Annotated in this window: 49 protein-coding genes, 1 tRNA gene and 1 pseudogene (2 of these 51 only partly in view); 21 read left to right on the forward strand and 30 right to left on the reverse strand. The window is 71.4% G+C overall.

The window, feature by feature from the left end; genetic code table 11:
• From AB0F72_RS11135 to eno, 16 genes and pseudogenes are all read right to left on the reverse strand, one after another.
• Nucleotides 1-49, reverse strand: a tRNA-Leu gene (locus AB0F72_RS11135) (it extends 34 nt beyond the left edge of the window).
• Between the two features lie 48 nt (nt 50-97).
• Nucleotides 98-1,453, reverse strand: coding sequence for an NAD(P)/FAD-dependent oxidoreductase (locus tag AB0F72_RS11140; RefSeq protein ID WP_360428802.1), 1,356 nt, complete (start codon nt 1,451-1,453; stop codon nt 98-100).
• Between the two features lie 87 nt (nt 1,454-1,540).
• Entirely contained in the window at nt 1,541-2,104 is a 564-nt protein-coding gene (locus AB0F72_RS11145; RefSeq protein WP_360428805.1) for a hypothetical protein, read from the reverse strand.
• A gap of 1 nt (nt 2,105) precedes the next feature.
• Complete coding sequence (locus AB0F72_RS11150) at nt 2,106-3,401, reverse strand: DUF58 domain-containing protein (RefSeq protein WP_360428808.1); 1,296 nt, start codon at nt 3,399-3,401, stop codon at nt 2,106-2,108.
• The gene (locus AB0F72_RS11155) at nt 3,394-4,383 is read right to left on the reverse strand and encodes a MoxR family ATPase (RefSeq protein ID WP_360428810.1); all 990 of its coding nucleotides are present in this window, start codon (nt 4,381-4,383) and stop codon (nt 3,394-3,396) included. Before AB0F72_RS11155 ends, AB0F72_RS11150 begins: the two co-directional genes overlap by 8 nt.
• Nucleotides 4,384-4,412: 29 nt before the next feature.
• Nucleotides 4,413-4,994 carry a hypothetical protein gene (locus AB0F72_RS11160; RefSeq protein WP_360428813.1) on the reverse strand — a complete coding sequence of 194 codons (582 nt, stop codon included), beginning with the start codon at nt 4,992-4,994 and terminating at the stop codon, nt 4,413-4,415.
• Nucleotides 4,991-5,692 (reverse strand): DUF4129 domain-containing protein, encoded by a 702-nt coding sequence (locus AB0F72_RS11165; RefSeq protein ID WP_360428816.1) that lies wholly within the window; start codon nt 5,690-5,692, stop codon nt 4,991-4,993. The genes AB0F72_RS11160 and AB0F72_RS11165 overlap by 4 nt, the downstream gene beginning before the upstream one ends.
• Before the next feature lie 64 nt (nt 5,693-5,756).
• Nucleotides 5,757-6,509 (reverse strand): uracil-DNA glycosylase, encoded by a 753-nt coding sequence (locus tag AB0F72_RS11170; RefSeq protein ID WP_360428818.1) that lies wholly within the window; start codon nt 6,507-6,509, stop codon nt 5,757-5,759.
• A gap of 161 nt (nt 6,510-6,670) precedes the next feature.
• On the reverse strand, nt 6,671-7,498 hold the full coding sequence (locus AB0F72_RS11175; protein ID WP_360428821.1) for a hypothetical protein: 828 nt from the start codon (nt 7,496-7,498) through the stop codon (nt 6,671-6,673).
• A gap of 94 nt (nt 7,499-7,592) precedes the next feature.
• Nucleotides 7,593-8,582: a hypothetical protein gene (locus AB0F72_RS11180; protein WP_360428824.1), complete on the reverse strand. Its 990-nt coding sequence runs from the start codon at nt 8,580-8,582 to the stop codon at nt 7,593-7,595.
• Nucleotides 8,579-8,911, reverse strand: a complete 333-nt coding sequence (locus AB0F72_RS11185; RefSeq protein ID WP_360428827.1) for a PadR family transcriptional regulator — start codon at nt 8,909-8,911, stop codon at nt 8,579-8,581. Before AB0F72_RS11185 ends, AB0F72_RS11180 begins: the two co-directional genes overlap by 4 nt.
• Before the next feature lie 114 nt (nt 8,912-9,025).
• The gene (locus AB0F72_RS11190) at nt 9,026-9,949 is read right to left on the reverse strand and encodes a Ppx/GppA phosphatase family protein (protein ID WP_360428830.1); all 924 of its coding nucleotides are present in this window, start codon (nt 9,947-9,949) and stop codon (nt 9,026-9,028) included.
• On the reverse strand, nt 9,946-10,440 hold the full coding sequence (locus tag AB0F72_RS11195; protein ID WP_360428833.1) for an amino-acid N-acetyltransferase: 495 nt from the start codon (nt 10,438-10,440) through the stop codon (nt 9,946-9,948). Before AB0F72_RS11195 ends, AB0F72_RS11190 begins: the two co-directional genes overlap by 4 nt.
• Nucleotides 10,441-10,598: 158 nt before the next feature.
• Nucleotides 10,599-11,075, reverse strand: a pseudogene (locus tag AB0F72_RS11200) (DUF501 domain-containing protein); the annotation flags it as partial.
• Nucleotides 11,075-11,656: a septum formation initiator family protein gene (locus AB0F72_RS11205; RefSeq protein WP_360428836.1), complete on the reverse strand. Its 582-nt coding sequence runs from the start codon at nt 11,654-11,656 to the stop codon at nt 11,075-11,077. The pseudogene AB0F72_RS11200 and the gene AB0F72_RS11205, both read right to left, overlap by 1 nt.
• A gap of 99 nt (nt 11,657-11,755) precedes the next feature.
• Entirely contained in the window at nt 11,756-13,039 is a 1,284-nt protein-coding gene (gene eno, locus AB0F72_RS11210) for a phosphopyruvate hydratase (RefSeq protein ID WP_360428839.1), read from the reverse strand.
• A gap of 171 nt (nt 13,040-13,210) precedes the next feature.
• Here eno and AB0F72_RS11215 point away from each other — a divergent pair, with 171 nt between their 5' ends.
• Both AB0F72_RS11215 and AB0F72_RS11220 read left to right on the forward strand, forming a co-directional pair.
• Entirely contained in the window at nt 13,211-13,858 is a 648-nt protein-coding gene (locus AB0F72_RS11215; protein ID WP_360428842.1) for a hypothetical protein, read from the forward strand.
• Between the two features lie 125 nt (nt 13,859-13,983).
• Nucleotides 13,984-14,649 carry a hypothetical protein gene (locus AB0F72_RS11220; protein ID WP_360428845.1) on the forward strand — a complete coding sequence of 222 codons (666 nt, stop codon included), beginning with the start codon at nt 13,984-13,986 and terminating at the stop codon, nt 14,647-14,649.
• Between the two features lie 6 nt (nt 14,650-14,655).
• Here AB0F72_RS11220 and AB0F72_RS11225 read toward each other — a convergent pair whose 3' ends face one another.
• The 4 genes from AB0F72_RS11225 to mfd are packed head-to-tail and all read right to left on the reverse strand — an operon-like array spanning nt 14,656 to nt 21,700.
• Nucleotides 14,656-16,272: a DUF885 domain-containing protein gene (locus AB0F72_RS11225; RefSeq protein ID WP_360428848.1), complete on the reverse strand. Its 1,617-nt coding sequence runs from the start codon at nt 16,270-16,272 to the stop codon at nt 14,656-14,658.
• Nucleotides 16,273-16,282: 10 nt separating this feature from the next.
• Nucleotides 16,283-17,242, reverse strand: a complete 960-nt coding sequence (locus AB0F72_RS11230) for a nucleoside triphosphate pyrophosphohydrolase (RefSeq protein ID WP_360428851.1) — start codon at nt 17,240-17,242, stop codon at nt 16,283-16,285.
• Nucleotides 17,239-17,976 (reverse strand): hypothetical protein, encoded by a 738-nt coding sequence (locus tag AB0F72_RS11235; RefSeq protein WP_360428853.1) that lies wholly within the window; start codon nt 17,974-17,976, stop codon nt 17,239-17,241. The genes AB0F72_RS11230 and AB0F72_RS11235 overlap by 4 nt, the downstream gene beginning before the upstream one ends.
• 40 nt (nt 17,977-18,016) lie before the next feature.
• Entirely contained in the window at nt 18,017-21,700 is a 3,684-nt protein-coding gene (mfd, locus tag AB0F72_RS11240) for a transcription-repair coupling factor (protein WP_360428856.1), read from the reverse strand.
• Nucleotides 21,701-21,910: 210 nt separating this feature from the next.
• Here mfd and AB0F72_RS11245 point away from each other — a divergent pair, with 210 nt between their 5' ends.
• The 5 genes from AB0F72_RS11245 (at nt 21,911) to ppc (ending at nt 31,380) form a co-directional block, all read left to right on the forward strand.
• Complete coding sequence (locus AB0F72_RS11245) at nt 21,911-23,689, forward strand: hydrogenase maturation protein (protein WP_360429302.1); 1,779 nt, start codon at nt 21,911-21,913, stop codon at nt 23,687-23,689.
• Between the two features lie 102 nt (nt 23,690-23,791).
• Nucleotides 23,792-25,492, forward strand: a complete 1,701-nt coding sequence (locus tag AB0F72_RS11250) for a glycosyltransferase family 2 protein (RefSeq protein WP_360428859.1) — start codon at nt 23,792-23,794, stop codon at nt 25,490-25,492.
• The gene (locus tag AB0F72_RS11255) at nt 25,489-27,438 is read left to right on the forward strand and encodes a galactose oxidase-like domain-containing protein (protein WP_360428862.1); all 1,950 of its coding nucleotides are present in this window, start codon (nt 25,489-25,491) and stop codon (nt 27,436-27,438) included. Before AB0F72_RS11250 ends, AB0F72_RS11255 begins: the two co-directional genes overlap by 4 nt.
• A 3-nt stretch (nt 27,439-27,441) precedes the next feature.
• Nucleotides 27,442-28,458 (forward strand): glycoside hydrolase family 6 protein, encoded by a 1,017-nt coding sequence (locus AB0F72_RS11260; RefSeq protein ID WP_360428865.1) that lies wholly within the window; start codon nt 27,442-27,444, stop codon nt 28,456-28,458.
• A 126-nt stretch (nt 28,459-28,584) separates the two neighbouring features.
• Nucleotides 28,585-31,380 carry a phosphoenolpyruvate carboxylase gene (ppc, locus tag AB0F72_RS11265; RefSeq protein ID WP_360428867.1) on the forward strand — a complete coding sequence of 932 codons (2,796 nt, stop codon included), beginning with the start codon at nt 28,585-28,587 and terminating at the stop codon, nt 31,378-31,380.
• 64 nt (nt 31,381-31,444) lie between these two features.
• On the opposite strand, the gene AB0F72_RS11270 is transcribed toward ppc, so the two are convergent.
• The 6 genes from AB0F72_RS11270 to AB0F72_RS11295 form a co-directional block, all read right to left on the reverse strand.
• A complete protein-coding gene (locus tag AB0F72_RS11270) occupies nt 31,445-32,095 on the reverse strand; it encodes an SMI1/KNR4 family protein (protein ID WP_360428869.1) in 651 nt (216 codons plus the stop codon).
• Between the two features lie 473 nt (nt 32,096-32,568).
• Nucleotides 32,569-33,279 (reverse strand): ABC transporter permease, encoded by a 711-nt coding sequence (locus AB0F72_RS11275; RefSeq protein ID WP_360428872.1) that lies wholly within the window; start codon nt 33,277-33,279, stop codon nt 32,569-32,571.
• Nucleotides 33,279-34,229: an ABC transporter ATP-binding protein gene (locus AB0F72_RS11280; RefSeq protein ID WP_360428875.1), complete on the reverse strand. Its 951-nt coding sequence runs from the start codon at nt 34,227-34,229 to the stop codon at nt 33,279-33,281. Before AB0F72_RS11280 ends, AB0F72_RS11275 begins: the two co-directional genes overlap by 1 nt.
• On the reverse strand, nt 34,226-35,095 hold the full coding sequence (locus AB0F72_RS11285) for an ABC transporter permease (protein WP_360428878.1): 870 nt from the start codon (nt 35,093-35,095) through the stop codon (nt 34,226-34,228). Before AB0F72_RS11285 ends, AB0F72_RS11280 begins: the two co-directional genes overlap by 4 nt.
• The gene (locus tag AB0F72_RS11290) at nt 35,088-36,002 is read right to left on the reverse strand and encodes an ABC transporter ATP-binding protein (RefSeq protein ID WP_360428880.1); all 915 of its coding nucleotides are present in this window, start codon (nt 36,000-36,002) and stop codon (nt 35,088-35,090) included. The genes AB0F72_RS11285 and AB0F72_RS11290 overlap by 8 nt, the downstream gene beginning before the upstream one ends.
• A 95-nt stretch (nt 36,003-36,097) precedes the next feature.
• Complete coding sequence (locus tag AB0F72_RS11295; RefSeq protein WP_360428882.1) at nt 36,098-37,357, reverse strand: glycosyl hydrolase; 1,260 nt, start codon at nt 37,355-37,357, stop codon at nt 36,098-36,100.
• 252 nt (nt 37,358-37,609) lie between these two features.
• Here AB0F72_RS11295 and cysC point away from each other — a divergent pair, with 252 nt between their 5' ends.
• The 9 genes from cysC to AB0F72_RS11340 all read left to right on the forward strand — a co-directional run bounded on the left by cysC (nt 37,610) and on the right by AB0F72_RS11340 (nt 48,243).
• Nucleotides 37,610-39,130: an adenylyl-sulfate kinase gene (gene cysC / locus AB0F72_RS11300; RefSeq protein WP_360428885.1), complete on the forward strand. Its 1,521-nt coding sequence runs from the start codon at nt 37,610-37,612 to the stop codon at nt 39,128-39,130.
• Between the two features lie 89 nt (nt 39,131-39,219).
• Complete coding sequence (locus AB0F72_RS11305) at nt 39,220-40,896, forward strand: Wzz/FepE/Etk N-terminal domain-containing protein (RefSeq protein ID WP_360428887.1); 1,677 nt, start codon at nt 39,220-39,222, stop codon at nt 40,894-40,896.
• Entirely contained in the window at nt 40,893-42,260 is a 1,368-nt protein-coding gene (locus AB0F72_RS11310) for an O-antigen ligase family protein (protein ID WP_360428889.1), read from the forward strand. Before AB0F72_RS11305 ends, AB0F72_RS11310 begins: the two co-directional genes overlap by 4 nt.
• Nucleotides 42,257-43,486: a hypothetical protein gene (locus AB0F72_RS11315; protein ID WP_360428892.1), complete on the forward strand. Its 1,230-nt coding sequence runs from the start codon at nt 42,257-42,259 to the stop codon at nt 43,484-43,486. Before AB0F72_RS11310 ends, AB0F72_RS11315 begins: the two co-directional genes overlap by 4 nt.
• 5 nt (nt 43,487-43,491) lie before the next feature.
• The gene (locus AB0F72_RS11320) at nt 43,492-44,370 is read left to right on the forward strand and encodes a sulfotransferase domain-containing protein (protein WP_360428895.1); all 879 of its coding nucleotides are present in this window, start codon (nt 43,492-43,494) and stop codon (nt 44,368-44,370) included.
• Complete coding sequence (locus tag AB0F72_RS11325) at nt 44,367-45,944, forward strand: lipopolysaccharide biosynthesis protein (protein ID WP_360428898.1); 1,578 nt, start codon at nt 44,367-44,369, stop codon at nt 45,942-45,944. Before AB0F72_RS11320 ends, AB0F72_RS11325 begins: the two co-directional genes overlap by 4 nt.
• Complete coding sequence (locus tag AB0F72_RS11330) at nt 45,941-46,675, forward strand: methyltransferase domain-containing protein (RefSeq protein ID WP_360428901.1); 735 nt, start codon at nt 45,941-45,943, stop codon at nt 46,673-46,675. The genes AB0F72_RS11325 and AB0F72_RS11330 overlap by 4 nt, the downstream gene beginning before the upstream one ends.
• Nucleotides 46,668-47,663 carry a glycosyl hydrolase gene (locus AB0F72_RS11335; RefSeq protein WP_360428904.1) on the forward strand — a complete coding sequence of 332 codons (996 nt, stop codon included), beginning with the start codon at nt 46,668-46,670 and terminating at the stop codon, nt 47,661-47,663. The genes AB0F72_RS11330 and AB0F72_RS11335 overlap by 8 nt, the downstream gene beginning before the upstream one ends.
• Nucleotides 47,664-47,703: 40 nt before the next feature.
• The gene (locus tag AB0F72_RS11340) at nt 47,704-48,243 is read left to right on the forward strand and encodes a DUF4262 domain-containing protein (RefSeq protein WP_360428907.1); all 540 of its coding nucleotides are present in this window, start codon (nt 47,704-47,706) and stop codon (nt 48,241-48,243) included.
• Between the two features lie 115 nt (nt 48,244-48,358).
• Here AB0F72_RS11340 and AB0F72_RS11345 read toward each other — a convergent pair whose 3' ends face one another.
• Complete coding sequence (locus tag AB0F72_RS11345; RefSeq protein WP_360428910.1) at nt 48,359-49,144, reverse strand: WecB/TagA/CpsF family glycosyltransferase; 786 nt, start codon at nt 49,142-49,144, stop codon at nt 48,359-48,361.
• A 62-nt stretch (nt 49,145-49,206) separates the two neighbouring features.
• On the opposite strand from AB0F72_RS11345, the gene AB0F72_RS11350 reads away from it, so the two are divergent.
• The 4 genes from AB0F72_RS11350 to galT all read left to right on the forward strand — a co-directional run bounded on the left by AB0F72_RS11350 (nt 49,207) and on the right by galT (nt 53,009).
• The gene (locus AB0F72_RS11350; RefSeq protein ID WP_360428913.1) at nt 49,207-50,142 is read left to right on the forward strand and encodes a sulfotransferase; all 936 of its coding nucleotides are present in this window, start codon (nt 49,207-49,209) and stop codon (nt 50,140-50,142) included.
• Nucleotides 50,139-51,059 carry a glycosyltransferase family A protein gene (locus tag AB0F72_RS11355; RefSeq protein ID WP_360428916.1) on the forward strand — a complete coding sequence of 307 codons (921 nt, stop codon included), beginning with the start codon at nt 50,139-50,141 and terminating at the stop codon, nt 51,057-51,059. Before AB0F72_RS11350 ends, AB0F72_RS11355 begins: the two co-directional genes overlap by 4 nt.
• 85 nt (nt 51,060-51,144) lie before the next feature.
• Entirely contained in the window at nt 51,145-51,921 is a 777-nt protein-coding gene (locus AB0F72_RS11360; RefSeq protein WP_360428919.1) for a DeoR/GlpR family DNA-binding transcription regulator, read from the forward strand.
• Entirely contained in the window at nt 51,918-53,009 is a 1,092-nt protein-coding gene (gene galT / locus AB0F72_RS11365) for a galactose-1-phosphate uridylyltransferase (RefSeq protein ID WP_360428922.1), read from the forward strand. Before AB0F72_RS11360 ends, galT begins: the two co-directional genes overlap by 4 nt.
• Nucleotides 53,010-53,066: 57 nt before the next feature.
• On the opposite strand, the gene AB0F72_RS11370 is transcribed toward galT, so the two are convergent.
• Together AB0F72_RS11370 and AB0F72_RS11375 are read right to left on the reverse strand one after the other, a co-directional pair.
• The gene (locus tag AB0F72_RS11370; protein WP_360428925.1) at nt 53,067-54,284 is read right to left on the reverse strand and encodes an NADP-dependent isocitrate dehydrogenase; all 1,218 of its coding nucleotides are present in this window, start codon (nt 54,282-54,284) and stop codon (nt 53,067-53,069) included.
• Nucleotides 54,285-54,465: 181 nt separating this feature from the next.
• A complete protein-coding gene (locus AB0F72_RS11375; RefSeq protein WP_360428928.1) occupies nt 54,466-55,131 on the reverse strand; it encodes a hypothetical protein in 666 nt (221 codons plus the stop codon).
• 174 nt (nt 55,132-55,305) lie between these two features.
• Between AB0F72_RS11375 and AB0F72_RS11380 the strand changes: the two genes are divergently transcribed.
• The gene (locus tag AB0F72_RS11380) at nt 55,306-56,217 is read left to right on the forward strand and encodes a DUF559 domain-containing protein (protein ID WP_360428931.1); all 912 of its coding nucleotides are present in this window, start codon (nt 55,306-55,308) and stop codon (nt 56,215-56,217) included.
• 565 nt (nt 56,218-56,782) lie between these two features.
• On the opposite strand, the gene purH is transcribed toward AB0F72_RS11380, so the two are convergent.
• Nucleotides 56,783-57,671 carry the 3' portion of a bifunctional phosphoribosylaminoimidazolecarboxamide formyltransferase/IMP cyclohydrolase gene (purH, locus tag AB0F72_RS11385; RefSeq protein ID WP_360428934.1) on the reverse strand. Its footprint extends 686 nt past the window's final position, so the window shows 889 of its 1,575 coding nt (coding positions 687-1,575); its start codon lies beyond the right edge, outside the window; the stop codon is at nt 56,783-56,785.

Below are 57,671 nucleotides of genomic sequence, written 5' to 3' on the forward strand. Positions count from 1 at the left end.
CAGGCAGCCGCTTTTAAGGCGGCCGTGTCTGCCATTCCACCACCCGGGCGGACCTGCGAACACCGTATCTGGTGCCGCCCGGATGGTGGCAACGGCCTCAGCGAGTGCCGGCGGAAACCTTGTCGGTGGCCGGGGCGACCGGCGGGGTCACCTCGACGAACTCCTCACGCGGGTGGTGCAGCTGGCCGAGGGCCACCGTCTCGCGCTTGAGGATGAAGGCCAGCACCCAGTCGGCGAGCACCCGCACCTTGCGGTTGAACGACGGGATCCGGCTGACGTGGTAGAAGCGGTGCATCAGCCACGCCGGGTAGCCCTTGACCTTCACGCCGTAGACGTGCGCGACACCCTTGTTGATGCCGAGGCCGGCGACACCGCCGACGTGCTTGTGGCGGTACTCCTTCGGGGCCCCGCCGAGGATGACCTGGCGGATGTTGTCGGCGAGCACGGTGGCCTGCCGGACCGCGTGCTGCGCGCTCGGCGAGCACCAGCCACCCGGGTTCGTCAGGTCCGGGACCTGGGCGGCGTCGCCCGCGGCCCAGGCGCCCTCGAGCACCTCGCCGGTCTCGACGCTGGCGACCTGGAGGGTGGGCAGGCAGTTGATGTGCCCGCGCGGGCCGAGCGGCAGGTCGGTGTGCTGCAGCATCGGCGACGGCTTGACGCCCGCGGTCCAGACCAGCGTCTCGGCACGGAACGAGTCACCGTCGGAGAGCTCGATCTGACCGTCGACGCAGGACTTCAGGAAGGTCTCCAGGCGCAGGTCGATACCGCGCTTGGCGAGCTGACGGGCGGTGTAGGCGCCCATCTCCGGACCGACCTCGGGAAGGATCCGGTTGGAGGCCTCGACCAGGATGAAGTGGACCTCCTTCGGGTCCAGCTCCGGGTAGTACTTCAGCGCGTCCGCCACGACGTCCTGCATCTCGGCGAGCGCCTCGATGCCGGCGAAGCCGCCACCGACGAACACGAAGTTCAGCGACGCCTTGCGCACCTCTTCGTCCGGCGTCACGGCGGCGACGTCCAGGCGGTCGAGGATGTGGTTGCGCAGGTAGATGGCCTCACCGATGGTCTTGAGGCCGATGCCCATGTCGCTCAGGCCGGGAATCGGCAGAGTGCGCGAGACCGAGCCGGGCGCCACGATGATGTGGTCGTACTCCATCTCGTAGGCGGGGCCGTCGATCGGCTGGATCGTGACGGACTTGCGGGCGTGCTCGAGCTTCGTGACCTCACCGGAGACGATGCGGCACTTCTTCAGCTCCCGGCGCAGCGGCACCACAGCGTGTCGCGGCGAGATGTTACCGGCCGCTGCCTCAGGCAGGAACGGCTGATAAGTCATGTGCGGAACAGGGTCGATGACGACGATCTCGGCCCGGTTCCGGTTCAGCTTCTTGGACAGGCGGAGGGCGGCGTACAGCCCGACGTGACCTGCTCCAACGACGACTATGCGCGGTGGATTCACGCCCCTATTCTCGCGCGCGAGGGGCTGTTCATGCGTTGTTCTGTGACGATCGCAACGGCGAAAGTCAAGTGTCGTAACTAACAGAATTCACTCGCGACGGGCCATACGTGCTAGGAGAACCGTCACAGCCGTCGCTCCGGCGAGCCCCACCAGGGTGGCCACCTGGAAAGCGCTTCCACCCAGGTCGGCGGTGAGGCCGAGGGCCAGGACGGTGAGGACCGAGGAGATCAGAATGACCACCCCGGCACGGCCCAGCCAGACACCCGGGACGTCCAGGTTCACGATCGAGTCGATCGGCAGCACGGCGGCCAGCGCGGTCAGCGTGTGCGCCAGATAGAGCAGCGCGGCCAGCGCCAGCACCCGCCACAGCGCGACCCGGGCGTCGAAGCCGGCCGTGTCCAGCAGCCAGCCACCCACCGCGGTGAGCGCCACGGCGGTGCCGCCACGCCCGGCCGGCGCGAGCGCGGGCCAGAGCGCGAGCAGGGCGAGCAGCCCGAGGTACCGGCTGGCGAGCAGCGGCGCGGGCCAGGCGACACCGAGGGCCAGCAGGCCGGTCAGCCACACCGAAAAACGGATCATGATGGGTACGGCGGTGGCCCGGCTCAGCACCTTCCGGAGGTGGCCCGCTCGTGCCGTGATCGAAGACAACATGTCAGCGTCCCCTCGGCGCGGATGCCATCCGGGCCACGTCGCGCAGCACCAGGTCGAGGCTGCCGGCGCCGGCCCACGTCACCACCGGTACGCCGTGCTCACGCAACCTGCCGAGCACGTTCTCCCGCTCGATCCGCCAGAGCCGGCTGGCCGCGGGCGTCCACTGGTTGCGCACCGGCGGGGCGGCGTCCGTCGGCAGCGTGTCGACCGCCACGGTGTAGCGGCCGGACTGGGTGAGCTGGGCGAGCATGTCGGCGGCTCGCGGGTCGACGAGCGGGGTGAGCACCACCACCAGCGCGGACGAGGAGATGTGGTGCGGGACCACGAAGCTTTCCTCGACCGGGTCGGCGCGCACGTCGAGCAGCCATTCCAGCACCGTGAGGTACTGCCGGCGGCCGGACGCGGCGCGCAGCCGCCGCCCGGACGCGCCGTACTCCAGCAGCGAGACCCGGTCGCCCCGGTGCAGGTAGTGCTCGGCGATCGCGGCCGCCGCCCGGACCGTGGTGTCCAGGACCGACGAGCTGCCGCGCACGCCACCGGCCAGGCCCACCTCGCCGAGGACGTCGAGCAGGAGCAGCACCTCCGCGTCCCGGTCCGACAGCGTGTACGCGACGTGCAGGTCACGGGTCCGCAGCGAGACCCGCCAGTCGATGCGGCGCAACCGGTCACCGGGCGCGAACTGCCGCACACCGGCCAGCTCGCCGCCCTCGCCCGGCCGCCGGGACCGGTGCGCGCCGACCAGACCGGCCGCGGCCGGCATCGCCTCGGTCGCGTTGAACGGCTCGGTGACCGGGTAGACCCGCACCCCGCGGGCCGGCGTGACGATCGGGCGGCAGGCGAGCAGACCACCGCAGGCCGCGGCCCGGGCGGCGGCCGGGCCCACGTCCTGCCGCCCCCAGCGCAGCGCCTCGCCGGGCAGGTCGATCGCGGCCCAGCCGTCCGACGGCACGGTGATCGCGAACGGCCGGTCGGCGTGCCGCAGCCGCAGCCACGGCGAGGTACGCGTCCGGACCACCACCAGGTCGTAACCGATCACGTCCGGGTTCGCCACGGTGATCCCGGCCTCGACCTCGCCGCCCTCGACGATGTGCTCCTCGTCGGCGGTGATCGTCACCTCCGGCACGGCTTTCGGCCGGCGGTGCAGGTTGATCGCCGCGCCGATCGCGAACGGCGCCGCGAGCAGCACCAGGTCGACGCGGCCGAGCGCCACCCCGAGCAGCAGGAGCAGACCGGTGAGCAGCACCGTCCGCCCGAGTGCCCGGGTCGGCACCCAGACTCCGGCAGTCGGCTCAGTCATGCCGCGCGTACGTCGGGAGCGCCCCGCTGGCCGGCGCCGGCACAGCGGTGAGCACCTCCTGAACCACGAACGACGGGTTCACCTGGCGCAGCCACATCTCCGGGCGCAGCGTGATCCGGTGCGCGAGCGCCGGCACCGCCACGTCCTTCACGTCCTCCGGCACCACGTAGTCCCGGCCGGCCATCGCGGCCCGGGCCCGGGCCAGCAGCAGCAGCGCGAGCGAGCCACGCGGCGACGAGCCGACCAGCACCGCGCCGTGCTCGCGGGTCGCCGAGGTGAGCGCGACGATGTAGCGCCCGATCGAGTCCTCGACCGCGACCGACTCGCAGGCGGCCTGCATCAGCTGCAGGGTGGGCGCGTCCACCACCGGGGTGAGGGAGGACTCCTCCTGCCGCCGGGACATCCGGCGGCGCAGCACGTCCCACTCCTCCTCGGCGGTCGGATAGCCGAACGACACCCGGAGCAGGAACCGGTCCAGCTGCGCCTCGGGCAGCGGGTACGTCCCCTCGTACTCGATCGGGTTGGCGGTCGCGAGCACGTGGAACGGCGGGTCCAGCCGGTAGGTCACGCCCTCGACCGAGACCTGCTTCTCCTGCATCGCCTCGAGCAGGGCGGACTGGGTCTTCGGCGGCGTCCGGTTGATCTCGTCGGCGAGCAGCATGTTGGTGAAGACCGGGCCGGCCCGGAACGCGAAGTCGCCCTTGCGCTGGTCGTACAGGAACGAGCCGGTGACGTCGGCCGGCAGCAGGTCGGGAGTGAACTGCAGGCGGCGGAAATCGAGCCCGAGCGACTGCGCGAAGCACCGCGCGGTCAGTGTCTTGCCGAGTCCTGGCAGATCCTCCAGCAGCACGTGCCCGCCCGCGAGGATGCCGGCGAGCACCAGCTCGAGCGATTCCCGTTTGCCGACCACCACGGTGCCGACCGAGTCGAGGACCGCTCCGGCCAGCCGCTCGACCTCGTACGGGGGAAGAGCCTGCGTCACCGGCCCACCTTTCTCACAGTCGTTCCATCTCAGAGTCGTTCAAGAGCGTCTAACAAAGTCTCGACGTCACGTCCGCGGAGCCCGTGACGCCCCGGCGCGTCCAGCGCCGTCCACAACGGCTCACCGAGCAACTCCCGGGCGCGGCGCGGGTCGCTCGCCCGGGTGATGCCGTGCCGCAGCCGCAGACGTTCGTCGGTGAGCTCGGCGAGCACCGGCAGAACGTTACGCGCATACAGATCCGGGTCCGAGTGGGCCTGCTCCAGGTTGCGCTCCCAGCGTTTGACAGCGAAGCGCAACGAGTCCGCGGTGGCCGGGGCATTCTTGCCGATCTTGGAGCGCAGCTTCGGCGCGGGTGGTGGCGCGACGACCGACGTGGCGTGCACCACCAGGCGCAGGCCGAGCAGGGCGGCGACGATCAGCAGCAGCGGGACGCCGACCCCGCCGGCCCGCAGACCGGCCACGATCACCACGGTGGCCAGGACGACGGCCGCGGCCTCGCCGATCAGCCGGGGAATCCGCGAGCGGGGCTTCTTCGCGGCCGGCGCGGCCTCGTCCCCGGGCGGCTCGTAACTCGCGCCGAAGAGATCGTCCAGTCCCCCGTCGATGCTCACACCGACACCCCGCCCAGGTCGGCACGGAGACGCTCCAGAGCGGACCTCGCCTGCTGGCGCATCTGATCGTCCACGGTGTGCGTGGCATAGCGCGCCTCGCGGTACACCTCCAGCAGCGCCGCCAGCACCTGGGCGTCCACCCGCTGCTCGGCGAGCAGCCGTCCGACCAGGTCGGTGGGGCTGTCACCGGGATGCCGGGGCGTGCCGGCCGCGGCGGCCGCGTCCTCCAGCCGCACCCAGCAGGCGATCACCGCGCGGCGCGGGTCGCGGTCGGTGTCGGAGAGCTCCTCCAGACCCGCGTCGAGCGCCGCCACCAGATCCTCGGCGGTCCGCGGCTGGCGGCGGGAACCGAGCCGCCCGGTGCGCCGGCCACGCCGTTTCAGATAGTCGTGCGCCAGCGCCCAGGAGAGCAGCACCACCATGCACACCACCACGAAGCCGAGCACCGCGAGCGCCGCGTCACCGGCCCAGCCGGGCAGGCCGCGGGCCGCCTCGGGCACGGCCTCCGGAGAAGCGCTCGGCTCGGCGGCCGGCTCGGTCCGGGGTGGCAGCAGCGGCGGTGCGGTAGTGGTCGGCGTCGCGTCGGGCGTGATGTGATCCAGCTGAGGCGCGGAACGGGTTGCGGCCAGCGAGATCACGAAAAGCAGTGAGACGACGGCGGCCAGCGGCCACCATCGGCGCAGTGCGGTGAGGTCCATGCGGGGGCTCAGATCCGTGGCTCAGGGAGGTTTGCGGCTCAGGTGAACTTCGTCAGAGCACGAATCATGCCAGGCCCGCACGAGCCTTCGCACGGGCGAACACCTCGTCGAGCATCGCGGGGGTCAGCCGGCCGGTGAACGTGTTCTGCTGGCTGACGTGGAAACAGCCGAGAAGATCCGGCGCGCCGGGGAGGATCACCTCGGCGCCGTGCCCGAATTTGGGGCGGGGGACGGGCGGGCGCAGGCCGTACACGCTGCGGAGGGCCGGCCACCACGCGGCCCAGGCGAACGCACCCAGAGCGACCACCACCCGCAGTGTGGGTCTGATCAGTTCCAGCTCGCGACGGAGCCAGGGCGCGCACGTGTCGCGCTCCTGCGGCGTCGGTTTGTTGTCCGGCGGGGCGCAGCGGACCGCCGCGAAGATCCGGGTGTTCCGCAACTGGAGACCGTCGTCGATGGAGACGCTCGTCGGCTGGTTCGCCAGGCCGGCGCGGTGCAGCGCGGCGAAGAGCACGTCCCCCGAACGGTCACCGGTGAAGATCCGCCCGGTGCGGTTACCGCCGTGTGCGGCCGGCGCGAGACCCAGGATCGCGATCTCGGCGTCCGCGGGGCCGAAGCCCGGAATCGGCCGCCCCCAATAGGTCTGGTCCCGGAAAGCGGCCCGCTTGGTCACCGCGACCTCGGTCCGCCAGCTGACCAGTCTCGGACAGGCGAAACAGTCCGCGATCTCGGCGTCGAGCACGCTGAGTGACGCGGCCGAGGCCGCTTTCGCTTCAACTGCTTCGGGGGTACGCGGGGAAGCGCCGGACGGGAGCATCCGATCAGCACAACATTCGGGGCTGAGCGGTGTGCACCCGGGGCGGCGCTTCCCTCGTTTCGTTCGTCGGCGGTGGCGGTTCGCCGTTGGCATTACCGGTCGCCGTTGGCATTACCGGTCGCCGTTGGCCTTACCGGCCGCCGGTGGTGTCAGCGCGCCGGTCAGTTCGCCTTCAGGCAGAGCAGGTAGCCGTCGCCCTCGTCGCTGGCGATCACGGCGCCCTCGCCGCCCGCGGACAGCTTCTCCTCGAAGGTCTTGTCGCACGCCGTGCTGTTCACGTCGGTGACCTTCTCCACCCGGCCGAGGACGGTGAACTTGGCGTCCGCGGAGGAACAGTCGACGATCTTGGCTTTCACGTCGGTCGCCTGCTCGCCGAGGTCGTCACCGACCGAGATGCAGTCGCCGACCTTGGCCTCGGCGGTCGGGTCCTTCGACAGCAGCGCGCCGAGGCCACCCTTGATCACCGCGATGATCAGGAAGACGGCGATGACGCCGAGGATGCCGAGGGCCTTCTTGCCCTTCTTCTTTTCCGGCTCGGGAGCCGGCGGGAACGCGGGAGCGTCACCCGTGCCGGGCTCGCCGAAGCCGCCCTGCTGCGGGAAACCGCCCTGTTGCGGGAAACCGCCCTGCTCGGGGTAGCCGCCCTGCTGCGGGTAGCCCGGTGCGGCCGGCTGGCCGTAGGCGGGAGCGGCCTGCTGCGGGTAGCCACCCTGCTGCGGGTAGCCCTGGGGCTGACCGCCCTGCTGCGGGTAGCCCGGCTGCTGGGGGTAGCCGCCGCCCTGCTGCGGATAACCCGGCTGCTGGGGGTAACCCGCCTGCTGGGGGTAACCGCCCTGCTGGGGGATGCCGCCCGGCTGCGGCTGCCCGTAACCCGGCTGCGGCTGGCCGTAACCCGGCTGCTGCTGCGGGTGACCCGCGGGCGGGTAGCCGCCACCGGAAGGAGGCGGGTAGGCGCCGCCGGGCGGGGTCGGCACAACCGGGTCTGTCATGGGTCTTCCTCTCGCGGGGCACGACCGGAAAATCGGTCGCCGGCGGCTGAGAATAGCGACCGCCGTTGCCCCGGCGCGACCCCGTTACCAGGTCTTATTCACGACTGGGTGAGGCATTGACGACACCCGGTGCGGAGGGTGACGCCGCCGGTTCCGTCGGCGACGGTCCCTGCGGGAAACTCGGCTCCGGCGTGGGCACGCCGCTCCCGTTCCGGAACGGCGCCTGGTCCGGGCAGTACGGGTAGCCCCGGGAACGGCTCGCGCTCCAGTTGCCGGTCGCCGCGTCGATGCAGCCCGGCTCACCGAACTGGATCGGGTTGCCCCACTGGTCGTAGAGCTGCGCGTTCTCGACCAGTTTGCCGTTGCCGTCGTAGACGAAGACGTCCTGGACGTCGCTGTACTGGCTCACGTAGTCGACGCTGTCGACGCTCATGGAGCCGTCCCGCCGGGACGCCGAGTCCAGCTCGAAGAACCCCACCACCGCGAAGATCACCAGGGCTGCGGTACCGCCGCGGAGCAGCAGGCGAGGCATCCGCGCGGCCGGCTCGCCGCGACGGCCCAGCCAGATCGAACCGGCCACTGTCGCCGCGAGCAACAGCACGGCGGCCAGGTCATCGCCACCGAGCCGGGGCAACAACCCGAGCCGCTGGTTGCCGTCGAACATGTAGGCGAGAGCCATCGCTGCCAGGTAGCCCCGCAGCACCCACCAGGCGGGGCGCAGCAGCACGAGGAAGTCGCTCGCTTTCCCGTACCCCAGCAGGGGCCCGACCCGGACGTCGGCCCGCCGCGTCGCCGCGCCGGCGCGGTCCCGCAGATCGCGCATCTGCCCCCGCAGGCCGCCCCCGGAACTCGCCGGATCCGCGACGCCGGTGTCGATGCCCGCGCTCGCGATCAGCTCAGCGGCGTAGGCCGACGGCGAGCCGAGCCGCTCGGTCAGCGTGCCACCGCCCTCCGCGAGCACCTCGGCGAGATGCTCGGGAAGATCCTCCAGCAGCTCGTCGCGGGCTGCGGCCGGCAGACCCCCGAGCGCCTGCCGAACCTCCTCCACGTAGCCGCCGATCTCGTCCTGTGCCGTCAGGTTCACGCCGTCCCCCGTCGCTCGCGAAGCAGATCGTCCATGATCGATGCGAAGCCCTGCCAGATCTTGCCGGACCGCTGCAATTCCGCACGGCCGGCCGCGTTGAGGGCGTAGTACTTCCGGTGCGGGCCCTCGTCACTGGGCACCACATAGCTGTTCAGCAGGCCGCTGCCGAAGAGGCGGCGCAGCGTGCCGTAGACCGAGGCGTCACCGACATCTTCGAGACCGGCGGCACGGAGACGTCGCAGGATGTCGTAGCCGTAGCCGTCCTCGTCTTTCAGGACGGCCAGGACGGCCAGGTCTAGCACGCCTTTGAGCAGCTGGGTCGGATCCACGCGGAGCACACTACTGCGCAATGCGAAGTACCGTCAACAGCGAGATACGCACTCCCCCAGCGGCGCGGGACGGCGCGGCGCGGGACGGCGCGCGTGCGGTGGGTGGGACGGTGGTCAGGGGGCGGCTAGGCCGAAGGCTATGCCGTCGAGGATGTCGTGTTCCGAGGCGATCACCGTCGCGTGGCCGGAGCGCTCCACGATCACCCGCTCGATCAGCGCACCGGCGCCGATCACATCGGCCCGGCCCGGGTGCATCACCGGCAGGGCGCGGCGCTCCGCGACGGTCATCCCGAGGAGTTCGGACGTCACCCGGGCGACGTCCGCAGCCTCGATCCGGCTGTGGTGGATGCGCGAGGAGTCGTACCCGGGAAGGTCCAGAGCGAGAGCCGCGACGGTCGTGACCGTCCCCGCCAGACCGACCAGAGTCCTGGCCTGCGAGGACCCGACGGCGGCGAGCGCCGTGTCCACCGCCGCCGTGATGTCCGCCTCCGCCGCGGCGATCTCGGCGGGCGTGGGCGGGTCGCTGTGCAGGTGGCGTTCGGTCATCCGGACGCAGCCGATGTCCATCGAGATGGCGTGTTCGACGCCGGTCGTGCCGGTGACGAACTCGGTGGAGCCGCCGCCCAGGTCGAAGACGAGGTAGGGGCCCGGCACGTCGAGGCCCTGCACCGCGCCGAGGAAGGAGAGCGTCGCCTCCTCCTCGCCGGTGATCACTTCCGGATCGATGCCGAGGACACCGCGGACCATGTCGCGGAACTCGTGCGCGTTTCCGGCGTCGCGGGTGGCCGAGGTGGCGCACATGCGCACCCGGGTCACGCCCAGTTCGGCGATCTCGGCGGCGTAGCCGAGCAGCGCCTTGCGGGTGCGCTCGATCGCGGCGGGGGCGAGCAGGCCGGTACGGTCGACGCCCTCCCCCAGCCGGACGATCTCCATCCGGCGGGCGACGTCGACGAGGCGCACGTCGGACCCGGACCCGGAAACGTCGGCGATCAGCAGGCGAATCGCGTTCGTCCCGCAGTCGATGGCAGCCACTCTCATAGGTGCAACAACATCCTCTTGTTTCCCAACGTGTTGGGCTTGACCCGCTCCAGATCGAGGAACTCCGCGACACCCTCGTCGTAGGAGCGCAGCAGCTGCTCGTAGACCGAGTGCGGCACCGGCGCCCCGTCGATCTCGGTGAACCCGAAGGAGCCGAAGAAGCGGGTCTCGAAGGTCAGGCAGAAGACGCGGCGGACGCCCAGTTCGCGGGCCTGGTCGAGCAGCGCGGTGACGATCTTGTGGCCGATCTTCTGGCCGCGGCGCGAGGGGTCGACCGCGACAGTGCGGATCTCGGCGAGGTCCTCCCACATGACGTGCAGGGCGCCGCAGCCGACGATCGTGTCGTCCTCGTCGGCGGCGACCCAGAATTCCTGCACCGACTCGTAGAGCGTGACGGTCGCCTTGCTCAGCAGCCGCCGGTCGCTGGTGTAGGCGTCCACCAGGGCCCGGATGGCCTTGACGTCACCGGTGCGGGCGCGCCTGACGATCATGCCGGCCCGGCGAGAGCGATCTTGGAAGGCTCGGACGGAGCGATCTTGGAAGACTCGGACGGAGCGATCTTGGAAGACTCGGCGGCGGCGATCTTGGAAGACTCGGCGGCGGCGATCTTGGAAGATTCCGCAGGGGCGATCTTGGAAAGCGTGCAGGATCCGCCGGACCAGTACGGCCCGATCGCGTCCCGCACCTCGTCGCCGAACGGGTTCACGCCCGGCCCGGCCGCCAGCGCGTGCCCGAGGTGGACGTGCAGGCACTTCACCCGGTCGGGCATCCCGCCGGCGGAGACGTGCGCGATCTCCGGGACGTCCTCGATGGCGGTCCGCCGTTCCAGGTAGTCCTCGTGCGCCGCCCGGTACCGCTTCGCCAGCTCCGGGTCGGTGCTGAGGCGTTCCTGCATGTCCCGCATCACGCCGGCCGACTCCAGGCGGCTGCACGCGGCGGTGGCGTGCGGACAGGTCAGGTAGAAGAGCGTGGGGAACGGCGTGCCGTCGTCGAGGCGGGGCGCGGTCTCCACCACGTCCGGGTTGCCGCACGGGCAGCGGTGCGCGATCGCGCGGGTGCCGCGCGGGGGACGGCCCAGCTGGGCCGCGACGATCTCGAGATCGGCGGGGGTTGGTGCTTCAGACATCAGTTCGCGGGCTCCGCATTCGCGGCTTGGACGCTGCTCCACAGCGTGTCGTACCAGCGGTCCGGAGCGGCCGCCGGCGCTTTCTCGTCGGCGTCGCGAGCGGCGCCCGCCGCATCGTAGTAAACGAGCAGCGGCGTCTCACCGGGACGGACGTAGAAGTATTTCTCCCGGGCCTGGATGCGCAGGTACTCGTCGTCCTGCCACTTCTCCAGCTCCTTGGCGGTCTCAGCGATCTCGGCACGCTGTTTCGCCTGGTCGTTCTCCATCTGCGCGATCTGCGTCTCCTGCTCGAGGTAGACCCGCAGCGGGTAGGTGTAGGCGAGCGCGAGAGCGACGAACACCGCGATCAGGATGGTGGCCCGGCCGGTCAGCGCGCGCGGGCGGGGTGCGTGGGTGCGCTTGGCGGCTTCGCCGCTTTCACTGCCCGAGGTACGCCGTGACGACGGCGCCCGGACCGGCCCGGTGTTACGCGTCCTGGCTTTCGTGCTGGTCGTGGCCCGCGTGCTGGACGAGGGAGACCGCCGAGCGGCACTGGGACGGCGGGCCGGGCCCTGCCCGCTCGGCAGGCGACGCTGCGTCATTACTGCCTCCCCGCTCGCCCCGTCCGGATTCGTGGCGCCCGGAACGAACCTACGTCGGTCGAACCGGGCGCCACAACTCCATGATCTGTCGCCGGTTCGTCAGCCGACGCGGTAACGCGGGAACGCGCCCGCACCGGCGTACCGGGCGGCGGTCTCCAGCTGCTCCTCGATGCGCAGGAGCTGGTTGTACTTCGCGACGCGGTCCGAACGGGCCGGGGCGCCGGTCTTGATCTGGCCGCTGCCGACCGCCACCGCCAGGTCGGCGATGGTGGTGTCCTCGGTCTCGCCGGAGCGGTGCGACATCATGGTCTTGAAGCCGGCCCGGTGCGCCATGTCGACGGCGTCCAGGGTCTCGGTGAGCGAACCGATCTGGTTCACCTTGACCAGCACCGCGTTGCCGGCGCTCTCGGCGATGCCGCGGGCGATGCGCTGCGGGTTGGTGACGAACAGGTCGTCGCCGACGATCTGGAGCTTGGTGCCGAGCTCGGCGGTCATCGCGCTCCAGCCGGCCCAGTCGTCCTCGGACAGCGGGTCCTCGATCGAGACGATCGGGTAGTCGGCGGCGAGCTTCGCGTAGTAGGCGATCATCTCGTCGGTCGACTTCGGGGTGCCCTCGAAGACGTACGACCCGTCCTTGTAGAACTCGGTCGCGGCGACGTCCATGGCCAGGACGATGTCGGTGCCCAGGTTGAAGCCGGCGGCCTGGACGGCCTCGGCGATCAGGTCCAGCGCGGCGGCGTTGGCCGGCAGGTTCGGCGCGAAGCCGCCCTCGTCGCCCAGGCCGGTCGAGAGGCCCTTCTTCTTCAGCACGCTCTTGAGCGCGTGGTAGACCTCGGCGCCGGTCCGCAGCGCCTCGCGGAAGGTCGGCGCGCCGATCGGGGCGATCATGAATTCCTGCACGTCGACGTTCGAGTCGGCGTGGGCGCCACCGTTGACGATGTTCATCATCGGCACCGGCAGGACAGCGGCGTTCGGGCCGCCGACGTAGCGGAACAGCGGCAGCTCGGCGGAGAGCGCGGCGGCCTTCGCGACGGCGAGCGAGACGCCGAGGATCGCGTTGGCGCCCAGCTCCGACTTGGTGTCGGTGCCGTCCAGGTCGAGCATCTTCTGGTCGATCAGGCGCTGCTCGCTCGCCTCGTAACCGATCAGCTCGTCCGCGATCTTGTCCTCGATGTTCGCGACGGCCTTCTCGACGCCCTTGCCCAGGTAACGACCCTTGTCGCCGTCACGCAGCTCGAGCGCCTCGAACGCGCCGGTGGAGGCGCCGGAGGGCACCGCGGCGCGGCCGACCGTGCCGTCGTCCAGGCCGACCTCGACCTCGACGGTGGGGTTGCCCCGGGAATCGAGGATCTCGCGGGCGACGATCGCTTCAATGGTGGCCATTTGTGGTGTCGCTCCCTAACAGTTGGACGAATACAGTTTCGGTCCGCGACCCTGCGGGCCGTCCACGGCCCTGAGCCTATCGAGTCGGGCAATGCGGCGTTCGCGGGGCCGGTCAACTTCGCACCCTGTTTACCTCAAACCAGCACCCTGGCTGCCGAACCGTTGGGCACTATGACTGGTGACCTCTTCCCCCTTGAGGGCTCGGCCTTCCTCGCTGAGGGCTCACGCCTGGAATTGGACAACGGCGAGGCCCGGATCCCCGGCATCCGGGTCGTCCGGGCCGCCGAGAAGGCCGTGACGCTCTCCCTCGCCCTCGACGACGTGCCGCCGCCGGGCGCCGCCGTGACCCTGCGCGGCGGGGGCACACCCCGCGGCCGGTACGCCGTCCGCGGCACCGTGACCAGCACCGATGAGAACCGGGTCGAGATCCGGCTGATCGGTGAGCCGGAGATCGAGCAGCTGCGGCACTACGTTCGCGGCGGCGGCGGTGAGAACGTTCTGCTGGTCCGCCCCGGCGAGGTGGAGGCGATCGGCTGGGTGCACGACATCAGCGAGAACTCGGTGCGTGCCCACTTCACCGACGTCGAGGTTCGGCCGGGGGCGCCGATGGTGCTGCGGGTGCAGCTCGGTGCGGACATCGTGGAGTTCCCGGCGGTCGCCACGAAGGTCAACGCGATCCGCCAGCGGGTGCCGTCCCGCGGCCCGCTGATGGTGGAGCTGGTCGCCGTCTTCGAGGAGGACGAGCGACAGGCGAAGATCATCCGCCGGTACGTGCTCCGGCAGCAGATGGCCCGGGCCCGGGCGGCCGCATCGGCGTGAGCCGCTTTCCGGCGCACCAATCGAATTGAATAGCGAATTGTGATGCCACGCGAATGGTGGTTCTCGAGTCGGTTATGAGATAACTCGATTGCGACGCGTCGATGAACTGAGCAAGGCTGTCCCTCGTGCCCTCCTCCTTCAGAGCCGCCGTCACGCTGCCGCTGGTCCTCGCCCTGGGATTTCTCGGCGGGTGCGGCGGGCAGGGTCAGGCCGGCGCGTCCGGCATGAGTGACAGCGCCCTCGTGCGGGAGGTCGCGTCACAGCTGGCCGGGGCCGGCAGCCCGGCGTACACCGCCACCTACCGGCTGGCCGGGGGCGCCACCGCGCGGGTCGTCCGGAGCCTCGCGCCGGATCGGATCGCCTACGAGTTCCCCGGCGGGCGGCTGATCAGCACGCCGGCGGCGGTGACCCGCTGCGCGGCGAACACCTGCACGGCCACCGACGCCTCCGGCGCGGGTGTGGCTCTGCCGGACGGCACCGGCCTGGTCACCGACGCCCAGGTGGTGGCGCTGCTGGAGGCGGCGGCCATCGACGAGCATCCGGAGGCCACCCAGCGGGACACCACTCTCGCCGGCCGGCATGCCACCTGCCTGGCACTGGCCGGCGTGGAGGCTGCCGAAGCGTCGTCGTTCGACGTGTGCGTGACGGTGGAGGGCACGCTCGCCAGTTTCCGGGCGGTGCTCGACGGGGACGAGGTGGACGTGGTGCTCAGCGAGTACACCGGAGAGGCGGAAGAGGGCGCCTTCCAGATCCCGGCGGGCGCGCGACTGATCGACCGCCGGGACAGGTGACGGCGGTCAGACCCCCAGCAGGGCGCGCAGGTGGCGCGGGGGCGGTGAGCCGTGCGCCAGCATCGCGTCGTGCCAGGCGCGGGGCGTCGCGCCGAACGGGCGGGCCGCCGCGATGGCCGCCACCTCGGTGTAACCCACGAAGTACGTCGAGAGCTGGGTCGACGTCAGCAGCGCGCGGCGCCACTTGCCGGCCGCCTCGCCCTCCTCCTGGAAGCCGCGGCCGGTCATCAGCTCCATGGCCTCGGCCTCGGACAGGTCCTCGCAGTGCACGAGCTGGTCGATGATCGCGTTGATGCTGGTCCGCAACCGCATCTTGAGCCGCTGCAGTTTCACCGGGAGACCGCCGAAGCCGAGGCTGGTCATCACGTCCTCCGCGTAGACCGCCCAGCCCTCGACGAACGGGCCGGAAAGGCCCAGCGAGCGGACCCGCGTCGCGGCCCGGAATCGGCGCGAATGCGCCAGCTGCAGAAAGTGCCCTGGCATCGCCTCGTGCACCGTCAGGTTCCGGATCAGATGGTTGTTGTACTCCCGGTAGAAGCTGCGCACCCGCTCGGCCGGCCAGTCCGCCGGGGCCGGGGCGATGCAGTAGAACGTCGGCACGTCGGCCGTCTCGAGCGGGCCGGGCGGATCGCAGTAGGCCACCGCGACGCCGCGGGCGAACTCCGGCATCTCCTCGATCACGCACGGGTCGTCGACGAGCGACACCACGTCGTGCTCCCGGACGAACGCGATCGCCTCGTCCATCGTCACCTTGGCCAGCCCGACGATGCTGTTGTCGTCGGGGTGCTCCGCGGCGAGCGCGTCGAGCGCGCGGCGGACCGTCTCGTCGGTGGCCGGGCCGCCGACCAGCTCGGCGGAGGCCACCCGCAGCTCCTCGCCCGCCTGGTCGAGGCTGGCCCGGGCCCGGGAGAGCACCTCGGACGCGGAGAGCTCGGTGTCGAGGGTGTGCCAGAGACGCGCCTCCCAGAGGCGGCGGCCCAGGCGCGGGTCACGGCCCGGCTCGCCGGTGTCGAGCAGGCCGCGCAGCCAGCCGTCGAACTCGCCGAGCGCGGCCAGCGCGGCGCCGGCCGCGGGGCGCACCACGTGGTCCATCCCGGGCTCCTCGGCGAGCAGGCCGGGCACCTCGTCACGGATCAGCGCGGCCGTGCCGGCGAACTGGCCGGCCGCGGTCTCGGCGTGGATGCGCGGCACGTCGCGCAGCACCGCGCGGGCCGTGGCGAGCGCGTCGGGAATCGCGGCGAGCCGCCCGGCGAGGCTGGTCAGACGCTCCTCGGCGGGCGCGAACGGGCGGGCCAGCAACGCGTGCAGCAGCGGGCCCGGATTGTGCTCCAGCGGGTTCCACTCGTGCTCGCGGACCTCGGTCAGCTCGAACGCTCCCCGCTCCACCAGGGCGGTCAGGATCGCGTGGTCGACCTGGTCCTCCGGGCCGAGCCCGTCGGGATCGACGCCGCTGAGCGCGTCACCGGCGTCGCGCAGCATGGCGACACGACCGGCCACCCCGGACCCGGACAGGTCGGGCAGGCGGTCGTCGAAACGATGGTCACCCGCGTAGGTCGCGGTTGCGGGGTCGCTCTCCAGGAGAGCGTCGACGATGCGCTCGGCGAGCGGCACGAACTCAGCCATGCCGAGAAAGTTACTCGGCGGGACTGACATTTTCCGCCGCACGCACGGCGTCGGCGTAGGCGAGAGCCGCTTTCCGCAGCTCGGCCTCCGGGTCCAGGCCCGCTTCGCGTGCCTCGGCGACCACGTTCAACAGCGAAGACCCGAGATCAAGAGCTTCCGGCAGGGGTACGGTCATGCCGCTCCGCCGTACCCGATGGAGAATCTTGGCCGCGAGCGAGAGCGCCGGCTGACTCAGCGCGATCCCGTCCAGGACGGACTCCCGTTCCTTCTCCGCCTGCTTGATCCGCTCCCAGTTGGCGGTGATCTCCTCGATGTCCCGGACCTGCTCGCCGGCGAACACGTGCGGGTTGCGCCGCACCATCTTCTCGACCAGCGCACCGGCCACGTCGTCGATGTTCCACCCGTGGCCGTCCGGCTGCTCCTCGGCGAGCCGCGCGTGCAGCACCACCTGCAGCAGCACGTCACCGAGCTCCTCACGCAACGCCGCCAGGTCGCCCGAGACGATCGCGTCGTACGCCTCGTAGCTCTCCTCCAGCAGGTAGGGGGCGAGCGTCTGATGCGTCTGCGCCCGCTTCCACGGGTCGCCGCCGGGTGAGACCAGCCGGTCCATCACGGTGACCGCGTCGAGCAGCCGGGCGCCGGGCGGGTCCCAGGAGCCGTACATCAGCTCGAGCTCGGCCAGCTGCGGCTCACGGGCCAGCCGCAGCCCGAGCTGCCGGGCGAACGCCTGGTCCCCGCCGGGACCGGCGAGCCAGACGGCGGCCGGCCGATCCCCGATCGCGTCGAGCAGGCCCTGGGCGTCGGTGTCGAGCACGGTCACCGCCACGCCGGCGGTCCGCAGCGCGGCGGCCTGCTCGCTCTCGGCGGCGGCGAAGACCGGGAACGCCCGGAGCGCGTCCCACGCCTCGGCGGTGAGCAGCCCGGCCGGCAGCCGCGGCGACGTGACGAGCAGGATGATCCGGCGGCTCAAGCGACGTCCACCACCAGCGGCTCCGCGCCCGGCTCACCGAACGGCACGCTGACCAGCGCGAACGAGCGCCCGGTGGTGCGGTCGGTGTAGGTGGCCAGCCCCAGCTCGATGTTCTCGTACCGTGGGCTGATCTCGACGTCGAGCTGGTCGACCACGCCCTCGATCTCGTCGCGCAACGCGAAGGCGCTCTGCAGCTCCTGCTTCTCGGCGGGCTGCAGGCCGGCCGCGAACTCGGCGAAGGCCGGCATGTCCACCTCGTTGTCGGCGAACCGCTGGTAGACGTTGCGCAGGTCCGCGTCGCTCGGCTGGGCGGCTGTCCGGGTCCCGGCGTTCTCCAGCAGGTACTGCCGGGTCAGCACGTTCTCGGTGTAGACCCGGGTCAGCTCGGCCGTCGCGGGCAGCCCGATCTGCTGGGCGACCTCGTCGTACGGCATCGCGCCGGGCACCGTCACCCCGCGCTCGCCGGCCACCCGGCCGTAGAGCTCGTGGGTGAGCAGCAGCCCGACGATGTCGGCGCGGGCGATCGGCATCCGCACCGGCTGGCCGTTCGCGGCCTTCACCAGCACGTCCTCGGTCTCGTCCCAGATCCGCTGTACCTGTTGCTCGGTGATGTGACCACTGTTTCCGATGTAGACGGCGACGGCCGGCTGGGAGCGGCAGGCGGAGAGCCCACCCACGGCCAGGGACGCGACGACAACGGCAGAGGCGAGTCGGCGGGCACGCAGCATGGTCATGACTGTCTCACGCGCAATGTGATCTAGGTCGCCCACCCCCTCAGCGTGTCGCGACGGCCGGAGCCGGCACGTCACCGAGCACGTCCTTCAGCAGCTGCGCGCACCACTCCAGCAGGGCCTGGTCGCGCAGCTGCTCGCCGCCCACCCGGCGGGTGCTCGGCCGGGGGACGCTGACCTGGTCGGCAGCCGGTTTGTAGACCGAGTCCGGGTGGTAGCGCTTGAGCCGCATCTGCTTCGAGTCGGGCAGCGGCAGCGGCGAGAACCGGATGTGCTTGCCCTGCATCGAGACGTCGGTCAGCCCGTAGGCCCGGGCCACCAGCCGGAACCGGGCCACCGCGATCAGGTTGGCGACCGCGGCCGGCGGCTCGCCGTAGCGGTCGGTCATCTCCGCGACGACCTCCGCCAGGCGCGCCTCGTCGCGCACCTCGGCCAGCTTGCGGTACATCTCCAGGCGCAGCCGCTCGACCGCGATGTAGTCGGTGGGCAGGTGCGCGTCGACCGGCAGGTCGATCTTGACTTCGGGCTCCTCCTCGGGCCGCTCGCCCTTGAAGGCCTGCACCGCCTCGCCGACCATCCGCACGTACAGGTCGAACCCGACGCCCTCGATGTGGCCGGACTGCTCGCCGCCGAGCAGGTTGCCGGCGCCGCGGATCTCCAGGTCCTTCATCGCCACGTACATGCCGGCGCCGAGCTCGGTGTGCTGGGCGATGGTGGCGAGCCGCTCGTGCGCGTGCTCGGTGAGCGGCTTCTCCCGGGGGTAGAGGAAGTACGCGTACGCCCGCTCGCGCCCACGGCCGACCCGGCCGCGGATCTGGTGCAGCTGGGACAGGCCGAGCAGGTCGGCGCGCTCCAGGATCAGGGTGTTCGCGTTCGGGATGTCGATGCCGGACTCGACGATCGTGGTGCAGACCAGGACGTCGAACTCCTTCTCCCAGAACCCGACCATCACCTTCTCGAGCTGTTCCTCGCTCATCTGGCCGTGCGCCACAGCGATCCGGGCCTCGGGCACCAGCTCGCGCAACTTGCGGGCGGCCCGGTCGATCGACTCGACCCGGTTGTGCAGGTAGAAGACCTGACCGTCGCGGAGCAGCTCGCGGTGGATCGCCGCGGCCACCTGCTTCTCGTCGTAGGCGCCGACGTAGGTGAGCACCGGGTGCCGCTCCTCCGGCGGGGTGGCGATGGTCGACATCTCCCGGATGCCGGTGATCGCCATCTCCAGCGTCCGCGGGATCGGCGTGGCCGACATGGTCAGCACGTCCACCGACGCCCGCAGGGCCTTGAGCTGCTCCTTGTGCTCCACGCCGAACCGCTGCTCCTCGTCCACGATGATCAGGCCGAGGTTCTTGAACCGGGTCGACTTGGAGAGCAGCCGGTGCGTGCCGATCACGATGTCGACGGTGCCGTCGGCGGCGCCCTCCAGGGTGCGGGTGGTCTCCTTCGGCGTCTGGAACCGGGACAGCTGCTTGATCTGCACCGGGAACTGACTCATCCGCTCGGTGAACGTGTTGAAGTGCTGCTGGGCGAGCAGCGTGGTCGGCACCAGCACCGCGACCTGCTTGCCGTCCTGCACCGCCTTGAACGCGGCCCGGACCGCGATCTCGGTCTTGCCGTAACCGACGTCGCCGCAGATCAGCCGGTCCATCGGGACCGGTTTCTGCATGTCGTCCTTGACCTCGTAGATGGCGGCCAGTTGGTCCGGGGTCTCGGTGTACGGGAACGCGTCCTCCAGCTCCCGCTGCCACGGCGTGTCCGGCCCGAACGCGTGCCCCTGCGAGGCCTGCCGTGCCGCGTAGAGCTGGATGAGCTGGGCGGCGATCTCCTTGACCGCCTTGCGGGCGCGGGCCTTGCTCTTCTGCCAGTCGGCGCCGCCCATCTTGTGCAGGCTGGGCGACTCGCCGCCGACGTACCGGGAGAGCTGGTCGAGCTGGTCGGTGGGCACGTAGAGCCGGTCGCCGGGCTGGCCGCGCTTGGACGCGGCGTACTCGATGACCAGGTACTCCCGGTCGGCGCCGTTGACCGTGCGCTGCACCAGCTCGATGTACCGGCCGATGCCGTGCTGCTCGTGCACCACGAAGTCGCCGGTCTTGAGTTCGAGCGGGTCGATGGTGTTGCGCCGCCGGGCCGGCATCTTGCGCATGTCCTTGGTGGACGCGCCGCGGCCGCCGGAGATGTCGTTCCCGGTGATCACCGCGAGCCGGGAGGCCTCGTCGACGAACCCGTGGTTGAGCCCGCCGCAGGTGACGAGCAGCTGACCCTCCTCGATCGGTTCCGTGATCCCGTCGACCGGGGTGACACCGAGGCCGGCGTCGCGGAGCACCTCGGTGGCCCGCTGCGCTGTCCCCTTGCCCTCGAAGACCAGCGCGATCGCCCAGCCCGCCTTGGCCCAGCCGTCGAGGTCGCCGGCGAGCTTCGCGGTGTCGCCGTGGTAGAGCGGCACCGGCTGCGCGGCCAGCGCGATCGCGTCCCCGGCGTCCGGTGAGACCTCCACCGCCGACGACGGGTCCTCCCAGGGAAGAGCTTCCTCGGTGGAGGCGTCGGCCAGGCCGAACGGGGAGATCGTCCACCACGGTTGCCGCAGGGTGGCGGCGTGTGCCCGGACATCGCCGAGGCTCCGGAAAGCGACGGCGCCGACATCGATCGGCGCCTGCCCGCCGGAGGCGGCGGCGGCCCAGGACGCTTCGAGGAATTCGTCCGAGGTACGGGTGAGGTCGTGCGCCCTCGTCCGGATCCGCTCCGGGTCACAGAGCAGCACGTGGGTGCCGGCCGGCATGCAGTCGATCAGCAGCTCCATGCTGTCGGTGCCTGCGGAAGTTCCGGCGCCCGGCGATGCGCCCTTGATCGCGACATCGCCGTGGGCCCCGGAACCTCCGTCCAGCAGCGCCGGCGCCAGCGACTCCATCCCCTCGACCGGGATGCCCTCGGCCAGCTTGTCCAGGATCTCGGCGAGCTCCGGGTGCTGCGCCGCCAGCTCGGCCGCTCGCGACCGGACACCGGGGGTGAGCAGCAGCTCGCGGCAGGGCGGCGCCCAGAGCCGCGGCACCGCCTCGATGGTGCGCTGGTCGGCGACCGCGAAGGTGCGGATCTCCTCGACGTCGTCGCCCCAGAACTCGACCCGGGACGGGTGCTCGTCGGTCGGCGGGAAGACGTCCAGGATGCCGCCGCGGACAGCGAACTCGCCCCGCTTGGTCACCAGGTCCACCCGCGCGTACGCCATGTCGGACAGTCGCCGGGCCACCTCCTCCAGCTCCGCGCCGCCGCCCGTGACGAGCTCCACCGGCTCCAGGTCGCCGAGGCCCTTGAGCTGCGGCTGAAGGAGCGAGCGGACCGGGGCGACGATCACCTGGAGCGGGCTCTCGCCGGGGTGCGCGAGCCGGCGCAGCACGGCGAGCCGCTTGCCGACCGTGTCGGAGCGGGGGGAGAGCCGCTCGTGCGGCAGGGTCTCCCAGGACGGGTAGACCGCGACCCGGTCGGCCTCGATCAGGCAGCCCAGCGCGTCGGCCAGGTCGTCGGCCTCGCGGGAGGTAGCGGTGACGGCGAGCACCGGGCGCTCGGCGCCGCCGTTGTCGGCGGAGCCGGCCACTGTCGCGACCACGAACGGGCGCAGCGACACGGGCGCGGTGAGGTCCAGCGAGTCCGAGTCGACATGGCCCTTGCGGGCCAGATCGCGCGCACGGGCCAGGCCGCGGTCACGCAGCGCGGCAGGAATGAGACCGGCGAGTTGCATGTGCAAGAACCCCCTGAGGGCACGACGAACGACCCCGAACGCCCGAGGAGGGTGGGGGTGCGCTCCCAGCTTAGTCCGACACGCCGACAGTTCTGGGAACGCGCGCCTTATCGCACAGCATGTCCGACATAGGCGGCGGTCGGTCGGCGAGAGTCCCCTTGTTTTCGGTGCCACGGGGCATCGCCCAGGGGGAGGGGCTCAGTGCGGATCATGCTGCTCGTGTCGGCGTTCAACGGGCTGAGCCAGCGTGTCTGGTGTGCTCTGCGGGAGGCCGGGCACGAGGTCGGTGTGCTGCTGGCGACGAGCGGGCCGGACATCGTCGAGGGCGTGCGCGCCGCGAACCCGGAGTTGATTCTCTGCCCGTACCTGAAGGAACGGGTTCCGGCGCAGGTCTGGCAGCAGTGGCGGACCGTCGTGCTGCACCCCGGCCCGGTCGGTGACCGCGGGCCGTCCTCCCTGGACTGGGCGATCGCCGAGAACGTGCCGGTCTGGGGCGTGACCGCCCTGCAAGCCGTCCAGGAGCTGGACGCCGGCCCGATCTGGGCGACCCGCACCTTCGGCATGCCGGCCGCACCGCCGCGCAAGTCGGCGCTCTACGCCGGCCCGGTCGCGGACGCGGCCCTGGAGTGCGTCTTCGAGGTGGTGGCGAAGGCGGCCGACCCCGGTTTCGTCCCGATCCCGGCGGAGAACGCGCCGACCGAGGCGCCCGGCGCGCGGGCCCGGCCGCCGATGCGGCAGGGCGACCGGATGTTCGACTGGGCGGAGCCGTCCGAGGCGATCCTGCGGCGGATCCGCGCCGGTGACGGATCACCCGGCGTGCGCACCGAGGTGGGCGGGCTCGACGTGTACGCGTACGACGCGCATCCCGGGATGGCCCGGGGCGCCCGCCCGGGCACGATCCTGAGCCGCCGCCAGGGCGCGGTGCTCGTGGCGACCGGCGACGGCAGCCTCTGGATCGGGCACCTGCGCCCGGCCGCCGACGACGGGATCAAACTGCCGGCCACCACGGTTCTCGGCGTGCGGCTGCACGGCGTGCCGCACTCCACGGCCGGGCCGGCCGACGACCCGGAGACGCCGCAGGCGTACCGGCAGGTCCGGTACCGGCGCACCGGCACGGTGGGCTGGCTGCACTTCGACTTCTACAACGGCGCGATGGCGCCCGGGCACTCGCGGCGGCTGCTCGCCGGGCTGCGGCACGCTGTCGCGCAGGACACCCGGGTGCTGGTGCTGCGCGGCGGCACCGAGGTGTTCAGCCACGGCATCAACCTGAACGTGATCGAGGGATCGGCCGACCCGTCCGGGGCGGCGTGGGCCGCCATCCGGGCGATCAACGAGGTGTGCCGGGAGATCATCACCTGCACCCGGCAGATCGTGATCGCCGCCTACGCGGGCAGCGCCGGCGCCGGTGGCGTGATGCTCGGACTGGGCGCGGACGTCGTCGCCGCCCGGGACGGGATCGTGCTGAACCCGTACTACGACATGGGTTTGTTCGGTTCCGAGCTGCACACCTTCACGCTGCCGCGCCGGGTCGGCGCGGACACCGCGCAACGCCTGATCGACGACCGGCTGCCGGTGAGCGCGACGCAGGCGGCCGGGATCGGCCTGGTCGACGAGGTCGGGCCACGCCACCCGGAGGCGTACGCGGGCTGGCTCTCGGCCCTGGCCGAGCAGCACGGTGACCTGCGCGCCGCGCGCAAGCGACGCGCGGCCAAGGCGAGGCGGCTCGCCGCCGAACGCATTCCGCTCGACGTGTACGAGACACGCGAGCTCGCCGAGATGAGCCGGGACATCTACACCGATCGGTCCGGTTTCGCGGCCGCCCGCCGCGCGTTCGTCCGCAAGATCCGGCCGGCCGAGACGCCGCGTCACCTGCTGTTCGCGGCGAACGCCGCCACCAGCGCCGCGGCGGTCCGGCAGCGTGCCACCAACCCGGGCCCCGCCACCGGCTCGCGCCCGACGCTGCGGCCCTCGGTACCGGTGTCGGCCTGACGGATGAGTGTGCTGCACACCCCGGACTCCGGGGCGACTCCCCCTGCGCGCTGCCCGGCTCCGGCCGTTCCCGGGCAACGACCACCCACCGGCCGTGCCGTCATGCCGGACGACGACCTCGGCAGCACCCTGCTGCTACCGGCCCAGTACGAGTACAGCGCGTACAGCGTGCTGGCCGGACCGGCCGACCCCGCGCCGCCGGACGACTACCGGGTGCGGATGCGGCGTCTCGCCCGCCGCCGTCCGATCCGGACAGTGCTGATCACGCTCTTCGCCTTCGCGTTCGAGTCGACGTTCTTCGGCTGGCTGGTCACCTCGATCGAGCTGCCGGACCAGCGGCTGCACACGACCCTCTACGCCGCCACCGTGTTCATGATCGCGGCGACCGCGACGATCGAGCTGTTCCGGCTGGTCAACGTCGTGACGCTCTGCCTCGCCACGCTCTGGGCACGCGATCCCGCGCCGGTCGTGCCGGACACCGGCACGCGGGTCGCGTTCCTCACCACGATCGTGCCCGGCAAGGAGCCGATCGCGATGGTGGAGAAGACGCTGCGGGCCGCCCGCAAGATCAGGTACGGCGGTCTCCTCGACGTGTGGCTGCTCGACGAGGGCGACGACCCGGTGGTCAAGCTGATGTGCCGGCGGCTGGGTGTGCGGCATTTCAGCAGGCGCGGCCGGGACGAGTACAACACCGCCGCCGGCACGTACAAGGCCCGGACCAAGCACGGCAACTACAACGCCTGGCTGGACGCGCACGGCGAGGACTACGACGTGTTCGTCTCGGTGGACCCGGACCACGTGCCGATGCCGAACTTCTGCGAGCGGCTGCTCGGGTACTTCCGCGATCCGGACGTGGCGTTCGTGGTGGGCCCGCAGATCTACGGCAACTACGACAACCTGGTGACCCGCTGGGCCGAGTCGCAGCAGTACCTGTTCCACTCGCTGCTCCAGCGGGCCGGCAACCGGCGCGGGATCGCCATGCTGGTCGGCACGAACAACGCGGTACGCGTCGCGGCCCTCAGGTCGGCGGGTGGCCTCCAGGACTCGATCACCGAGGACATGGCGACGAGCCTGACGATCCACAGCGCGAGAAATCCGGCAACGAAGAAGCGGTGGAAATCCGTGTACACGCCGGACGTCCTGGCCGTCGGTGAGGGTCCGTCCTCCTGGACCGACTACTTCACCCAGCAGCACCGCTGGGCGCGGGGCACCGACGAGGTGGTGGTACGCCGCTTCGCCCGGACCGCCTGGCGGCTCGGACCGGCCCGCGCGCTGCACTACGCGCTGCTGATGTCGTACTACCCGCTGACCGCCGCGGCCTGGCTGCTCGGCGCCGCGAACGCGGCCTGCTTCCTGCTGCTCGGCGCGAAGGGCGTGCAGGTGCCGGAGTCGGTCTGGCTGATGCTCTACGTGGACGCCGCGCTCTTCCAGATCGGCCTCTACCTGTTCAACCGGCGGCACAACATCAGCCCGCACGAGGGGTCCGGCTCGTCCGGGCTGGCCGGGATGCTGGCGTCCACCCTCTGCACACCGGTCTACGTCTCGTCGTTCCTCGGCGCGGTGCTGCGCCGGCGGTCCGGGTTCGTGGTCACGCCGAAGGGCGACTCGGCCAGCCCGGACCGGTTCGCCACGTTCGCGCCCGGCCTGCGCTGGGCCGCCCTCTACGCGGCGCTGCTGATCGTCGCCCCGCTCCTCGACCACGTCGACCCGGCGATGTACGCGTGGCCCGCCCTCAACCTCGCCGTCTGCCTCACCCCAACCCTGATCTGGCTTTTCACCAGGAAGAAGGAGCCGCCCGCATGAAGCCCCGCTCGCGTCCCACAGTCGTTCGCCGTCTGGTGAGCGGTCTGGCCACGCTGGCAGTGCTCGCCGGGGTGGCGGTGGCGAACCGGCCGATGGTCGCGGCCGGCGCCGAGGCGCTGCACGAGTACCAGATCAACCGGGAGTCCTACAAGGAGAGGTACGGGCACTGGGCGCGCCTTCCGGTGCCGCACGGGTTCCGGGTCAACGCCATTCACGCCGCGCTGCTGCACACCGGCAAGGTGCTGATCATCGCGGGCAGCGGCAACAACCGGGACGCCTTCGAGGAGGAGTCCTTCCGTACGGTGATCTACGACCCGGCGACCGAGGAGTTCACCGAGATCCCCACCCCGTCGGACGTGTTCTGCGCCGGGCACACGTTCCTGCCGGACGGCAATCTGCTGGTGGCCGGCGGCACCAAGTCGTACGAGGTGCTGGCCGAGGACGTCGAGCGCGCCGCCGGGGTCATGAAGATCAAGAACGAGTCGCCGGACGGGGGTCCCCGGGTGTTCGCCAAGGGCACCGCGTTCGTCTCGGCGGCCGGCCTGGTCTACCGGACCCGGGCCAAGGTGACGGTGCCGGCGGCGAAGAAGATGACGCACGGCGCCACCACGACGGTCCACGCCGGTGCGGCCGAGGTCTGGGTGGACGCGGCCGTCAAGGGCGACCGCGCGGCGGTCCGGGCCCCGGCCCAGTACACGATCGACGGGCTGACCGGCGCGGACGCCCGGAACCTCTACGGCGTCGCCGACAAGATCACGCGGGAGAAGCAGGAGTACGGCGGCGACAAGACGTCGTACGAGTTCGACCCGATCGCGGAGCGGTACGTGCGTACCGGGAACCTGCGTGACCACCGCTGGTACCCGACGCTGATCGGGCTCACCAACGGCGAGGTCCTCGCCGTCTCCGGCCTCGACCAGTTCGGCCGGGTGCTGCCCGGCCGCAACGAGCGGTACCTGCCGGCGCAGCGCCGCTGGGTGGCCGCGCCGGAGCTGAAGCGCTACTTCCCCACCTATCCGAGCCTGCACCTGATGGCCGACGGACGGGTCTTCTACTCCGGCTCCAACGCCGGGTACGGCTCGGACACCGAAGGCCGCACACCGGGCGTCTGGGACGTGCGGCGCAACACGTTCCGTGCGGTGCCCGGCCTGCGCGACCCGCGGATGACCGAGACCAGCTCGTCGGTGCTGCTCCCGCCCGCGCAGGACCAGAAAGTCATGATCTTCGGGGGCGGCGGGATCGGCGAGTCGGAGGAGTCCACACGGCGTACCGGCATCGTTGATCTGAACGTGAAGTCTCCCGCCTACCGGCCCGGCCCGGACCTGCCCGAGCCGGCCCGTTACCTCTCCACGGTCCTGCTCCCCGACGACACGGTTCTGACCACCGGCGGTTCGTCCGGGTATCGCGGCGGGCGGTACCGGGGCGCGGCGCGCAGCGACCTCTACAACACGCAGATCTACCGGCCGGCCGAGAACGCCTTCGTCACGGCCGCCGACTCCACGGTCGGCCGCAACTACCACGCCGAGGCGATCCTGCTGCCCGACGGTCGAGTGATCACCATGGGCGGTGACCCGCTCTACGACCGGGCCGGGACCGGCCCCGGCACGTTCGAGCAGCGGATCGAGGTGTTCAGCCCGCCGTACCTGTTCCGGGGTTCCCGCCCGGTGATCTACGCCGGACCGGCCACCGTCGCTCGCGGGACGACCGCCCGGTTCGCCACCCCGGACGCGGGCCGGATCACCGCCGCCCGCCTGCTCAAGCCGAGCTCGGTCACGCACGTCACGGACACCGATCAGCGATCCGTGGCGCTCGGCGTGAAGCGGACCGGGGGCGCCGTCGAGGTGACAGTGCCGAAGCGGGCCGGGCTCGTCCCGTCCGGCTGGTACATGCTCTTCCTCGTCGACGCCGCCGGCGTGCCGTCGGTCGCGCGCTGGGTGCGGGTGCGCTGAAAGATGCCACGGCACCTCAAGGTGACCGGCCGTCGCCGCCGTGCCGCCCTGGTCGCCGCCCTGTTGCTGGTCACCGCCGGGGTCCTGCTCCGGGAGAACGAGCCGTCCCCCGCGGTCCGGGTGCCGGAGACGACCACGACCGGGGCGCCGGCGCTCTACGTCGACCCGACCGGCGCGGCCGCCGATTACGTGCGGCGACTGGAACGAGCCGGGCGCACGGCCGACGCCGCGATCCTCCGGCGGATCGCGGACCGGCCGGCCGCCACCTGGTTCACCGACGCGCGGCCCGGATACGGCGACCGGGCGCGGCAACTCGCCCTCGCCGCGGGACGGGTCAACCGGCTGCCGGTGCTCGCGTTCTACTTCATCCCGCAGCGGGACTGCGGGATGCACTCGAGGGGAGGCGCACCCAGCGCGGACACGTACAAGAAATGGATCTTGACGTTGACCCTGGCCCTGCGCGGGCAGCGCGCCCTGGTGATCCTGGAACCGGACGCGGTGGCCCACGCGGTCCGCGGATGCCTCACCGGACGGGCCGCACAGCAGCGACTCGCCCTGCTCAGCTGGGCGGTCGCGACGCTGCGGACCGAGCCCGGCGTGCGGGTCTACCTGGACGCCGGAAACCCCAGCTGGGTGCCGGCCGCGCGGATCGCGCCGGCGCTGCGCTCCGCCGGGGCGATGCGCGCGCACGGCCTCGCCCTCAACGTCGCCAACTTCCAGACCACCATCGACAACATCAGGTACGGGACAGAGCTGTCCCGCCTGCTCGCCGGACGCCACTTCGTGATCGACACCAGCCGCAACGGCAACGGACCGGTCACCCGTGGCGCGGGCGAGCGGCGCTGGTGCAACCCGCCCGGACGACGGCTCGGCACACCGCCGACGCTGGTCACCGGGCATCCGCTCGCCGATGCGTACCTCTGGGTGAAACGTCCCGGAGAGTCCGACGGGGCCTGTGGCCGTGGCGCACCGCGGGCCGGCCGCTGGTATCCCGCGTACGCGATGGCACTCGCCAGGTGAGCGCATGCGCGCGATACGCGCATGAGACTCTTGACTCAATCCACCCCCGGTCGGGGGTACGCCGATACGATCGGCGAAGTCGGGACAGCGCCGTCCTGGAGCCATCCGTTTCTAAGGAGCGCCCCGATGACAGAGCAGCCTGCCCATCTCGACCGAGAGGGTTCCGACGCAGCACTCCGTGCCGATATCCGCCGGATCGGCACGCTGCTCGGGCAGACGCTGGCCCGCCAGGAAGGCCGGCCCCTGCTCGACCTGGTCGAGGAGATCCGCGCGCTGGTCCGCCAGGACGCGCCGGCCGCCGCCGAACGGCTCTCCGCCATGGACATCACCACCGGCACGAAACTGGCCCGCGCCTTCTCCACGTACTTCCACCTCGCCAACATCACCGAGCAGGTGCACCGCGCCCGGGACCTGCAGCGGCGCCGCGCCCGCGACGGTGGCTGGCTGGACCAGGCCGCCGAGCGGATCGCCGCGAAGGGTGTGCCCGCCGACGAGATCGCCGCGGCCGCCCGCCGCCTCGCCGTCCGCCCGGTCTTCACCGCGCACCCCACCGAGGCGGCCCGCCGCTCGATCCTGTCCAAGCTTCGCCAGGTCGCCGACTCGCTCGACGCCGAGTCCGCCGCCGCGGCGCTCTACGGCGCGACCGACACCACCGTCTCCACCAAGCGGTTCGCCGAGCTGATCGACCTGCTCTGGCAGACCGACGAGCTGCGCCTGGACCGGCCGGACCCGACCGACGAGGCACGCAACGCTGTCTACTACCTCAAGGACCTGTACGCCGAGGCCGCCCCACAGGTGCTCGACGACCTCGCCGAGACCCTGCGCCGGCTCGGCGTGGAGACCGCGCCCACCTCGCGGCCGCTCACGTTCGGCACCTGGATCGGCGGCGACCGGGACGGCAACCCGTTCGTCACGCCCGCCGTCACCCGCGACGTCCTGCTGATCCAGCATGAGCACGGCATCCAGGCCACCGAGAAGGCCATGGACAAGCTGATCGACGAGCTGTCCGTCTCCCGGCGCCTGCGCGGGGTCTCCCTGGACCTGTCCGCGAGCCTCGCCCAGGATCTCGACAACCTCCCGGAGATCGCGGCGCGGTTCCGCCGGGTCAACGCCGAGGAGCCGTACCGGCTGAAGGTCCGGGCGATCAAGGCGAAGCTGGCGAACACCCGGGCCCGGCTCAAGAACAACACCCCGCACGTGCCCGGCCGCGACTACCTCGGCAGCGACGAGCTGATCAGTGACCTGGAGCTGATGCGCGCCTCGCTGGCCCGCAACTCCGGCCAGCTCCCCGCCATCGGCATCGTCTCCACCGCGATCCGCCAGGCGTCCGCGTTCGGCCTGCAGCTCGCCACCCTCGACGTGCGCGAGCACGCCGAGAAGCACCACGAGGTGCTGCAGCAGATGTACACGCAGGTCGGCGAGATCGACGACTACGCGACGCTGGACCGGGGCGACCGGACCAAGCTGCTCGCCACCGAGCTGACCGGGCGGCGTCCGCTCTCCAGCGCCGACACCCCGCTCACCGACTCGGCCCGCAAGACCTTCGACGTGTTCAACACGATCCGCGAGGCGCAGGACAGCTTCGGGCCGGACGTCATCGAGACCTACATCATCTCGATGACCCTCGGCGTCGACGACGTGCTCGCGGCGGCCGTGCTGGCCCGCGAGGCCGGCCTGATCGACATCCACACCGGCCGCGCCCGGGTCAACATCGTGCCGCTGCTGGAGACGCCGGCCGAGCTCGACGCCGGCGGTGACCTGCTGGACGAGATGCTGTCCCTGCCGGCCTACCGGGAGATCGTCCGGGCGCGCGGCGACGTGCAGGAGGTCATGCTCGGGTACTCGGACTCGAACAAGGAAGCCGGCATCACCACCAGCCAATGGCGCATCCACAAGGCGCAGCGGTCGCTGCGTGACGTGGCCGCCCGGCACGGCGTGCGGCTGCGCCTCTTCCACGGCCGCGGCGGCACCGTCGGCCGTGGTGGCGGCCCCACCCACGAGGCGATCCTGGCCCAGCCGTACGGCACCCTGGACGGCGCCATCAAGGTCACCGAGCAGGGCGAGGTCATCTCCGACAAGTACACCGTGCCGGCCCTGGCCCGGGAGAACCTGGAACTGACCGTGGCGGCCGTCCTGCAGGCCACCCTGCTGCACACCACGCTGCAGGTCGACCCGGTCCGCCTCAAGGTCTGGGACTCGGTGATGGACACCGCCTCGGACGCGGCGTTCACCCAGTACCGGTCGCTCGTCGAGAACCCGGACCTGGCCGCGTACTTCTGGGCGGCCACACCGACCGAGCTGCTCGGCGCCCTCAACATCGGCTCCCGCCCGGCGAAGCGCCCCAACGCGGACGCCGGTCTGAGCGGCCTGCGGGCGATCCCGTGGGTGTTCGGCTGGACGCAGACCCGGCAGATCGTGCCCGGCTGGTTCGGCGTCGGCACCGGCCTGGCCGCGGTCCGCGCCGCCGGCCTCGGCTCCGAACTGGACGCCATGCACGAGAACTGGCAGTTCTTCCGCACGTTCCTCTCGAACGTCGAGATGATGCTCGCCAAGACCGACCTGTCGATCGCCCGCCGGTACGTGGAGACCCTCGTCCCCGAGGAACTCCACCCGATCTTCGAAAAGATCGAGCGGGAGTACGAGCTGACCGTCCAGGAGGTACTGGCGATCACCGGCGGCACCGAGCTGCTCTCCTCGCAGCCCGAGCTCTCCCGGACGCTGGGCGTGCGGGACACCTACCTGGAGCCGCTGCACCACCTCCAGGTGGCGCTGCTGCGCCAGTACCGCGACCTCGGCGACGCCAGCCGCCAGATCCCGACCGCGCCGGGCGCCCGCCGAGGACCGTCCGACTCGACGGCCCTGGAACGAGCCCTCCTCACCACGGTCAACGGCATCGCCGCCGGCATGCGCAACACCGGCTGATTCATCGGGTACGCGCTGAGGGGCTCCCGGTCGAACCGGGAGCCCTTCGCGTTCACCGGCCGAGTCAGGTCAGTTGTTGCTCCGACTCGGTCAGCCATCGGCGGTACCACCCGGCGAAGCTCAGCGGCTTGCCGGCGTCGTCCAGGATCGGGGAGAGGCCCTCGTCGTCCGCCCGGTCGTCGGCCCACATCTGACCTCGGGACGGGCCGCTCACCACGAGCGCCTCCCGCAAGGCGCAGCCCTGATGGCAGAGGTAGATCAGCCCGACCGCGTGCGCCGGGTCGAAGGCGACCCGGTCGTGCAGCTCCCACCAGGCGTCCTCGGCCTCCTGGCCGTCCGCCTCCTCGTCCGGCCGCTCGGGCAGCCCGTCGGCCGGGTTGAACGCCTCGGTGTGCGGGAACGGGCTGGCGAGCGTCCCCTGGTCGGTGAGGTCCGCGCCGTCGCCCTCCCATTTCCAGCCGTCGTCGGTGCGGCGCAGCGGGAACAGACCGTAGGCCGGGCCGGCGCCGCCCCGGCTCACGTCGCGGAGGAACGAGCGGTACTCCCCCGGCAGCTCGATGCCGAGCTGGGCCTCCAGGTCGGCCAGCTCGGCAGCGGTGAGCGGTGGCTCGAGCAGCCCCTCGTGCCACCGCCACCCGAACGCCCGGTCGAGGCCGGGCCGGGCGGCGAGGGCGGCAACACGCGGCCGGACGTCAGACCAATCGATCTCGATCACGGCGGGGACATTACCGCCGCGCTCCGACAAGAAATTCGCCGCCGGACACAGCCCGCCCGCTCGTCAGCGCCCATGATCGTCACCGGGTGTGCCGGCATCAGAGGTCAATGCTGCGCTTCGCGGAAAGGCGCGGACGTCGCAGGCCCCGCAGAGTGACGCGAAGCAGAAACGCTCCACCATCAACGGTCACCTACCGTGACAGCGCGCGGAGGTTTCGGGGCCTGGTGGCTCCAGGGGCACGGATCTGGGCAAGCCACGCCCCCGAGCATGCGTAGGTCGCCAAAATCGCGGCGGAGCGGCCGCCGAGCGCGGCCGGGCACCCGAGCCCGCCCGAGCCCGGCCGCCCGAGCCCCGCCCGGCCGCCCGAGCGCGACCGGAGCAGCCGGCCCGAGTGACCGGAGCAGCCGGCCCGGGCGCGACCGGAACAGCCCGGCCCGGGCACGGCCGGAACAGCCCGGCCCGGGCACGACCCGTCAGCTCGTCTCGCCGGCCAGGCTGAAGCTGCCCAGGCGGTTGATCGCCGCCAGCGTGCAGACCACCACGAACACCACGCTCATCACGATCGCCGTGGTGATGCCCACCTGGGACTCCAGGATCGTGGTCGGTTTCAGCTTGTCGGCGATGGTGATGACGTACTGCCCGATCGAGAGCACCCGCGTGCCGCTCAGGAAGCGGCCGAGCAGCCCCTCCCAGACCAGGATGTAGACCAGGCCCAGCAGGACCGGCCGGCGGGTCAGCAGGCTGAGTAGCAGGAACAGCGCGGAGTACGCGAAGGCGCCGGCCACCGCCGCCACGGCCAGGGCCATGCCGAACGTCGCCGAGTCGGCCAGGACGCCGGCCACGAAGAGCGGCACGGCCGAGGTGACCGCCGCGGCACCGGCCGCGACCATGTACTTCGCGAGGATGATGTCGCGACGCGGCAGCGGCTTGGTGAGGATGTGCACGAGCGTGCCGTCGTCCACTTCGGAGCCGAGGACGCCGGTGCCGACGATCAGCGAGATCACCGGCAGCACCACGGCGAAGCCGAGGCCGACGATGACCGCGGCGCCCCACTGGTCGGCGTCGATGTCGTACGCCCGGCAGAGCGCTGCCAGGGCGATCAGCAGCAGCGGGAGTGGCAGCAGGATCAACGCCCGGCGCTGGCCGAAGAGCCCGCGCGCCGTGATCAGAGCGACGGTGGACATCAGGCCTCCAGCAGGTAGGAGAAGACGCTCTCCAGGGACTCGTCGGACGGCACCAGCTTGTGCAGCCGGATGCCCTGGTCCAGGGCGATGCGCGGCAGGGCGCGGGTGAAGCTGCCGTAGTCGGACGCCCGGACGGTCATGCCGCCGGACTCGATCTCGATGCCGCTCACCGATTTCTCGCCGATCAGCGCGACGGCGAGCCGCCGGTCGTCGGAGCTCTGCACCGCGAACACGTGCGGGCGGTTGGTCATCAGGCGACGGATCTTGCGGTAGTCGCCGGAGGCCGCGAGGCGGCCCGCCACGATCACCTGGACCAGGCCGGCGACCTGCTCGACCTCTTCCAGGATGTGCGAGCTGAACAGGATGGTGTGCCCGCGGTCGCCGAGCGAGTGCAGCAGCTCCATCATGTGCATCCGCTGGCGCGGGTCCATGCCGTTGAACGGCTCGTCGAGCAGCAGCACGCGCGGGTCGTGGACCAGGGCGGCGGCGACCCGGGTGCGCTGGCGCATGCCCTTGGAGAAGGTGCCGATCCGCCGGTTGGCGGCTCCGGTCATCTCGACCAGGTCGAGCGCGCGCCGGGCGGCGCCGGCCGGGTCGGGCAGTTTCTGCATCTTGGCGCAGGCCAGCACGAACTGCTCGGCGGTGAGGAACGAGTGCACCGCTTCCCGCTCGGTGACCAGGCCCAGGTCGCGGTAGACGGCCGGGTTTCGCCAGGTCGGCTTGCCCTCGATGGTGACGGTGCCACGGGACGGCGCGAGGAAGCCGGCCATCATGTGCAGCACGGTGGTCTTGCCGGCGCCGTTCGGGCCGAGCAGGCCGGTGACGCCGCTCCCCAGCGACATGCTGATGTCGTTGACCGCGACGACGTTGCCGTACCACCGGGTCACGTTGGTCAGCTCGACCACGCCGGTGCCGGCGCCGGTCTGGGGCTCGATGGTCTGGGTCGTCACAGCGAGGCCACCTTCCGGTATCGGGCCAGCAGCAGCAGGAGGCACGCGGCGATCAGGCAGAACGCCTCGATGGCGTAGACCGGTCCGAAGTCGCCGATCGGGATGCCCATCTCGTCGTCGGGGCCGCCGGCCAGCCAGGTGCCGACGCCGGAGACCAGTGTCATCGGGCTGGCCAGGCCGGCCAGGTTGTTCGCCGTGCTGGAGGTGAGGATGCTGAGCACACCGACCACCGGCGTGGTCAGCAGGAAGACGGCGACGATGCCGCCGGCCGCGAACGCCCGCTTGCCGGTGAGCGACGCGATCAGCAGGCCGATGCCGCTGAACAGCAGCGCCCAGAGCACGCTGTAACCCCAGCCGGGCGCGAGGTCGAGGAACTCGTTCCAGACGCCTTTCGCGCCGTCCTTCGTGGTGAACGCGGCGCCCAGGAACATGATCAGCTGAGGGATGCCGAGGAGCAGCCAGACCGCGCTCGCCATCGCGAGGTATTTCGCCATCACGTAGTCGGCGGCGCGCAGCGGGCGGCTGAAGTAGAGCGGCAGGGTGCCGGACTTGATGTCCCGGGACACCAGCTCCGGCGCGAGGATCGCGACGAAGAAGATGATCAGCCAGGCCATCTGGTCGTCGAACTGCGTGTAGGTGAAGATCACCTGGTTGAGCTGGGACCGGACGGCCGCCAGGATCACCGCGACCAGCAGCATGATGCCGGCCACCAGCCAGGGGAAGATCTTCGCCTTGGCCGAGCGGCCGAAGCCGAACGCGGCACGCAGGCCGTGCACGTAGAGCGCGAGCAGTGCCGCGCCCCGGCCCAGCCGTACGCCTTCGTACCGCTGATAGCCAATGTCGTGGATGACGCCGGCCTCAGACATCGGCGGTCTCCTTCGCGGTGAAGAGCTCGGCGACGCGGTGCCGGCGCTGGTCCAGGCGGTGCAGGGAGAGGTCGAGGTCGGCGACCGCTCGGAGGATCTGGTCGTACGACGAGTCGGCCTCCATCGGCACCAGCAGCAGCCGGCCCTCACGGGTCACCCGCAGGCCGAGCCCGGTCAGCGCGGCGGCCAGTTCGTCAGTACCCTCGCTGACCTCGACCGCGAGCACATCGGAGGCCGTGGTCATGCTCGAGATGCGGTCGGCGCGCAGCAGCCGGCCGCCCTCGATCGCGATCAGCGAGTCGCAGATCCGCTCGACCTCGCCGAGCAGGTGCGAGCAGACGACGACCGAGATGCCGAACTCGGTGCCGATCCGATGGACGAGCGCCAGCATGGCGTCCCGTCCGGCCGGGTCGAGGCCGTTGGTCGGCTCGTCGAGCAGCAACAGGTCCGGGTCGTGGACGAGCGCCTGGGCCAGCTTGACCCGCTGCTTCATGCCCGTCGAGTAGCCGCCGATCTGCCGGTACCGCTCCTCGTAGAGGCCGACGTGCCGCAGCGCCTCGGAGGCACGCTCGCGCGCCGCGGTGCGTGGCAGGCCGCTCATCCGCCCCAGATGGGTGACGAACTCGGCGGCCGACACGTCCTGCGGCAGGCAGTCGTTCTCCGGCATGTATCCGACGCGCGCACGGACCCGGTCGGTCTGGGTGACCGGGTCGAGGTCGAACACGCGGACCGAGCCCGCGCTGGGCGCGATCAGCCCCAGCATGATTTTGATGAAGGTGCTCTTGCCGGCGCCGTTGGCGCCGACGAGCCCGATGACTCCGGCGTCGACGTCGACGGTCAGGTCGGCGAGGGCGGTCACCCCGCCCCCGTACGTCTTCGTCAGCGCCTGCGTAGCGATGATGGTCACGGCCTCAGCCTAGAAAGGCCACGCACCCCACGGGATCCGGAAGTAACCCTGAGGGCTCTCAGGGTCTCTCAGCGTCCTCACAGCAAAGCCGCGCCTCAGCCGACCGCCACCTGGAACACCGGCAGCTTGCCCAGCCGGCGGTATTCGCGCAGCGCAGCCGGGGTGCTGTCGACCGACGAGTCCTGGCCCTTGTGGTTGCCGGGCGTCTCGAAGTGCACCATCGCCTTGATTCCGGGGAAGCGGCCGATCTCCCGGCCCACCTCGCGGTAGAAGTCGGCCATGTGTCCCGGGTTGCGCTTGGAGAACCAGACACCCCACTCGGCGACCATGAGGGGCTTGTGCGGGTGCCGGGCGCGCACCCAGTTGTAGAAGCCGGGCCAGCCGGGCTTGCTCGCCGAGCGGCGGTTCAGCAGTTCCTCGAAGTCGCCGTGGCCGTAACCGGGGTCGCTGTACGAGTACGTGTCGAACCCGATCCAGTCGACCACGTCGTCACCCGGGTACATGTGGCTGAACCAGCTCTTCGTGGTGTGCGGGACGTAGGCCATGTGGATCAGGACGGTCACCACGTTGTGCGCGCCCTTGGCCCGCAGCCGCTTCACGACGTGCCGGAACATCGCGGCGTAGTCCCGAGCCGTGTATCCGGAGCCGGCCTTCTCCCGTACCTGATCCTCGGCCTCGTGGTGGATCGCGAAGAAGAACCGTTCCCGGTAGTTCTCGCGCAGATGCTCGGCGAGCCGGTCGAGGAAGGCGTCGGTCCGCCGGTCGCCCTTGGCGATCCGCGCCCAGGTGGTGCTCTCCGGCTTCCAGTTGAGCAGCAGGATCCGCTTGCGACCGTGCTCACGGGAGATGGCGATCTCCTGCTCGGTGGGGAAGACCTGGTTGATCCCGCTGTGGTAGGCGTGGAACACCGCCTGGTGCCGCCCGGTCTTCCGCTCGAACTCGTGCAGCGCCTGCACACCCCGCGCCTCGGTCTTGGCTCCCGGCGCCACGCCCCAGAGCACCCCGCAGGTCGGCACGAGTTTGGCGCCGGTCCGGCACTTCTTGCCCTCGGCCCGGTTCGCCGATCGCGGCTGGTGCCGGACCGGCACGCCGCCGAGCAGTTGCGTGCCGGAATTGCTCAAAACCGGTCTCTGGTACGGGGGATGCCCCGCACCGGGCAGCGCGGGGTCACCGGGAGCCCCGGGAGTTCCGGGATCCGGCTGATACAGCGGCGGTTCGAGCGGCGCGAGCGTGGGGGGCAGCGGCGCATCGGCGTCCGGCACCACGATCCGCGGTTCGCCGGGCGGCTCGTTCGGCAGCCCGAGCTGGTCGATGCCGCCGGTCCAGGCCCAGGCGAGAGTGACCGTCACCGACATGGCGAAGGCTGTGGTCAGTACTGCCCTGTGCACGAGCCGGCTCGGGTTCTGTCTCACAAACAGGCAGTATCAGACGATCGTGCCTATTTGTCCAGAAATGACGCGATATAACTCGATTACGGGGTTAGGTCTTTTTCGTCGCTCCTGCCGCTCCTCCGGTAAGAAGATCCGCAGAAGACCGAGAGCCCGTCTCGACCCACTCGATCGAGGCTGCGAAACTGTCCCCCAAGTCTGCTGCAGGGGGATGCGAAGGTGAATGGATCGGTACTGCCCGAGGATGTGCTGCGGGACGCCCCGTCCTTCACGCCGCGCCCGTACGAGTTGGCGGACCTCGAACTACTGCTCTCCGGGGCGTACACACCACTGACCGGGTTCCTCGGTCGCGCGGACCTGGTCTCGCTGGCCCGCACCGGCCGGCTCGCCGACGGCACGCCGTGGCCGGTGCCGGTCACCCTGGAGGTGCCCGGCGAGCTGGCGCAGACCCTGGACCTGCGCGATCCCGGCCGGCGCACGATCGTGCTGACCGACCCGGAGGGCGCCCCGGTCGCGGCGATCGAGGTGGCCGACGTCTGGCAGACGGGCGTCAACCGGTTCGGCATCGGCGGACCGGTCCGCCGGATGGGCGACGGCGGGCACGGCCCGTTCCAGCGCCTGCGGCGTACCCCGGAAGAGGTCACCGGGCTGCTACCACCCGGACGGGTGCTCGGCGTCATCGCCGACCGGCCGCTGCACCGGCCCCAGCTGGCGCAGATCGCGCACGCCGCGCGCACCCTCGCCGCGCACCTGCTGATCCTCATCCCGGTCAGCGGCCCCGGGCCCGACGGCCTGCCACCGGAGTCGCTGGTCCGCTCGATCTTCGCGGCCCGCGACCGGATGCCCCCGGCCACCATCGTGGCCGTACCCCTGCTGCCGCACGGCGACGAGATGCGCGACGCCCTGCTGCGCGCCCGGGTGGCGCAGGCCTACGGGGTGACCCATGTCCTGTCCACCAGCGAAATGCTCTCCGGCGCCGGGGTGCGGGTGCTCGTCCCGCGCGAGCTGGCCTACGACAACCGGGACGGCCAGTGGCGCTGGCGCGACGACATCCCGCCGCGCAACCGCCGCCTCGCGATGTCCCCCGCCGAGATCGACGACCTGCTGGACCGGGGCTTCCCGCTGCCTGAGTGGCACACCCCGCCGGCGGTCGCCAAGGAGCTGTCCCGGGTCCGCCCGCCGCGCCGGCACCGCGGCCTGGTGGTCTTCTTCACCGGCCTCTCCGGCTCCGGCAAGTCGACGATCGCCCGGAACCTGGCCGACGCCATGCGGGAGAACGGCGAGCGGACCATCACCCTGCTCGACGGCGACGTGGTGCGCCGCGAGCTGACCGCCGGCCTCGGTTTCAGCAAGGCCGACCGGGACCGCAACGTGCGCCGGATCGGCTGGGTCGCGGCCGAGGTGGGCCGGCACCGGGGTATGGCCGTGGCCTGCCCGATTGCCCCGTACGAGGAGGCCCGGGCGGCGGCCCGGCGGATGGCGGCCGAGGCCGGCGCCGGGTTCATCCTGGTGCACGTGGCCACCCCGCTGGAGGTCTGCGAGCGCCGTGACCGCAAGGGCCTCTACGCCCGCGCCCGCGCTGGTCAGCTGCGCGGCATGACCGGGATCGACGACCCGTACGAGGTGCCGGCCAACGCCGAACTGACCATCGACACCACCACCATGACCGTGCCCGACGCGGTCGAGGTGGTCCTCGCCTACCTGATCGAGAACGGCTGGGTGGAGCCCAAACTCACGTAGGCCCATCACTCTCGGCGGGAGTGCGGCGTTACCCCTCTGGGGCGAAACGCCCGAAACACTCCTTTACCCGGAAGGGCCGCCGAACTCTGATGGAAGCGCCTCGTCCTGCGTCCGCCGATGTCTCGCAATACCTGGGCGCGTTCCGCCGGCACTGGTGGATCGCCCTGGTCGCGACGGGGGCCGGCCTTGGCGCGGGCGTCACCTTGGCGCACACCATGCCCAAGGTCTACGAGTCGTCGACCTCGGTGCTCGTCCAATCCGTCGACCAGGACACCAACGCGCAGGGCGGCCGCACCAAGGGCGCTGTCAACCTGGACACCGAGGCTCAGCTGGTCGGCTCCGGCGCTGTCGCGTCGCGAGCCGCCGCCCTGATGCGCTCCGGGACCTCGCCGATCGAGCTGGCCCGCTCGGTCTCGGTGCAGGTGCCGGCGAACACCACGGTTCTGGTGATCACCTTCCGGGCGGGTACGCCCGAGTCGGCGCGGATCGGCTCGCACGCGTTCGCCGAGGCGTACCTGCGCAACCGGGACGAGAGCGCGCGTGCCCAGCTGGACAAGCAGATCCGCTCGCTGACCCTCAAGGTCAGGCAGCTGACCGGCTCGCTCACCACGCTCAACGCGAAACTGGCGGTCGCGGCGCCGGGCAGCTCCACCGAGAGCAACCTGCAGAGCCTGCGGAACAACTCGCAGAACCAGCTGAACTCGCTGACCGGCCGCCTGAACGAGCTCACCACGACGATGGTCGGCGGCGGCACCATCATCAGCGACGCCCGCCTGCCCGAGCGCCCGACCAGCCCGAACACGCTGCTCAACGTCGGCACCGGCGGCATGGTCGGCCTGCTGCTCGGCCTCTGCTTCGCCTACCTGCGGGAACGCTTCGACAGGCGGCTGGTCACCGCGGCCGACGTGCGGGACCGGGGCCGGGTGCCGGTGCTGGCCGTGCTCGACGAGCGGAGCACGCCGCACTTCGACGACGTGGTGCAGCCGTACGGGCCGGGCGGGCGGGTCTTCAACCGGCTCCGCAACGAGGTCCTCGCCAGCCTGCACGAGGGCGACCAGATCATCGTGGTGACCGGGACCAGCCGGGGATCGGCCAGCACGCTGGTGGCCGCGAACCTGGCCGCCGCGCTGGCCCGTACCGGAAGTGATGTGATCCTGATCGGGGCGCACCTGCCGGACAGCGTCGTCGATGCCGCGCCGCTGGCGCGGATGCTCGGGGTCTCCGCCATGCCCGGGCTCTCCGACCTGCTGGCCGGGCGGGCGTCGCTGCCGCGCACGCTGCAACGCACCCCGCGCATCCCGTCGCTGCGGGTGATCACCACCGGGGGCGCGGCCACCGCGGCCGGGCTGATGCAGTCGCAGCGCCTCAAGGACACCCTGTCGGCGCTGCGCCAGCAGGGCGGATACGTGGTGATCGAGGCGCCGTCGACGAGCAGCAGCGCCGACGCGCAGAGCCTGGCCAGCCTCGCCGACGCGGCGATCCTCGCGGTCGAGCTGCGCCGCTCCCGCCGGCCCGCCCTGATCGACGCGACCGAGCAGTTGCAGCGGGTCGGCACCCGGCTGCTCGGGGCCGTGGTGATGCCGAAGCTCGCCCCGATGAAGCCCGGCGACTTCGTGGCGCCGGCCGTGACGCTGACCCCGCAACCGGTCGACGAACCCACCCAGAAGCTCCAGTTCGCCGGATCGCCGCGCCAGCGCCCGGCCGAAGCGGTCGCCGACGAGACCGCCGTCATCGAGAAGATCGCCAGCGACGGCGACGAGAAGTGACGACGGTCGCGGCGGCTCCGCTCGCCGGACCGGCAACCCGCAGCGTCAAGAACCGCTACCTGCCGGCCTGGCCGGTCGCCGGCATCCTGCTGCTCTACCCGCTCTGGTGGGCGCTCGGCCTGGGCGTGCTGATCTTTCCGCTGATGGCGGCGCCGATGCTGTTCCTGCTGGTGCGCCGGCGTGCCGCCGGCCGGCCACTGCGGCTGCCGCCGGGTTTCGCCTGGTGGGCGATCTTCCTGATCGCGGCGCTGGTCAGCATCGCCGCGCTGGGCGCGGACCCGACGGGCACCGTGGTGGAACGCGCGAGCGACCGGCTGCCGGCCGTCGTCTACAAGCTCTCGATGTACCTGTCGCTGACCGTCCTGCTGCTCTACGCCGGCAACCTGACCGAGGCGGAGCTGTCCCGCCACCGCCTGGTCCGCCTGCTCGCCGGCATGTTCGTGCTGACCGTGGCGGGTGGCCTGCTCGGCATGGTGGCCGGCACGTTCGAGTTCACCTCCCCGGTCGAGTGGCTGCTGCCGTCCGGCGTACGCAACAAGGGCTTCATCCGGTCGCTGGTGCACCCGTACGCCGCGCAGATCATGGATCTGGTCGGTGGCGAGAAGCCGCGCCCGGCCGCGCCCTGGGGTTACACCAACACCTGGGGCAACAACTTCTGCCTGCTGGCCGGATTCCTGCTGGTGGCCGCGTGGGCGAGCCGGAGCGCCGGCAAGAAGGCGCTGGCCCTGCTCTGCCTCGCGGTCTCGGCCGTGCCGGCGGTGGCCTCGCTCAACCGTGGCCTCTGGATCGGGATCGGCGTGCTCGTCGTCTACGTCGCGATCCGGTACGTGCTGGCCGGCCGCATCTGGATCATCGGCGTGGTGCTCGTCGCGGCCGGCGTGCTGGCCGCCGCGCTGACGGCCACCCCGCTCGGTGACACCGTGCAGGCCCGGCTCGACAACGGCAAGTCCAACGGCGTCCGGTCGTACCTGATCGAGAGGGCCCTGGACGGTTTCGCCGAGTCACCGGTGATCGGGTACGGCGGCACCCGGGACACCCTCGGCGGCCGCAACTCGATCGCGGTCGGGGAGAGCGCGGGCTGCGAGCGCTGCGGCAACTTCACGGTCGGCGGCAACGGGCAGCTCTGGCAGCTGCTCTACGCCCACGGCGCGGCCGGCACGGCCGGATATCTCGGCTTCTTCGGGTACGGGTTGTGGCGGTTCCGCCGGGACCGGAGCCCGATCGGGGTGGCCGCGAGCGGTGCGCTCGTCACCTCGTTCTCGGCGATGCTCTGGTACAACTCCCTGGTCACCCCTCTGGCCTTCATGGTTCTGGCGTACGCGCTGCTCTGGCGCGACTGGATCGAGGGGAGCGACCACACATGAGTCCAGTGAGGACGGCGCCGGCGGAACTCACCGCCGACGACGCGATGCTGCGGACCCAGTACCTCAACGAGGTTCTCGGGCTGCTCTACCCGCCGCCGTGTGACACCGGCGGTGGGCCGGGGCCACTTGTCGCCGAATATCTGGTGGTCCCGAACGCGCGGCGGCCCCGGTTGCTCGTACCCTCGCTGAATCCGGCGGTCGCGGCCGCCGCGGTCCGCAGGTACGCCGAACCGCAGTCCCGCCTGGCCCGGCTCAAACGCGACGCCGTGGTGGCCGCCGTGCACACCCGCGCCACCGGCCTGCTGTTCCGCGACCGGATCCGGGTGACCGGCCCGGCGTCGGCCGGCATCGACGGATACCTGAGTGACGCGCTGCGCCGCGACCTCGCGGTGAGCATCCACATCGGTCCGGTCCGGGCCAACCGCAAACCGGTGTTGCAGCTGCTCAGCACCGAGGGCGAGACGTTCGCGTTCGGCAAGCTCGGCACCAGCCCGCTGACCAGGAGCCTGGTCGGGGCGGAGACGGCGGCGCTGCACAAACTCGGCGCCGGCGGCCTGACCAAGGTGGCCGTGCCGCGGGTGCTGCACGCCGGGCAGTGGCGTGGCCTGCAGGTCCTGATCCAGTCCGCGCTGCCGGTCTGGCTGCCCCGGGCCCCGCTCAGCGAGCGGCGGCTGACCGCGGCGATGCTCGAGGTGGCCGGCTGCCAGGGGATCACCTCGGGTCCGCTGACCGGCAGCGAGTACTGGCAGCAGCTGCAGGAACGGCTCGCCGCGGTGGCCGACCGGCCGGAGGGCGCCGGTCTGGCGGCCGCGGTCGGTGTGCTCGCCACCCACTCCGGTGACACCACGCTGCGATACGGCGCGTGGCACGGCGACTGGGCGCCGTGGAACATGGCGAGCCTCGAGCACGCGCTGCTGGTCTGGGACTGGGAGCGGTTCGCCACCGGGGTGCCGCTCGGCTTCGACGCGATCCACCATGAGCTGCAGAAACGCATCCAGTCCACCGGGGACGCCCGGGCTGCGGTCGAGGCGACCGTACGCCGCAGCGACGAGCTGCTGGCCCCGTTCGGCGTCGCGCCGGTGTCCCGCGAGATCACCGCGCTGCTCTACCTGGTCGACCTGGCCGTCCGTTACCTGACCGACCGGCAGGCGGAGGCCGGCGCGCGGCTCGGCGTGCTCGGCACGTGGCTGCTGCCGGTGCTGATCCGCCGTGTAGAGGAGCTCTAGACACCATGGACGTACGCAATCTGCCCGCACCGGTGAAGCGGGTGGTGCACCTGGGCTCCCGCTCGATCGGACGGCTCACCGCTGACAACCGGATGCTGCCGTCGTTCCTGATCTGCGGCGGTCAGCGGTGCGGCACCACCTCGCTCTACCGCGCGCTGGCCGCGCACCCGGTGGTCCTCAAGGCGGTGCTGCACAAGGGCGTGCACTACTTCGACACCGGATATCACCGGGGGCTCGACTGGTACCGCGCGCATTTCCCGCTGCTGCGCAGCGCCGAGAAGGTCGCCGAACGGTACGGGGTGCCGGCCCGCACCTTCGAATCCAGCCCGTACTACATGTACCACCCGCAGGCGGCCGCCCGGATCGCCCGCGATCTGCCGTACGCACGGCTCGTGGTGCTGGTCCGTGATCCGGTGGAGCGCGCGTACTCGCAGCATCACCACGAGGTGGCCCGGGCCTTCGAGCCGGAGCGTGACTTCGGCGCGGCGCTGGCCCTGGAACCGGCCCGGCTGCACCGCCAGGAGGAGCGGCTGGCGATCGACCCCAGCTACTACAGCTTCGCCCACCAGCACCACGCCTACCGGGCCCGTGGCGAGTACGCCCGCTACCTGAGCGTGATGGCCCAGCATGTCGGCCGGGAACGCATCCACGTCGTGGAGAGCGAGCGGTTCTTCACCGAGCCGGAACCGGTCTACGACGAGATCTGCGCGTTCCTGGGGCTCCCCACCGACCTGGAACGACCGGCGTTCGAGCAGCACAACGCCCGTCCCCGGGCCGGCGACATGGACCCCGGCCTGCGCCGTGACCTGCGCGCCTACTACCAGTCGCACGACGAGGCGCTGGCCGGCTGGCTCGGGCGCACCCCGATCTGGCGCCGGGCGTGACCGCTCCCCTCTTACCTGTCCCGCCGGAGGGACCCGTCCGGTCGTCTCCCCCGGCGGATCCGGACCGGGCGGCACGCGGCGCGGCACGCGGCGGGCTGGCGAACATGGCCGGGTCGGCGCTGGCCGGTGGCACCGGAGTGGTGGTCACCTGGATCGTCGCGCGCACCCTCGGGCCGGAGGAGGCCGGCGCGTTCTTCGCCGCCACCGCCGCGTTCGTGCTGGCCGGCGGCCTGGCCAAGCTGGGCACCCACACCGGGCTGGTGTACTGGCCGGCCCGGCTGCGCGCGACCGGGCGCAGTCACCTGCTCGGCGCCTGCCTGCGGACCGGCATCCCGCCGGTCGCCGGGTTCTCGCTGCTGCTGGCCGGGGCGATGTGGCTCGCCGCCCCGGAGATCGCCCGGCTCACCGCCACCGACTCGCCGCACGTCGCCGACGGGCATGCCGCAGGTCTCCGGGTGCTCGCCGTCTTCCTGCCGTTGCAGGCGCTGACCGACGTGCTGCTGACTGTCACCCGGGGCTACCGGATCATGCGGCCGACAGTGCTGCTGGACCGGGTGCTGCGCAGCGTGTTGCAACTGCTCGCGGTGACCGCGGCCGGGGTGGCCACGCTCTGGGTCACCGCGTCACTTCCGGTGTTCGCGCTGGCCTGGGCCGCGCCGTATCTGCCGGTCGCGATCCTGGCGGGATGGGCCGCCCGACGGGCGTACACCAGCAATCGCCCGGCCGGACCGGCCGCCCGGCGCGCGGAACGACGGCGCCTGCGCCGCGATTTCTGGCTCTTCACCGGTCCCCGCGCGGTCGCCGCGGTCGCCCAGCTCGCGTTGCAGCGGGTCGACGTGCTGCTGGTGGCCGCCCTCGGCGGTCTGGCGCCGGCCGCGATCTACGCCGTGGCCGGCCGGTTCGTCGTGCTGATCCAGTTCGCCAATCAGGGCCTCTCCCAGTCGGTGCAGCCGCGGCTCGCCGAGGCGCTGAGCACCGGCGACCGGCCGGCCGCGAACCGGCTCTACCAGACCGCGACCGGCTGGCTGGTGCTCGTCACCTGGCCGATCAACCTGCTGGTGATCGCGTGCGCCCCCTACTACCTGCGGCTCTTCGGCGACGATTACGCCGCGGGGCGGCCGGTGGTGCTGGTGCTGGCCGCCGCGATGCTCGTCGCGACCGGCTGCGGCATGGTCGACATGGTTCTCGCGATGGCCGGCCGGACCTCGCTGAACCTCGGCAACGTGCTGGCCGCCCTGGCCGTGATGATCGGCCTCGACCTGCTGCTGATCCCCCGTGCCGGAGCGCTCGGCGCGGCCGCCGGGCTGGCCTGCGCGGTGGTCGTGAACAACCTGCTGCCGCTCGCGCAGGTCTACCGCAGCACCGGGCTGCACCCCTTCGGATCCGGCACGCGCGCTGCCGCGCTGCTCTCGCTCGGCTGTTTCGGGCTGCTGCCCGCTGCGGCCGGCGCCCTGACCGGACTTCTGCCGGCGCTGGCCGCCGCCGTGCCGGCCTACTGCGCGGGGGCCTGGCTGCTCCGCCGCGAGCTGGGGCTCGCCGCCTTCGCCAGACGATCTCAATTGGAGGAGAGTTGACCAGCGATTACACACAGGTGTTCCGGGACACCGACGCGGTCGAGAAGTACGAGACCGTCACCTACGCCCCGGACAGCTACGCGTCACGAATCAGCGAACGGCAGCGAAGCTACCTACGGACGCTGGTGCGCCGCGAGTTCCCCGAGCACCCGCCGGTGCACCACGACTTCGCCTGCGGCACCGGCCGGGCGGTCCGGGCGCTGCACGGCCTGGTCCGGGAGGCGCACGGGTACGACACGTCGGCCGAGATGATGGCGAAAGCGGCAGACGTCGGATCCCGCGCCTACTGGCACCAGGTTCCGATGGACGGCCCGGTGCCCAGCCCGGTGCCGGCCGGATTCCCGGCCCTGGTCACGATCTTCCGGCTGCTTCTCAACGTCAACGAGGGGGTACGCGACCGCGCCCTCGCCTTCGCCGCCAAAGCGCTGCCGCACCGGGGCTCCGGGCTGCTGGTCGTGGAGAACCACGGCAACGCCGGGTCACTGCGGCACCTGCGCGCCCGCCGCCACGACGGCGAGCGCTGGTTCGCCGAGCTCTCCCACGAGCAGGTGGAGCGGCTGCTCGCCCGGCACGGCTTCGAGATCGTCGAGCGGCGTGGTTTCTCGATGCTGACCCCCTCGCTGCACGACCGGCGGCTGGCCCGGATCGCGGACGCCACGGCACGGCACCTGCCGGGCATCGACGGGTACGCGGTGAACGTCCTCTACACGGCCCGGCGGGTCCATGCGTAGGGTCGCCGCCACCGCCGCTGTTCTGCTGTTGCTGCTGGCCGGCTGCACCGGGAAAGACCGGGAGGAGCCGACGCCGGAACCGTCGCCCGACCTGTCCCGGCCACCCCGGGCGGTCGCTGTCAACCCCGGCCCGTTCCAGGCGGGACCGTTCCTGCCGCCGGAGCAGGGCGCGTACCTGGGCGCGTGGATCAAGCCGGACGAGCTCACCCACGTCGGCCGGATCGCGGCGGTGGGCGGGCTGGAGGAGTCGCTGGGCCGGCGGCTCGACTTCATCAACACGTACCGCCGCTTCGACCAGATGATGGGCACCGCCTCGGACAAGGAGTTCCTGGCCCAGGACGCGAACCTGATGATCAGCTGGGCCACCGGGGACAACCGGTCGATCGTGGCCGGCGACCACGACAAGCTGATCCGCAGGCAGGCCCGCGCGATCCGCCGGATCAAGAAGCCGGTGATGCTCCGGATGCGCTGGGAGATGGACCGGCCGAACCTGCGGGCCACCATGTGGTCGGGCGCCGACTACATCGACGCCTGGAAGTACGTCCGGAACATCTTCCGGCAGGAGCGCACGGAGAACGTGTCCTGGGTGTGGTGCCCGACCGCCGAGGGGTTCATCCGGGGCGACGCGCCGGACTTCTACCCCGGCGACGATCAGGTGGACTGGACCTGTGTGGACGTCTACGCCGGCGCGCAGTTCCAGCCGATCGGGCAGCTGATGGGCCCGTTCCTGGACTGGGCCGCCCAGCGTCCGAAACCGATCGTGATCGGCGAGTTCGGGGTGGCGAAGGTGTGGGGGTCGGCGGGCCGGGCCGCCTGGCTGCGGGACGCCGAGCGGACCTTCAAGGCGAACCCGCAGATCAAGGCGGTCGCGTACTTCGAGTCGAACCCGGACCGGAACAAGCCGAACCAGCATTTTCAGCTGATGGGTGACGAGCCGGCGTTCGCGGCCTTCCACACCATGGTGAAAGACCCGTACTTCAACCCCTGACCGCCGGAAAATTGTCGTACACCTGTTCCAAGATGAACCCATGGACCTCGACGAGTTCTTCGACGAGCAGAGCAGGCTGATCGACAAGTTCGGGTGGACCGTCGTCCACGTCGAGCCGACCGACGACGACCCGCCCGGTGCGGTGCCGTTCGGCTACACGGTGGGCCTCACCGAGTCCGGGCACCCCGAGGTGGCCGTCGCCGGGGTTCCGCTCGACCTCACCGGCGCGCTGCTGAACGAGGCGGCCGCCCGGATCCGGCACGACGGGTTGCGGCTGAGCCACGGCCAGCGGGTCGCCGGCCTGGTCGCCGGCCACGATCTGATGGTCGTGGCCGGCGGCCCGACCGACGAGGTCTTCCCCGGCGCCGCGCTGTATCGGTACGGCGAGGAGCAGGTCGTGCTGCGCCAGCTGGTCTGGCCGGACCCGGACGGCCGCTTTCCCTGGCAGGCCGGTTATGCCGAGGGCGACTGGCCGCAGCCGACGATCGGCATAACCGGCCTGCGGGCGGCCCGCCGGTGCGCGGCTTTCCGGCGCCTTCCCCGGGGCCGCGCGAGACGGGGCGTGCGCGGCCCCGGGTGACCCGCGGCGCCCGCCCCGGCCCGGGCGCCGCTTTCCGAGAGGCCGGCCCGGCGCCGCTTTCCGAGAGGCCGGCCCGGCGGCGCCGCTTTCCGAGAGGCCGGCCGGGCGCCGCTTTTCAGGGGCGGCGGCGTGGGGCTCGGGCCAGCAGCCGCAGGGCGTACGGGGCGTCGTGCCGCAGGTAACGGCCGGCCAGCCGGCGCGGCTCCACGCCGAGGCGGTGCGCCCATTCCAGGCCGGTGCGCTGCATCCAGCGCGGGGCCCGGTGCACGTCGCCGGCCACGAAGTTCACCGCGGCGCCGCAGCCGATGAACCACGCCGACGGCAGGTGCTTGCGGAGCCGTTCGATCACGAGCTCCTGCTTGGGGAACCCGAGCCCGACGAAGACCAGGTCCGGGGCTGCCTCGATCACTTCGGCACGGAAACGTGCGTACCGCGCCTCGCGCCGCTCGAAACCGAACTCGGGACTGACCGCCCCGGCGATCCGCAGGCCGGGGGCGGCCGCCTGGAGCCGGGCCGCGGCCCGGACCGCGCCGGCCGGGCGCTCCTCGGTGGCCGGCGCCCCGCCGATCACGAAGACCGACCGGCCGTCCCGGCCGAGACCGCGGGAGAGCGACCAGATCAGGCTGCTGCCGGCCACCCGCTCGGGCAACGGGGCGCCGCCGAGCCGGCTCGCCCAGACCAGCGGCATGCCGTCCGCCACGATCAGATCGGCGTCGTCGAGATGGCGGCGGGACCGCGGATCGGCCGCCGCGCGGCGCAGGATGTCGATGTTCGGGGTGATGATCCGGCCGCCTCGCCCGTGCGCGAGGGCGTCCCGTACGACGGCCACGACCTCGTCCTCGGTGATCCGGTCAATCCCGGTTCCGTCCAGGTGTACGCGGTCGAAAGCCTCGATAGACACCTAACGCCTCCTTTTGCCTGCTTCACTCGTTACCACAGCGAAACGAACGAAGGCGGGCCAAAGTGGCACAGGTGCTTTTTCTGGGCGGACTCGGGCGAAGCGGGACAACACTCGTCGAACGCCTCCTCGGCGAACTGCCCGGGATGTGTGCGCTGGGCGAGATCGTGCACCTGTGGCAGCGCGACATCCGCGACGACGAGCGGTGCGGCTGCGGGGTCCGGTTCTCCGCCTGCGAGTTCTGGCAGCAGGTCGGCGAGCGGGCCTTCGGCGGCTGGGACAACGTCGATGTGGATCGGGTGCACGCGCTCCGCGAGTCCGTCGAACGGACCCGGCACATCCCCCGGCTCGCCACCGCCACGGCCGCCACGGCCGGGGTACGCGAATACGCCGCGTTCTACTCCCGCGTCTACTCCGCCGCCGCCGAGGTGGCCGGCGCCCGGGTCGTCATCGACTCCTCCAAGCACTCCGCCCTGGCGCACGTGCTGCGCTGGGGCGAGGACATCGACCTGCGGGTGGTGCACGTGGTCCGGGACCCGCGGGGTGTCGCGTACTCATGGACCAAGACCGTGGTCCGCCCGGAGACCGACGGCGCGGACGAGATGACCCGGTACTCCCCCGGCCGCTCGGCGCTGCTCTGGAACGCGCACAACGCCGCGTTCGGGCTGCTCGCCCGCCGTGGCGTGCCGGTGCGCCGGATCCGCTACGAGGAGTTCCTCGCCGACCCGCGAGCCGGCCTGATCCGGCTCGCCGACTTCGCCGGCGTCCCGCTGCACCCCGGCGACCTGGACTTCCTCCGGCCGGATCACGCGACACTGCGCGCCGGGCACAGCGCCGCCGGCAACCCGATGCGGTTCACCGTGGGCGGGCTCCCGCTGCGCCACGACGACGCCTGGGTACACGCGCTGCCCCGCTCCCAGCGCCGGCTGGTCGGAGCGGTCTGCGGTCCGATGCTGCGCGCCTACGGCTACCCGATCACCGTCGCATCGGAGGCACGATGAACTGGCCGTCCGTCGGGGTCGTCATCCCGACCCGCAACCGCCCCGAGCTGGTGCGCCGGGCCATCGCCGCGGTGCGCGAGCAGCGCTATCCCGGTGAGATCAGGATCGTCGTGGTCTACGACCAGACCGAGCCGGACTACCTGCTCGCCTCCACCTCCGCCGACGGCGTGCCGGTGCTGGTCCTGACGAACTGGCGCACCTCCGGCCTGGCCGGCGCCCGCAACACCGGCCTGCTCGCGCTGGACACCGAGCTGGTGGCGTTCTGCGACGACGACGACCGATGGCTGCCGGACAAGCTGCGCCGCCAGGTCGCGGCCCTGCTCGCCGACCCGGACGCGGAGTTCGCCACCTGTGCGATCGAGGTGGAGTACGAGGGGCGGACCACGGCACGGCTGGCCGGTCGCGGCCGGGTGACAGTGGACGACCTGGCCCGGTCCCGGATGGCGATGCTGCACTCGTCGACGTTCCTGATCCGCCGGGAAGCCCTCGCCGAGGACGCCGTGGGCCTGGTCGCCGAGGACGCCCCGGGCAGCCAGAACGAGGACTGGGACCTGCTGCTGCGCGCGGCCCGCCGTGCGCCGATCGTGCACCTGGACGAGCCGCTGGTCCAGGTGCTCTGGGGCCGCACCTCGCACTACGCCTACGAGTACGCCACCAAGATCTCGTCCCTGCGCTGGATGATGCGGCGGCACCCGGAGATCAGCGGGTGCCGGCCCGGCGCGGCCCGGGTCTACGGCCAGCTGGCCTGCTGGTCCGCGGCGACCGGCAATCGCAGCCAGGCGTGGCGGTACAGCAAGGAGGCGGTACGGGCGAACTGGCGGGAACCACGCACCGCGATCGCGCTGGCCGCGCTGACCGGCGCGGTGAAGGTGGAGAACGTGCTGTCCGCCCTGCACAAACGGGGCCGAGGTATTTAAACTCACCCTTTCGCACTGACCCGACCACGCGGTAGTGTTCGAGTGTGTTCGAATTAGTGCGGTCGCTGCCGAAGGTGCACTGCTGATGCTCGCTCAACAGCGTCAGTCCGCGATCCTCGACCGGGTGCGCGCCACCGGCGGAGTCCGGGTCAGCGAGCTCGCCACGGAGTACGGCGTCTCCGACATGACCATCCGCCGTGACCTGGAGGCCCTCGCCGACCGGGGTTTGCTGGCGAAAGTACACGGCGGAGCGACCACCGTCAGCCCGGGCTCGGCGTACGAGCCCGGATTCGCCGCCAAATCGGTGCGCCAGCGCGGCGAGAAGACCGCGATCGCGATGCGGGCCGCCGCTCTGGTCTCACCCGGCGACGCGATCGCCCTCTCCGCCGGGACGACCACGGCCGAGCTGGCGCAGCGCCTCGTCGACGTGCCGTCGCTGACCGTCGTGACGAACTCGATCCCGGTCGCCGACGTCTTCTACCGGGGCGGCCGGCCGGACCAGACAGTCGTGCTGACCGGCGGTACCCGTACCCCGTCTGATGCTCTTGTCGGCCCGGTCGCCGTGGCGGCCATCGCGTCACTGCACCTGGACCTGCTCTTCCTCGGCGTGCACGGGATGAGCGAGCGCGCCGGGTACACCACGCCGAACCTCATGGAAGCCGACACGGACCGGGCGCTCGTCGAGGCGTCCGAGCGCCTCGTCGTGCTCGCCGACCACACCAAGTGGGGCACCGTGGGCATCTCCTCGATCGTCCCCCTCGAACGCGCGGACGTCCTGATCACCGATTCCGGTCTGGACGAGGACGCGCGAGCCCTCCTCTCGGAAACCGTTCCTGAACTCGTGGTGGTGAACCCCCAGTGACACCGATCCGCTCGTCCATCCAGCTCTCCGATGGCCGGGACCTGTTCTATTACGACGAGGAGCCGGACAGCGGCCGCGCGTCGTACCCCGACACCCGGCACCTGCCCCCGCCCCCGCCGGCCTCTCAGCTGCGATACGACCCGCTCGTCGACGAGTGGATCGCGATCGCCGCGCACCGCAACACGCGGACCTTCCTGCCGCCGTCGGACGCCTGCCCGCTCTGCCCGACGAACGCGCACTTCGCCAGCGAGATCCCGGCGCCGAGCTACGACGTGGCGGTCTTCGAGAACCAGTTCCCGTCGTTCAGCGACCGGATCGTTCCCGACGAGATCACCTCGCTGACCGGCCTGGTGCCGGTCAAACCGGGCCTGGGCCGCTGCGAGGTCGTCTGCTTCACCAGCGACCACAACAGCTCCTTCGGCGCCCTGCCGCCGTCCCGGGTGCGGACCGTGATCGACGCGCTCGCCGACCGGACCTCCGAGATCTCGGAGATGCCGGGGGTCGCGCAGGTCTTCCCGTTCGAGAACCGGGGCGTCGAGATCGGCGTGACCCTGCACCACCCGCACGGTCAGATCTACGCGTACCCGACAGTGCCGCCGCGCACCACGGCCATGCTTCGCGCCGCTGCGCGGCACGCTTCGCAGACCGGTGGGGGCATTCTCTACGCGGACGTCCTGGCCGCCGAGCAGACCGCGAAGGTACGGGTCATCGCGTCCAACGAGCACTGGACGGCATACGTGCCGGCGGCGGCCCGCTGGCCGTTCGAGGTGCACCTGGCCCCGCACCGGCAGGTCCTCGACCTGCCCGGCCTCAGCGACGCGGAGCGCGACGCGTTCGGGCCGCTCTACCTGGACGTGCTGAAGCGCTTCGACGGGCTGTTCGGCAAGCCGATGCCGTACATCTCGGCGTGGCACCAGGCGGTCGTCGGCGAGGGCCGTGAGCTGGGCTATCTGCACCTGCAGCTGTTCAGCATCCGGCGGGCGGCCGACAAGCTGAAGTTCCTGGCCGGCTCGGAGTCCGCGATGGGCGCCTTCGTCAACGACGTCGTGCCCGAGAACGCCGCGCAAATGCTGCGCGACGCGGCGTAGAACCCTTCATGGGAAAAGCCCGCCGGCGTCTGCCGGCGGGCTTTCTCAACGGTGCTGTCAGGCGGCGAGCTTGCGGGCCAGGTTCTCGTCGAGCGCGTTCATGAACTCGTCCGTGGAGAGCCACGGCGCGTCCTTCGCGATCAGCAGCGCCAGGTCCTTGGTCATCTGACCGCCCTCGACGGTCTCGATGCAGACCCGCTCCAGCGTCTCGGCGAACTGGGTCACCTCGGGGGTGCCGTCCAGCTTGCCACGGTGCTTGAGGCCACCGGTCCAGGCGAAGATCGAGGCGATCGGGTTCGTCGAGGTCTTCTCGCCCTTCTGCCACTGCCGGTAGTGCCGGGTGACAGTGCCGTGCGCGGCCTCGGCCTCGACGGTCTGGCCGTCCGGGGTCATCAGCACCGAGGTCATCAGGCCGAGCGAGCCGAAGCCCTGCGCCACGGTGTCGGACTGCACGTCACCGTCGTAGTTCTTGCAGGCCCAGACGTAGCCACCCTCCCACTTGAGCGCGGCGGCGACCATGTCGTCGATCAGCCGGTGCTCGTAGGTGAGGCCGGCCGCCTTGAACTGGTCGGCGAACTCGGTCTCGAAGATCTCCGCGAACAGGTCCTTGAACCGGCCGTCGTACGCCTTCAGGATCGTGTTCTTGGTGGAGAGGTAGACCGGGTAGTTGCGGGCCAGGCCGTACCGGAACGAGGCGCGCGCGAAGTCGCGGATCGACTCGTCGTAGTTGTACATCGCCATGCCGACGCCGCCGGCCGGGAAGTCCGACACCACGAACTCCATCGGCGCGGAGCCGTCGGCCGGGGTGAACGTGACAGTCATCTTGCCCGCGCTGGGCGCCACGAAGTCGGTCGCCTTGTACTGGTCGCCGTGCGCGTGACGGCCGATGATGATCGGCTTCGTCCAGCTCGGTACCAGCCGCGGCACGTTGCTCATGATGATCGGCTCACGGAAGACGACGCCGCCGAGGATGTTGCGGATCGTGCCGTTCGGCGACCGCCACATCTTCTTCAGGCCGAACTCCTCGACCCGGGCCTCGTCCGGCGTGATCGTCGCGCACTTGACGCCGACACCGTGCTGCTTGATGGCGTTGGCCGCGTCGATCGTCACCTGGTCGTCGGTCTCGTCGCGGTACTGGATCGAAAGGTCGTAGTACTCGAGGTTCACGTCGAGGTACGGCAGGACCAGCTGCTCACGGATCTGCTTCCAGATGATCCGGGTCATCTCGTCGCCGTCGATCTCCACGACCGGGTTCTTGACCTTGATTTTCGCCATCGGCCGGCGCTCCTCTCCCGAAACACATGCTTAGCAGTACGAGCGTACTGCCCGCCCGCCGACCATCACCGGGCGGCCCCGCACCTCTACCATCCCAGGCTCGGCGATCCGGGCGGGGCGATAAGCGATTCCGGGACGGCTCAGCCCGTACCAAATCGGGCTGAACGGCCCGGACCGACTCTCACAAGCTCAGCAACCGCCAGGTGTGGCGCCTGCGCCAGGTCTCGTCGCCGGCCCGGAACTCCCACAGGAAACGGACCGCCTCGGTGACGTCCGGAGTCTCCGCCCGGACGTGATCGCCGTCCCGGCCGGCCCGGTGCTCCAGCAGATAGGTCCCCGGTGTGGCGTCGGCACTCGCACCGAAGCTCACCTGCGCGAAATAGCCGTCCGAACGCTCCAGCAAGGCGTAGAAGTTGTCACTGCCGAGGCCGCGCACCACTCGCTCCAGATCGTCCGGAGAGGGATCGTGGACCATCGGCCACTGCGCGGACGTCAGGGTGAAATCGGCACGGTAGCCGGGGGCGTTCGGGTCCAGCAGGCGACTCTGCGGCTCGTAGCAGACCAGGCCGTGCCGGGCCGCGAGACCGCGGACCGCCTCGCCGAACTCACCGGCCCGCGACCACACGCAGGACAGCACCAGCACCGCGTCCGACTCCTCCGGCAGCACACTCCACACGCTGTCCGGACCATCCGGCGGGAACTGCCGCAGCAGCTCGGCGCGAAGCGTCGCCACCGCCTCGTGCGGCGCGAACATCAGCTCGTCCTCGGCCCACCGGCGGATCTTCGCCTCAGCGGTGTCCGCGCTGATCGGAGCCGGCTCGTGCCACACATAGAGATCGAAGCTCATCGCCACTCCTCCCACTCGAACCACCTCGGCTTCCACCTGACAAGATCGACGGTAGCCGCTCTGTCAACAGGCCCACAGCTTCGCCGCAGCTTTTGTCCACGGCTCTGTCCACAGCCTCGCTGCTCTGTCCACAGCCCCTGACACGATCAAGCCCGGGCCCGGCATCCTCGCCTGGTGCCACGCCACTGCCGCATCCCGCCCGAACTGACCGGCCGCGCCTTCCGCGGCTCCACAGCCGTCGACGCCGGCCTGCTCACCCGCGGAATGCTGGCCGGGCCGTCCTGGTCACGGCTCTTCCCCGACGTGTACGTGCATCGAGATCACGAGCTCGGCCAGCGGGACTGGTGCACGGCGGCGATGCTGACCATTCCGGACGGCGCCGCGATCGGCGGGCTGAGCGCCGCCGGCCTGTGGGGCGCCGCGACACCGGCGCGCGCCACACCCGTGCATGTCGTCGCGCCGCGCACCCTCAGGCTGCGCCGGGACCCACGGATCGCGGTCCAGTACACCAGCCTCCGGCCCGGCGACGTCACCACGCGCAACGGCCTGTCACTCACCACCGCGGAACGAACCGCCTTCGACGTCGGCAGGCGCGCCGGCCGAGCCGACGCGCTCGTGGTGCTCGACGCCCTGCTGCACCGGCACCTGCTCGACCCGGACGCTCTCCGCCGGATGATGAACAGCCGCGCGAACTGGCCGGGTACGGCACGCCTCGGCGCTCTGCTCCCGCTGGCCGACGCCCGCAGCGAGTCACCGATGGAGACCTGCCTGCGGCTTCTGCTCGTCGATGCCGGGGTGCCGCCGGGCGCCGTCCAGTTCGAGGTTCGTCAGGCGTCGGGCCTGCTGGTGGGGCGCGTCGACCTGGCGTGGCCGGACATGCGGCTCGCCGTGGAGTACGACGGTGATCAGCACCGCACGCCGGAACAGTTCCGCCAGGATGTGGAGCGGCTCAATGTGCTGCGGCTGGCCGGGTGGACGGTGCTGCGGTTCACGGCCGAGGACGTGTTGCGCGATCGGGTGAGGACGGTGCGGCTGGTGACGGCGGCGCTGGCGGAGTTGACGCCGCGGAGAGGCCGGGGGCGGTAGCGTGCCCGCGGCCGAGCGGGTTGCGTGCCCGAGGCCGAGCGGGTTGCGGGCCCGAGGCCGAGCGGGTTGCGTGCCCGCGGCCGAGCGGGTTGCGGCCCCGAGCCGTAGCTCACGCAGGTTCCCCGCCCCGCGAGCCGTAGCCCACGCAGGTTCCCCGCCCGGCGAGCCGTAGCCCACGCAGGTTCCCGTCCCGCGAGCCGTAGCCCACGCAGGTTCCCCGTCCCGCGAGCCGTAGTCCAGCCATGTAATCAAGCGCCGATTACCAGCCTCAGCTACGGCTCGCACCCCTCGGCCGTAGCTCAGCCATGTGATCAAGCACGAATAACCGGCTTGAGCTACGGCTCGACCCACCGAGCCGTAGCTCAAGCATGATCAAGCGCCCCGGAACCTGCGTCAGCTACGGCTGAGCCTCCCCCAGCCACCCCGGAACCTGCGCCAGCTACGGCTGAGCCTCCCCCAGCCACCCCGGAACCTGCGTCAGCTACGGCTGAGCCTCCCCCCGGCACCCCGGCGGCTCGGCGACCCCGGCACCCCGGGCGCCCCGACGTCCCTGCGCAACCACCCCTCAGTGGAAGAAGTGGCGCGTGCCCGTCAGGTAAACCGCAATCCCAGCCTTCTCCGCAGCCTCGATGACCAGATTGTCCCGGATCGACCCACCCGGCTGCACCACAGCCCTGACCCCGGCCGCGATCAACACCTCAAGCCCGTCCGGGAACGGGAAGAACGCGTCCGAAGCCGCCACACTCCCCGCAGCCCGCTCCTCGCCGGCACGCGACACCGCGAGCCGAGCCGAGTCGACCCGGTTGACCTGCCCCATCCCGACGCCGACGGTCGCCCCGCCGGACGCCAGCAGGATCGCGTTGCTCTTGACACTCCGGATCGCCCGCCACGCGAACGCCAAATCTGCCAGCACCTCGTCCGAGGCCGGCGCACCGGTCGCCAGGGTCCAGTTCGCGGGGTCGTCCCCGTCCGCGTCGATCCGGTCGGCGGCCTGCACGAGCACACCGCCCCCGACCTGCTTGATCTCCGTGGCGGGCGGGTTCCAGGCCGGCGCCACGAGCACCCGCAGGTTCTTCTTCTCCTTGAAGAGCTCCAGGGCGGCGGGCGCATACGACGGCGCCACGATCACCTCGGTGAAGATCTCGGAGAGCTGCTGCGCGAGCTCGACCGAAACTTCGCGATTTACTGCGACAACTCCGCCGAAAGCCGACACGGGGTCGCACGCGTGCGCCTTCCGGTGCGCCTCAGCCACGTCGGCACCGATCGCGATCCCGCACGGGTTGGCATGCTTGATGATCGCCACGCACGGTGAGTCGAAGTCGTTCGCGCTGCGCCACGCGGCGTCCGCGTCGACGTAGTTGTTGTAGGACATCTCCTTGCCGTGCAGCTGCTCGGCCTGCGCGAGCCCGGCCGGCGCGTTCGGGTCGAGGTAGAGCGCGGCCTGCTGGTGCGGG

The sequence above is a fragment of the Actinoplanes sp. NPDC023936 genome (genome assembly GCF_040639325.1).
GTDB lineage: Bacteria > Actinomycetota > Actinomycetes > Mycobacteriales > Micromonosporaceae > Actinoplanes.

Coding starts and splice junctions, on each gene's coding strand:
- AB0F72_RS11145 (WP_360428805.1), bottom strand. CDS start 2,104: ATGTTGTCTTCGATCACGGCACGAGCGGGCCACCTCCGGAAGGTGCTG.
- AB0F72_RS11150 (WP_360428808.1), bottom strand. CDS start 3,401: ATGACTGAGCCGACTGCCGGAGTCTGGGTGCCGACCCGGGCACTCGGG.
- AB0F72_RS11165 (WP_360428816.1), bottom strand. CDS start 5,692: ATGGACCTCACCGCACTGCGCCGATGGTGGCCGCTGGCCGCCGTCGTC.
- AB0F72_RS11170 (WP_360428818.1), bottom strand. CDS start 6,509: ATGCTCCCGTCCGGCGCTTCCCCGCGTACCCCCGAAGCAGTTGAAGCG.
- AB0F72_RS11175 (WP_360428821.1), bottom strand. CDS start 7,498: ATGACAGACCCGGTTGTGCCGACCCCGCCCGGCGGCGCCTACCCGCCT.
- AB0F72_RS11190 (WP_360428830.1), bottom strand. CDS start 9,949: ATGAGAGTGGCTGCCATCGACTGCGGGACGAACGCGATTCGCCTGCTG.
- AB0F72_RS11195 (WP_360428833.1), bottom strand. CDS start 10,440: ATGATCGTCAGGCGCGCCCGCACCGGTGACGTCAAGGCCATCCGGGCC.
- AB0F72_RS11205 (WP_360428836.1), bottom strand. CDS start 11,656: ATGACGCAGCGTCGCCTGCCGAGCGGGCAGGGCCCGGCCCGCCGTCCC.
- eno (WP_360428839.1), bottom strand. CDS start 13,039: ATGGCCACCATTGAAGCGATCGTCGCCCGCGAGATCCTCGATTCCCGG.
- AB0F72_RS11215 (WP_360428842.1), top strand. CDS start 13,211: ATGACTGGTGACCTCTTCCCCCTTGAGGGCTCGGCCTTCCTCGCTGAG.
- AB0F72_RS11225 (WP_360428848.1), bottom strand. CDS start 16,272: ATGGCTGAGTTCGTGCCGCTCGCCGAGCGCATCGTCGACGCTCTCCTG.
- AB0F72_RS11235 (WP_360428853.1), bottom strand. CDS start 17,976: ATGACCATGCTGCGTGCCCGCCGACTCGCCTCTGCCGTTGTCGTCGCG.
- mfd (WP_360428856.1), bottom strand. CDS start 21,700: ATGCAACTCGCCGGTCTCATTCCTGCCGCGCTGCGTGACCGCGGCCTG.
- AB0F72_RS11245 (WP_360429302.1), top strand. CDS start 21,911: ATGCTGCTCGTGTCGGCGTTCAACGGGCTGAGCCAGCGTGTCTGGTGT.
- AB0F72_RS11250 (WP_360428859.1), top strand. CDS start 23,792: ATGCCGGACGACGACCTCGGCAGCACCCTGCTGCTACCGGCCCAGTAC.
- AB0F72_RS11255 (WP_360428862.1), top strand. CDS start 25,489: ATGAAGCCCCGCTCGCGTCCCACAGTCGTTCGCCGTCTGGTGAGCGGT.
- AB0F72_RS11260 (WP_360428865.1), top strand. CDS start 27,442: ATGCCACGGCACCTCAAGGTGACCGGCCGTCGCCGCCGTGCCGCCCTG.
- ppc (WP_360428867.1), top strand. CDS start 28,585: ATGACAGAGCAGCCTGCCCATCTCGACCGAGAGGGTTCCGACGCAGCA.
- AB0F72_RS11275 (WP_360428872.1), bottom strand. CDS start 33,279: ATGTCCACCGTCGCTCTGATCACGGCGCGCGGGCTCTTCGGCCAGCGC.
- AB0F72_RS11285 (WP_360428878.1), bottom strand. CDS start 35,095: ATGTCTGAGGCCGGCGTCATCCACGACATTGGCTATCAGCGGTACGAA.
- AB0F72_RS11295 (WP_360428882.1), bottom strand. CDS start 37,357: ATGTCGGTGACGGTCACTCTCGCCTGGGCCTGGACCGGCGGCATCGAC.
- AB0F72_RS11305 (WP_360428887.1), top strand. CDS start 39,220: ATGGAAGCGCCTCGTCCTGCGTCCGCCGATGTCTCGCAATACCTGGGC.
- AB0F72_RS11315 (WP_360428892.1), top strand. CDS start 42,257: ATGAGTCCAGTGAGGACGGCGCCGGCGGAACTCACCGCCGACGACGCG.
- AB0F72_RS11320 (WP_360428895.1), top strand. CDS start 43,492: ATGGACGTACGCAATCTGCCCGCACCGGTGAAGCGGGTGGTGCACCTG.
- AB0F72_RS11335 (WP_360428904.1), top strand. CDS start 46,668: ATGCGTAGGGTCGCCGCCACCGCCGCTGTTCTGCTGTTGCTGCTGGCC.
- AB0F72_RS11340 (WP_360428907.1), top strand. CDS start 47,704: ATGGACCTCGACGAGTTCTTCGACGAGCAGAGCAGGCTGATCGACAAG.
- AB0F72_RS11355 (WP_360428916.1), top strand. CDS start 50,139: ATGAACTGGCCGTCCGTCGGGGTCGTCATCCCGACCCGCAACCGCCCC.
- AB0F72_RS11360 (WP_360428919.1), top strand. CDS start 51,145: ATGCTCGCTCAACAGCGTCAGTCCGCGATCCTCGACCGGGTGCGCGCC.
- AB0F72_RS11370 (WP_360428925.1), bottom strand. CDS start 54,284: ATGGCGAAAATCAAGGTCAAGAACCCGGTCGTGGAGATCGACGGCGAC.
- AB0F72_RS11375 (WP_360428928.1), bottom strand. CDS start 55,131: ATGAGCTTCGATCTCTATGTGTGGCACGAGCCGGCTCCGATCAGCGCG.